The organism is Hymenobacter bucti, assembly GCF_042681145.1.
Classification (GTDB): Bacteria; Bacteroidota; Bacteroidia; order Cytophagales; family Hymenobacteraceae; genus Hymenobacter; species Hymenobacter bucti.
Map to the genome: position 1 here is coordinate 57,551 of NZ_JBHUFD010000003.1, position 57,671 is coordinate 115,221.

General features: G+C 61.1%; 44 protein-coding genes, 1 pseudogene and 1 riboswitch (1 of these 46 cut by a window edge). Of the genes and pseudogenes, 17 read left to right on the plus strand and 28 right to left on the minus strand.

The window, feature by feature from the left end; all coding sequences use genetic code 11:
• Positions 1-710 precede the first annotated feature (710 nt).
• Positions 711-2,990 (plus strand): GH92 family glycosyl hydrolase, encoded by a 2,280-nt coding sequence (locus ACFSDX_RS07945; RefSeq protein ID WP_382312764.1) that lies wholly within the window; start codon positions 711-713, stop codon positions 2,988-2,990.
• A 79-nt stretch (positions 2,991-3,069) separates the two neighbouring features.
• Entirely contained in the window at positions 3,070-4,095 is a 1,026-nt protein-coding gene (locus ACFSDX_RS07950) for a LacI family DNA-binding transcriptional regulator (RefSeq protein ID WP_382312765.1), read from the plus strand.
• A 122-nt stretch (positions 4,096-4,217) separates the two neighbouring features.
• On the opposite strand, the gene ACFSDX_RS07955 is transcribed toward ACFSDX_RS07950, so the two are convergent.
• The 4 genes from ACFSDX_RS07955 to ACFSDX_RS07970 form a co-directional block, all read right to left on the minus strand.
• Positions 4,218-5,501 carry a sugar MFS transporter gene (locus ACFSDX_RS07955; protein WP_382312766.1) on the minus strand — a complete coding sequence of 428 codons (1,284 nt, stop codon included), beginning with the start codon at positions 5,499-5,501 and terminating at the stop codon, positions 4,218-4,220.
• Positions 5,502-5,998: 497 nt separating this feature from the next.
• Positions 5,999-6,835 carry an MOSC domain-containing protein gene (locus ACFSDX_RS07960; protein ID WP_382312767.1) on the minus strand — a complete coding sequence of 279 codons (837 nt, stop codon included), beginning with the start codon at positions 6,833-6,835 and terminating at the stop codon, positions 5,999-6,001.
• A gap of 140 nt (positions 6,836-6,975) precedes the next feature.
• The gene (locus ACFSDX_RS07965) at positions 6,976-7,989 is read right to left on the minus strand and encodes a YitT family protein (RefSeq protein ID WP_382312768.1); all 1,014 of its coding nucleotides are present in this window, start codon (positions 7,987-7,989) and stop codon (positions 6,976-6,978) included.
• 39 nt (positions 7,990-8,028) lie between these two features.
• Positions 8,029-9,744, minus strand: a complete 1,716-nt coding sequence (locus tag ACFSDX_RS07970; protein WP_382312769.1) for a S8 family peptidase — start codon at positions 9,742-9,744, stop codon at positions 8,029-8,031.
• Between the two features lie 183 nt (positions 9,745-9,927).
• On the opposite strand from ACFSDX_RS07970, the gene ACFSDX_RS07975 reads away from it, so the two are divergent.
• A complete protein-coding gene (locus ACFSDX_RS07975; protein ID WP_382312770.1) occupies positions 9,928-11,157 on the plus strand; it encodes a hypothetical protein in 1,230 nt (409 codons plus the stop codon).
• A gap of 6 nt (positions 11,158-11,163) precedes the next feature.
• Here the strand turns inward: ACFSDX_RS07975 and ACFSDX_RS07980 are convergent, their stop codons facing one another.
• On the minus strand, positions 11,164-14,688 hold the full coding sequence (locus ACFSDX_RS07980) for a UvrD-helicase domain-containing protein (protein WP_382312771.1): 3,525 nt from the start codon (positions 14,686-14,688) through the stop codon (positions 11,164-11,166).
• A gap of 483 nt (positions 14,689-15,171) precedes the next feature.
• Entirely contained in the window at positions 15,172-15,600 is a 429-nt protein-coding gene (locus tag ACFSDX_RS07985; protein WP_382312773.1) for an acyl-CoA thioesterase, read from the minus strand.
• 286 nt (positions 15,601-15,886) lie between these two features.
• On the opposite strand from ACFSDX_RS07985, the gene ACFSDX_RS07990 reads away from it, so the two are divergent.
• Both ACFSDX_RS07990 and ACFSDX_RS07995 read left to right on the plus strand, forming a co-directional pair.
• Complete coding sequence (locus ACFSDX_RS07990) at positions 15,887-16,084, plus strand: cold-shock protein (RefSeq protein WP_157562185.1); 198 nt, start codon at positions 15,887-15,889, stop codon at positions 16,082-16,084.
• Positions 16,085-16,579: 495 nt separating this feature from the next.
• Positions 16,580-18,538: a DEAD/DEAH box helicase gene (locus ACFSDX_RS07995; RefSeq protein ID WP_382312774.1), complete on the plus strand. Its 1,959-nt coding sequence runs from the start codon at positions 16,580-16,582 to the stop codon at positions 18,536-18,538.
• 297 nt (positions 18,539-18,835) lie between these two features.
• Here ACFSDX_RS07995 and ACFSDX_RS08000 read toward each other — a convergent pair whose 3' ends face one another.
• The 3 genes from ACFSDX_RS08000 to ACFSDX_RS08010 form a co-directional block, all read right to left on the minus strand.
• Positions 18,836-19,288, minus strand: coding sequence for a PA2169 family four-helix-bundle protein (locus ACFSDX_RS08000; RefSeq protein ID WP_382312775.1), 453 nt, complete (start codon positions 19,286-19,288; stop codon positions 18,836-18,838).
• A 182-nt stretch (positions 19,289-19,470) separates the two neighbouring features.
• Positions 19,471-20,772, minus strand: coding sequence for a BaiN/RdsA family NAD(P)/FAD-dependent oxidoreductase (locus ACFSDX_RS08005; RefSeq protein WP_382312776.1), 1,302 nt, complete (start codon positions 20,770-20,772; stop codon positions 19,471-19,473).
• 33 nt (positions 20,773-20,805) lie between these two features.
• Positions 20,806-21,654 carry a Rossmann-fold NAD(P)-binding domain-containing protein gene (locus ACFSDX_RS08010; protein ID WP_382312777.1) on the minus strand — a complete coding sequence of 283 codons (849 nt, stop codon included), beginning with the start codon at positions 21,652-21,654 and terminating at the stop codon, positions 20,806-20,808.
• Between the two features lie 193 nt (positions 21,655-21,847).
• Here ACFSDX_RS08010 and ACFSDX_RS08015 point away from each other — a divergent pair, with 193 nt between their 5' ends.
• A complete protein-coding gene (locus ACFSDX_RS08015; RefSeq protein WP_382312778.1) occupies positions 21,848-22,720 on the plus strand; it encodes an SDR family oxidoreductase in 873 nt (290 codons plus the stop codon).
• Between the two features lie 8 nt (positions 22,721-22,728).
• Here the strand turns inward: ACFSDX_RS08015 and ACFSDX_RS08020 are convergent, their stop codons facing one another.
• Positions 22,729-23,616, minus strand: a complete 888-nt coding sequence (locus tag ACFSDX_RS08020; RefSeq protein WP_382312779.1) for a LysM peptidoglycan-binding domain-containing protein — start codon at positions 23,614-23,616, stop codon at positions 22,729-22,731.
• A 30-nt stretch (positions 23,617-23,646) separates the two neighbouring features.
• Positions 23,647-23,946, minus strand: a complete 300-nt coding sequence (locus tag ACFSDX_RS08025; protein WP_382312780.1) for a YciI family protein — start codon at positions 23,944-23,946, stop codon at positions 23,647-23,649.
• Positions 23,947-24,061: 115 nt separating this feature from the next.
• Here ACFSDX_RS08025 and ACFSDX_RS08030 point away from each other — a divergent pair, with 115 nt between their 5' ends.
• From ACFSDX_RS08030 to ACFSDX_RS08060, 7 genes and pseudogenes are all read left to right on the plus strand, one after another.
• The gene (locus ACFSDX_RS08030; RefSeq protein WP_382312781.1) at positions 24,062-24,817 is read left to right on the plus strand and encodes a glycosyltransferase family 2 protein; all 756 of its coding nucleotides are present in this window, start codon (positions 24,062-24,064) and stop codon (positions 24,815-24,817) included.
• Between the two features lie 69 nt (positions 24,818-24,886).
• Positions 24,887-25,540, plus strand: coding sequence for an HD domain-containing protein (locus ACFSDX_RS08035; protein WP_382312783.1), 654 nt, complete (start codon positions 24,887-24,889; stop codon positions 25,538-25,540).
• Positions 25,541-25,715: 175 nt separating this feature from the next.
• Positions 25,716-25,825, plus strand: a riboswitch (SAM riboswitch).
• Between the two features lie 207 nt (positions 25,826-26,032).
• A complete protein-coding gene (locus tag ACFSDX_RS08040) occupies positions 26,033-27,484 on the plus strand; it encodes an amino acid permease (RefSeq protein WP_382312784.1) in 1,452 nt (483 codons plus the stop codon).
• Between the two features lie 146 nt (positions 27,485-27,630).
• On the plus strand, positions 27,631-27,990 hold the full coding sequence (locus tag ACFSDX_RS08045; RefSeq protein ID WP_382312786.1) for a hypothetical protein: 360 nt from the start codon (positions 27,631-27,633) through the stop codon (positions 27,988-27,990).
• Positions 27,991-28,012: 22 nt separating this feature from the next.
• On the plus strand, positions 28,013-28,537 hold the full coding sequence (locus ACFSDX_RS08050) for a PAS domain-containing protein (RefSeq protein WP_382312787.1): 525 nt from the start codon (positions 28,013-28,015) through the stop codon (positions 28,535-28,537).
• 156 nt (positions 28,538-28,693) lie between these two features.
• A pseudogene (locus ACFSDX_RS08055) lies at positions 28,694-28,954 on the plus strand (TIGR03643 family protein); the annotation flags it as partial.
• Between the two features lie 498 nt (positions 28,955-29,452).
• A complete protein-coding gene (locus ACFSDX_RS08060; RefSeq protein WP_382312788.1) occupies positions 29,453-30,451 on the plus strand; it encodes a GDP-mannose 4,6-dehydratase in 999 nt (332 codons plus the stop codon).
• Here ACFSDX_RS08060 and ACFSDX_RS08065 read toward each other — a convergent pair.
• The 7 genes from ACFSDX_RS08065 to pseG all read right to left on the minus strand — a co-directional run bounded on the left by ACFSDX_RS08065 (position 30,421) and on the right by pseG (position 38,464).
• Complete coding sequence (locus tag ACFSDX_RS08065) at positions 30,421-31,167, minus strand: glycosyltransferase family 2 protein (protein WP_382312790.1); 747 nt, start codon at positions 31,165-31,167, stop codon at positions 30,421-30,423. The genes ACFSDX_RS08060 and ACFSDX_RS08065 overlap by 31 nt on opposite strands.
• Positions 31,168-31,529: 362 nt before the next feature.
• Positions 31,530-33,011 (minus strand): lipopolysaccharide biosynthesis protein, encoded by a 1,482-nt coding sequence (locus ACFSDX_RS08070; RefSeq protein WP_382312791.1) that lies wholly within the window; start codon positions 33,009-33,011, stop codon positions 31,530-31,532.
• Positions 33,012-33,031: 20 nt separating this feature from the next.
• Complete coding sequence (locus tag ACFSDX_RS08075) at positions 33,032-34,393, minus strand: DUF7033 domain-containing protein (protein WP_382312793.1); 1,362 nt, start codon at positions 34,391-34,393, stop codon at positions 33,032-33,034.
• A 40-nt stretch (positions 34,394-34,433) separates the two neighbouring features.
• On the minus strand, positions 34,434-35,729 hold the full coding sequence (locus ACFSDX_RS08080; protein WP_382312794.1) for a glycosyltransferase family protein: 1,296 nt from the start codon (positions 35,727-35,729) through the stop codon (positions 34,434-34,436).
• Positions 35,730-35,731: 2 nt separating this feature from the next.
• A complete protein-coding gene (pseI, locus tag ACFSDX_RS08085) occupies positions 35,732-36,799 on the minus strand; it encodes a pseudaminic acid synthase (RefSeq protein WP_382312795.1) in 1,068 nt (355 codons plus the stop codon).
• Between the two features lie 45 nt (positions 36,800-36,844).
• The gene (gene pseH, locus ACFSDX_RS08090; protein ID WP_382312796.1) at positions 36,845-37,387 is read right to left on the minus strand and encodes a UDP-4-amino-4,6-dideoxy-N-acetyl-beta-L-altrosamine N-acetyltransferase; all 543 of its coding nucleotides are present in this window, start codon (positions 37,385-37,387) and stop codon (positions 36,845-36,847) included.
• Between the two features lie 33 nt (positions 37,388-37,420).
• On the minus strand, positions 37,421-38,464 hold the full coding sequence (gene pseG / locus ACFSDX_RS08095; protein ID WP_382312797.1) for a UDP-2,4-diacetamido-2,4,6-trideoxy-beta-L-altropyranose hydrolase: 1,044 nt from the start codon (positions 38,462-38,464) through the stop codon (positions 37,421-37,423).
• Between the two features lie 240 nt (positions 38,465-38,704).
• Between pseG and ACFSDX_RS08100 the strand changes: the two genes are divergently transcribed.
• On the plus strand, positions 38,705-41,071 hold the full coding sequence (locus ACFSDX_RS08100; protein WP_382312798.1) for a T9SS type B sorting domain-containing protein: 2,367 nt from the start codon (positions 38,705-38,707) through the stop codon (positions 41,069-41,071).
• Positions 41,072-41,097: 26 nt separating this feature from the next.
• Here the strand turns inward: ACFSDX_RS08100 and ACFSDX_RS08105 are convergent, their stop codons facing one another.
• The 4 genes from ACFSDX_RS08105 to pseC form a co-directional block, all read right to left on the minus strand.
• A complete protein-coding gene (locus tag ACFSDX_RS08105) occupies positions 41,098-41,832 on the minus strand; it encodes a cytidylyltransferase domain-containing protein (RefSeq protein WP_382312799.1) in 735 nt (244 codons plus the stop codon).
• A gap of 173 nt (positions 41,833-42,005) precedes the next feature.
• Positions 42,006-42,812 carry an SDR family oxidoreductase gene (locus ACFSDX_RS08110; protein ID WP_382312801.1) on the minus strand — a complete coding sequence of 269 codons (807 nt, stop codon included), beginning with the start codon at positions 42,810-42,812 and terminating at the stop codon, positions 42,006-42,008.
• Positions 42,794-43,690 (minus strand): aldo/keto reductase, encoded by an 897-nt coding sequence (locus ACFSDX_RS08115; RefSeq protein WP_382312802.1) that lies wholly within the window; start codon positions 43,688-43,690, stop codon positions 42,794-42,796. The genes ACFSDX_RS08110 and ACFSDX_RS08115 overlap by 19 nt, the downstream gene beginning before the upstream one ends.
• Positions 43,687-44,868, minus strand: a complete 1,182-nt coding sequence (pseC, locus tag ACFSDX_RS08120; RefSeq protein ID WP_382312803.1) for a UDP-4-amino-4,6-dideoxy-N-acetyl-beta-L-altrosamine transaminase — start codon at positions 44,866-44,868, stop codon at positions 43,687-43,689. Before pseC ends, ACFSDX_RS08115 begins: the two co-directional genes overlap by 4 nt.
• 120 nt (positions 44,869-44,988) lie before the next feature.
• On the opposite strand from pseC, the gene ACFSDX_RS08125 reads away from it, so the two are divergent.
• Entirely contained in the window at positions 44,989-46,983 is a 1,995-nt protein-coding gene (locus ACFSDX_RS08125) for a gliding motility-associated C-terminal domain-containing protein (RefSeq protein ID WP_382312805.1), read from the plus strand.
• A gap of 29 nt (positions 46,984-47,012) precedes the next feature.
• Here ACFSDX_RS08125 and mutM read toward each other — a convergent pair whose 3' ends face one another.
• Both mutM and ACFSDX_RS08135 read right to left on the minus strand, forming a co-directional pair.
• Positions 47,013-47,843, minus strand: a complete 831-nt coding sequence (gene mutM, locus ACFSDX_RS08130; protein WP_382312806.1) for a DNA-formamidopyrimidine glycosylase — start codon at positions 47,841-47,843, stop codon at positions 47,013-47,015.
• Positions 47,844-47,953: 110 nt separating this feature from the next.
• On the minus strand, positions 47,954-48,958 hold the full coding sequence (locus ACFSDX_RS08135) for a M48 family metalloprotease (RefSeq protein WP_382312807.1): 1,005 nt from the start codon (positions 48,956-48,958) through the stop codon (positions 47,954-47,956).
• Between the two features lie 167 nt (positions 48,959-49,125).
• Between ACFSDX_RS08135 and ACFSDX_RS08140 the strand changes: the two genes are divergently transcribed.
• Positions 49,126-49,950 carry a polyphosphate kinase 2 family protein gene (locus ACFSDX_RS08140; protein WP_382312809.1) on the plus strand — a complete coding sequence of 275 codons (825 nt, stop codon included), beginning with the start codon at positions 49,126-49,128 and terminating at the stop codon, positions 49,948-49,950.
• 160 nt (positions 49,951-50,110) lie between these two features.
• Here the strand turns inward: ACFSDX_RS08140 and ACFSDX_RS08145 are convergent, their stop codons facing one another.
• Both ACFSDX_RS08145 and ACFSDX_RS08150 read right to left on the minus strand, forming a co-directional pair.
• A complete protein-coding gene (locus ACFSDX_RS08145) occupies positions 50,111-50,359 on the minus strand; it encodes a hypothetical protein (RefSeq protein WP_382312810.1) in 249 nt (82 codons plus the stop codon).
• Positions 50,360-50,676: 317 nt separating this feature from the next.
• Entirely contained in the window at positions 50,677-52,056 is a 1,380-nt protein-coding gene (locus ACFSDX_RS08150; protein WP_382312812.1) for a type IX secretion system plug protein, read from the minus strand.
• Positions 52,057-52,511: 455 nt separating this feature from the next.
• On the opposite strand from ACFSDX_RS08150, the gene ACFSDX_RS08155 reads away from it, so the two are divergent.
• Entirely contained in the window at positions 52,512-53,384 is an 873-nt protein-coding gene (locus ACFSDX_RS08155; protein ID WP_382312813.1) for an exostosin domain-containing protein, read from the plus strand.
• A 159-nt stretch (positions 53,385-53,543) separates the two neighbouring features.
• On the opposite strand, the gene ACFSDX_RS08160 is transcribed toward ACFSDX_RS08155, so the two are convergent.
• Both ACFSDX_RS08160 and ACFSDX_RS08165 read right to left on the minus strand, forming a co-directional pair.
• Positions 53,544-55,460, minus strand: coding sequence for an ABC-F family ATP-binding cassette domain-containing protein (locus ACFSDX_RS08160; RefSeq protein WP_382312814.1), 1,917 nt, complete (start codon positions 55,458-55,460; stop codon positions 53,544-53,546).
• A 196-nt stretch (positions 55,461-55,656) separates the two neighbouring features.
• Positions 55,657-57,671: the 3' portion of an AsmA family protein gene (locus ACFSDX_RS08165; protein ID WP_382312815.1), read on the minus strand. Its footprint extends 316 nt past the window's final position; only the last 2,015 of its 2,331 coding nucleotides appear in the window; its start codon lies off the right edge, out of view; its stop codon occupies positions 55,657-55,659.

Genomic DNA, 57,671 nt, shown 5'->3' on the forward strand with positions numbered 1-57,671 from the left:
CCCCCCCCCGCGGCGGGGTGGTAGAGCGCGCCGGGCGGGAGCACTGCCGCCGTAGCCTGCGAAAGGGGTAGCGCCGCCACTGGTGCCAGCAGCAGCAGCGGCAGCCCACGCAAACTTCTGATTGATAAAGAAAAACTCATAAAGGAAAAGGGGGTTGGGTGGGAAATGACAGAGCAGCTGGCGTAGCTACTCACACTAAAAATCAGGTTGGTAAAATGATTTAGCAACGCTGGTCTCTATAGTTGTCTTATCGGCCCCGGCCGCAAAGCCGGGAGCTAGGTAGAGCGAGTGCGGGAAACACAGCCGGCGCGTGGCAAACGCCGCGGGCGCAGTAGCTGGAAGCTGTGTCGATGAGTGAATTAGGCGCTGCAAAAGCAGGCTGATTCAGGAGGATAATAGTAACGCGCAGGCGGGCAACGGAAGCTGATTGCCCAGGGGTACTAAATCCGGTCGGGTAGCGGGCCGAGCGTAACCATTTGATTAATCTCGGCAGAGATGAACGCTTTATGATTAATGGCCGAAATATGTGAGTTTTTTTGGGAGCAACCAAATTTTTGCTTAAACATTTTAGCATATTTGTTGGCGTAAGCCGGCTGTCCGGCCATGGGGGGCCACCCGATAAGCTCGGCTGTTACCGCCTTTTCACTAGGCACAGTAGGTTATTACCACCCTGGTTCACCTTTTCTCACCCTTTCTCCTTCATAGTCAAGATGCTCGATAATTTCCTGCCTAGGTTGCCGCGCGCCGCCCGCCTGGGCTGCTGGCTCACTGGTGGCCTGCTGCTAGCCGGCGCCGCCGCGCACGCCCAGCAGCCGAAGCTTACTTCCTACGTCGACCCGCTCATCGGTACCGGCGGGCACGGCCACGTCTTCATCGGGGCCAACGTGCCCTTTGGGGCGGTGCAGCTGGGGCCGCAAAATATTTTTAAGGGCTGGGACTGGTGCTCGGGCTATCACTATTCCGATAGCTTGCTCATTGGTTTTTCGCACACCCACCTCAGCGGCACCGGCGGCTCCGACCTCGGCGACGTGCTGATTATGCCCTACACCGGCGCCCTCAAAACTGATAAGGGTCAGCAGAAAGTACCCCACCAGGGCTACCTCTCGCGCTACTCGCACCAGCGCGAAAAAGCCCAGCCCGGCTACTACGCCGTGACCCTCGACGACTACGGCATCCGGGCCGAACTCACCAGCACCGAGCGCGTGGGTATGCACCGCTATACCTTCCCCAAGAACAACCAGCCGGCCCGCGTTATCATCGACCTCAAGGAAGGTATCGACGACAAGGCCACCGAGACGTACCTAGAGCAGGTTGATGCCCAGACGTTTATTGGCCACCGATTTTCGAAGGGCTGGGCTAAAAACCAGCAGCTGTTCTTCGCCATCAAGACTTCGGCGCCGGTGCCCGCGTTTGCTTTATATAACGAGGCGCAGGCCATAGGGGGCAAATCGGGTAAGGGCACGGCCGTGAAGGGCGTGCTCAGCTTTGCTAAGTCGCCGGGCGTGCTGCGACTGAAAGTAGGCATTTCGCCGGTGAGCGCGCAGAATGCGCTGGCCAATATCCAGGCCGAAATTCCGGGCTGGGATTTTGCCAAAGTGCAGCAGGCCGCCGACGCCAAGTGGAACCAGGAACTGAGCAAAGTCACCATCGAAAGCCCCGACCCGGTGGTGCGGCGCACATTCTACACCGCGCTCTACCACGCCTGGTTTGCGCCGGCGCTGTTTAATGACGTGAACCGCGACTACCGCGGCACCGACGGCAAGGTGTACGCCAAAGCGCCCTTCGCTAACTATACCATCTTCTCGCTCTGGGATACGTACCGGACTGAGCAATCGCTCTTTACCCTGGCCCAGCCCGAGCGCGTGGGCGACATGATGCAGACCATGCTAGCCATCAACGACCAGCAGCAGAAGCTACCCATCTGGCACCTCATGGGCAACGAAACGGGTACTATGGTGGGCTACAGCGCCGTGCCGGCCCTGGCCGAAGCCTACCTCAAAGGCACCCCCGGCCTCGACGGCCCGCGCGTGCTGGCCGCCCTCAAGCAGAGCAGCACCCGCGACGACGAGGGCGTGAACTTCGTCAAAACCCTAGGCTTCATTCCGGCCGATAAGGAGAACGAGTCGGTAGCTAAGGCCATGGAATACGCCATCGACGACTGGAGTATCGCGCAGGTAGCCAAGAAGGTAGGCGACCAGGCGGCCTACGACACCTACAGCAAGCGCGCCAAGTACTACCAGAAGTACTTCGACCCCCGCACCCGCTTTATGCGCGGCGTCACGGCCGATGGCAAGTTCCAACTGCCGTTCGACGCGTTCCAGTCCATCCACCGCCAAAACCCCTACACCGAGGGCAACGCCTGGCAGTACACCTGGCTGGTGCCGCACGATGTGCCAGGCCTCATCAAGCTGTTTGGCAGCGACGCGGCCTTCACGCAGAAGCTTGACAGCCTGTTTGTTGTGCAGGGTAGCCTAGGCGAGAGTGCTTCGCCCGACATTTCGGGTCTCATCGGCATGTACGCCCACGGCAACGAGCCGAGTCACGCCACCACCTACCTCTACGCCTACGCCGGCCAGCAGTGGAAAACCGCCGAAAAAGTGCGCCAGGTGCTGCGCGAGATGTACAAAGACAAGCCCGACGGTATCAGCGGCAACGAGGACTGCGGCCAGATGTCGGCCTGGTACATTATGTCCTCCATGGGTTTTTACCCCGTCAGCCCCAGTAGCGGGGCCTACGTGCTCGGCAGCCCACTGGTCGACAAGGCCACCATTCGGCTACCCCAGGGCAAGACGTTTGTGGTGAATGTGCAGGGCAATAGTCCGCAAAATATTTATATTCAGTCAGCTACGCTCAACGGCCAGCCGTATGCCAACACTTACCTGCTGCACCGCGACATTGTGGCGGGCGGTACCTTGCAGCTTACCATGGGCCCGCAGCCCAACCGTACTTTCGGTACGGCGCCGGCCAACCGGCCTAAGGAAGTGTACTAAGCGAGGAATAGGAAAGTAGCTTGGACTCTGCGAGTCCAAGCTACATGACCTAGGCGACTATCAATAAACAGAGTTCCGTTTGAAAAAGAAAATACTCATTCACGACATCGCCAAACACCTTGAGGTGTCCATTGCCACGGTGTCGCTGGTGCTCAATGGCAAGGCCAAGGAGAAGCGTATCAGCGACGTGCTGGCCGAGCGAGTCTTGAAATACGTGGAGGAAGTGGGCTACAAGCCCAATCAGCTGGCCAAAAGCCTGCGCACGGGCAAAACGCACGTTATCGGCCTGGTGATAGAGGATATTGCCAACCCCTTCTTCGCCACCGTCGCGGCCCTGATTGAGAAGAAAGCGCTGGCTCGCGGCTACCGCATGCTGTTTTGCAGCACCAACAACGACTCGGACAAGACCCGCGACCTACTCACCATGTTTCAGGAACGGCACGTGGATGGCTACATCCTGGCCCTGCCCAACGGGGTGGAAGCTGAGGTGCGCGCCCTCGTGCGCAGCGGCAAGCCGCTGGTGCTCTTCGACCGCCTGCTGCCCGGCGTGCAGGCCAATGCCGTGGTGGTCGATGGCGCCACGGGCATGTACGAAGCCACCCAACACCTGGTGCAGCAAGGTTTTAAGCGCATCGCCCTGCTCATGCCGCAGCTCGACCAGTCGCAGATGACGGGCCGCGCCCAGGGCTACGCCCAGGCCCTACGCGAGGCGGGCCTGCCGCAGCTGGTGCACAAAATCGCGTTTCCGCAGGAGCCGGGGCCGTTGCTGCAAGACACCCTAGCCTTTTTTGAGGCACATCCGGCCTGCGATGCGGTGCTATTTGCCACCAACTATCTGGGCGTGTGTGGCTTGGAAGCCCTGCGCCGCCTGGGGCGGCGCATTCCGGAGGAAATCGCCGTCGTCTCCTTCGATGATAATGACTTGTTCCGCCTCTATTCGCCGCCCATCACGGTAGTGGCGCAGCCCCTGGAAGCGCTGGCCGAAGACGCAATCGGCACGCTGCTGGCCTCGCTCGAAAACCCGGCCGAAACCGGGCGCATCGTGCAGCTGCAGCTGGCGCCGCAGCTGGTGGTGCGCGCATCGTCCATCCGGCCACGGCCCTAGGTGGGTTACAGTGCGAACTGGAACGCTCGCGCTACGGCCGCTGCCGATGCAGAAATAAAAAGGGCGCCCCTCATGCTGAACTTGTCGAAGCATGAGGGGCGCCCTTTTTTGCGTTTACTTACCTAAGCGGCCGCGGCCGCCGGGCGGCTGCCCCGCAGGCCATACCACATGATGTAGGCGTAGCACACGATGGGCAGCAGCAGCGCCAGCCGCAGGCTGCTGTGGTCGGCAATAGTGCCAAAGAGCATGGGCACGAGCGCCCCACCCACGATGGCCGTGCACAGCAGGCCCGAGCCTTCCTCCGTGAGGCGACCCAAGCCCACCAAGGCCAGCGTGAAGATGGTGGGGTACATCAGGGAGTTCATTAAGCCCACGGCCAGCAGGCTCCACATGGCCAGCGGCCCGGTGGTGCTGATGGAAATCAGGATGAGCGCTACGGCTCCTACGGCATTAATAGCCAGTAATTTAGCTGGGTTAAACTTGTTGAGCAGGTAGGCGCCCGCAAAGCGGCCTACCATGGCCGCGCCCCAGTAAAAGGCAACTTTGTTGCCGGCAGCGCTGGGGTCGAGGCCCATCACCGAAGGCAGCGCCACGTAGCTCACAATGTGCGAGCCGATGGCCACCTCGGCGCCCACGTAGGCAAAAATGCCCACCACGCCGAGCGCCAGGTGCCGGTAGCTCCAGGCCCCGCGGTGCTCGGTGGGGCTCGCTACCTCGTCGGCCGCCGCGTACTCAATTATGGGCAGGTGCACCCGGCTTAGGAGCAGGCTGATGAGCAGCAGCACGCCGCCAATCACTAGGTATGGCAGCTGCACGGCCCGCACATCAATAGTCGCGGCCGAAACGGCCGTGTCTAGCTTAGGCAGGTTGCTCAGAATGAGCGCGCTGCCCAATATAGGAGCCAGCGTGGTGCCCAGCGAGTTGAAGGCCTGCGTGAGCGTGAGGCGCGCCGAGGCCGACTCGGGCGGCCCTAGGATGGCCACGTAGGGGTTGGCCGCCACTTGCAGCAGCGTAATGCCCGAAGCCAGCACAAACAGCGCCCCCAGGAACAGCCCGTAGGCGCGCTGCGCCGCTGCGGGGTAAAACAGAAACGCCCCGATGGCCGCTACCACGAAGCCCAGCAGCATGCCGCGCTTGTAGCCCACGCGGGCCACCAGCTTGCCCGCCGGAATACTCATCAGAAAATACGCCCCGAAAAAGCACAGGTTAATGAGGTTAGCCTGGGCGAAGGACAGCTGGAAAATGGCCTTCAGGTAGGGAATCAGAATGTCGTTGAGACAGGTGATAAACCCCCACAAGAAGAAGAGGGTCGTGACGGCACTCAGCGCCGAGGTGTAGCGCGGCGTGGTGCCCACCGCCGCGCTGGTAGTAGCTGAGCGGTTGAGTACGGGGGGAGGAGCGGCCATAAGCTTAGGAGAGGAGGGAACGGTGGGGAAAATGAAGGGTAATGGGAAGCTTTGGCCGGGTACTCAGTAGCGCGGGCTCTTGGTTCGCAAGTACCAGTACCAAACGTACTACTGCTCGGACGGAAAGCCAGGGGCTGCGCAGCTGCCGAAAGCATCGGCCCGCGTGCGGGTGCGGGCCACGGCTGCCGGCGTTCGAAGGCGTGGTGCCACGGGGCAGCTAGCCGCTTGGTAGCCAAGGGATAGGTGAGCACGCCGCCCGGCACCCCCGCGCTGGGCCGGGTGGCCCCCCGGCCAAAGCCAAGTGGTAAATCGACCCAAACAGTAGTAGTATCTAAGCCAAATATAAAGCAACCTTAGGGCGAAAGGAAGCCAGGCGGCTGCATCAAGCAGCCACTAGCAACAACCTCGGGCTAAGGTAAAGCTTAAATGTTTTAGCTCCCTACATCCGAAGCCAAAAAGCCCCGCGGGAGCTACCTAGGCGGGGCCCGCTGCTGGGGCTAGCTCAGCACCACGGCATCACCCACGCGCAGCTGGCCGCTGGCCGGCCCGGTCACGTTCTGGCCAAACATAATTTTATTGCCCTGCTTGCGGTAAGTGGCCAGCGTGCGCAGCGGCTCGGCGGCGGGGTTTTTCTGCGCGGTGGCCTGGTCGATGGTCGTGACGACGCAGCGCCCGCAACCGCGCACCGACCGGAAGGCGTGGCCCCCAATCTGAAAATCAGCCCACTGCATCTCCGCATCGGGCGCCGCCAGGCCGCGCACCACCAGGTTGGGCCGGAAGCGGTCCATAGGCACCGGCTTGGCGAGGCGGGCGTTGAGCTCGGCCAACGATTCTTCGCTGGCCAGCAGGTAAGGGTAGCCATCGGCGAAGCTGACGAGCGTGCCAGCAGGGTTCAGCTCGGGCTTGTCGGGGTCGACTTCGCGGCGCACCATATCCGACATGTACACCAGCTTGCATTTCTGCCCCAGGGCCGCGCTCAGCCACTCGTCGGCCTCGGGCGTGCCGCGCCAGGCAAATACCATATCATCCCAGATGGTAACGAAGAGCGTGCGCTCGGGCGTGGCCTCGAAGGGTACGTAGAGCGGCAGCAACTCGGGCCGCTGGCCGTGGCGCAGCAAGAAGCCGTTGTGGGCGGGCTCCACGGCCAGCAGCGCCATTTCGGCGTGCTCGCGCTGGGTCAAAAAGCGGTTTTGGGCGTCCACTATCAGCCAGCGGCGGTCGTGCCGCAGCCCTAGGGGCGTGAGGTCGGCGGCGGGCAAGCTGATGCCCCCGAGTGATTTGACGGGGTAGATGAAAAGACCGGAAAGGGTAATTGCAGAAGAAGGAGCGGACATGCCGCAAAGGTAGGAGGTGAGGGGGTGGGGAGGTTATGAGGTGAGATGGTGAGAAGGTGAAAAAGGGAGAGGGTGATTAGGTAAGAAAGTCGCTGTAATTCGACTTTTACCTAATCACCCTCTCACCTCCTCACTTCAACTTAATGCAGCGCCCGCTTCTTGACCATGCCGCCCTTGGCGTCATTCACGCTGTGCATAATGATAAAAGCTTTGGGGTCTAAGTGATTAACCTCGGCCGTGACCTGGCCGACCTCCAGGCGCGTGACGACAGTGAACACAATGTCGATGGGGCTGGGTTGCTCGCCGCGCGAGCCGTAGCCGCGGTGACCGGCGTACACGGTTACGCCCCGGCCCAGGCGCTCGGTGAGCGTGCGGCGGATGGCGTCGCTGTGCTCCGAGATGATGGTAACGCCCGTGTACTCCTCGATGCCATTAACCACAAACTCGATGGTTTTGGACGCCGCTAGGTAGGTGAGAATGGAGTAAAGCGCCGTGGGTACGTCGAGCAGTACGGCCACGACGATAAAGATTAAGATATTGAGCACCAGCACGAAGTCGCCCACGCTGAGGCTGGCTTTGCGGCTGAGATACACGGCCAGAATTTCGGTGCCGTCGAGCACGCCGCCGCCGCGCATGGCCAGCCCAATGCCCGCACCCAGGAAGAAGCCCCCGAACACGGCAATCAGCATCTTGTCCTGCGTCACGACCGGGAAGTGCACCGTTTCCAGCACCACGGCCAGCGCCAAAATGGCCAGCAATGCCCGCAGCGCGAAGCCCTTGCCCATCTGCTTGTAGCCCAGCCACACAAAGGGCAGGTTGAGCACCACCAGCAGCGCCGACAGGGGCGGGTCGCCGGGTAGCAGGCGCGCGGCCAGCAGCGAAATGCCGGTGACGCCCCCGTCAAACAAGCCGTTGGGCAGCATAAAAGCCTCCAGGCCCAGGGCGGCCGAAGCCACCCCTAGGGCCAAGTACAACACGTTGCGAAACTCCTCGCGCAGCCAGGACTGGGGCTTGCCAGTGTGGGGCGCGGGCGCATCGGCAATGGACGGATGCCCGGACAAGGAACTACCGATGGTAGCCGGGGCCGGGGCCTCGGACGCCGCGCTGGCTCGAAGCTGGCGCAGGCGGGCTAAGATGGATAATTGAGCAAACATAGCAGGGCTTACGCAAAAAAGCCAGCTTCCGCCGAAGCGCTACTGCTTTTTAGCGGCTTCCTGCTGCAAGGCCAACTGCACGGCGGCGTACAAATCAACGACGCCGCCGGTGGCCGAAAGCGTGGCAAAATCGGCCTTTTTGCCGCCCTCGCCGGGCACCAATACCTGCGTGTGGTGCACCTGCGCCGACTCGCGGATGATGCGCTTGAGGTCGGCCGCCGTGAGGCTGGGGAAGTACGACTTGAGCACCGCTGCCACGCCCGCCGTCACGGGCGAGGCCATGCTGGTGCCGCTCTCCGAGCCGTATTTGCTGCCCGGCAGCGTGGAGTAAATGCCCACGCCGGGCGCGAACACGTCGACCTGGCGCTTGGAGTAGTTGGAGAAGCTGGCGGGCAAACTTTCGTCGTTGGTGGGGCCCGAGGCGCCCACGGTCAGCAGGTTGGTGGGCACCGCGCCGTTGAGGTAGAAAGCGGCCGGGTAATGCGGTACCACGTCGAGGTTATCGTCTTCATTGCCCGCGGCGTGCACCAGTAGCACACCCTTGGCCTCGGCGTATTTGTAGGCTGCTTCCACGGCTGGGCGCTGGGGCGAAAACTCCTTGCCGAAGCTCATATTGATAATCTGGGCGCCGTTGTCCACGGCGTAGCGGATGGCGTTGGCCACGTCCTTGTCGCGCTCGTCGCCGTTGGGCACGGCGCGCACGCTCATCACGCGCACCGGGGCAGCCGCAATGCCCTGCACGCCTAGGTTGTTGTCGCGCACCGCCGCAATGATGCCCGCCACGTGGGTGCCGTGCAGCGCATCGGGGCCGGTCACGTCGGCGTTGCCGTAGTCGCGCTGCGTTACGTCGTCGGGGTTGTCCTTCACGATGTCGGCGCGGGCGTTAAACTTGGTGTTGAGGCTGTAGTTCAGCTGGTCGCGCTGGTCCTTTACCTCGTTGTTGATTTCGGCCACGAGCGCGTCGGTATCGGCGATGCCGCCCTGCTGCATATCCTTATAGAGCGACGAGAGGGCCGTTTTCAGGCTGGCATCGGGCACCGAAGCGGCCACCTTGCGCAGCGTGGTGGTGTCGAGTTTTTCTACCCCCAGCTTTTGCTTGAGCGCGTCAAAAAGCGACACCATTGGGCTGGTGCCCTGGTCGGCTTGCTGCAACTGCTCGGTTAACTCTTTGCGCTTGGCGTCGTAGGCTTTTTTGGCGCGGAGGTAGGTGGCGTAGTCGGCCTTATCAGCGGCTTTTATCTGCGTGCTGGTTTTGCCCGCGAAGCGCGGCCCCAGCTTGGCCACCACGCGGGTGACTTCCAGCGTCTCGACCGAAATATTGCGCCCGTCCTTGCCACCTAGGAAATTCCAACCGTGGATGTCGTCGATGTAGCCGTTTTTGTCGTCGTCGATGCCGTTGCCGGCAATCTCGCGGGGATTGCGCCACAGCACCGGCTTCAGGTCTACGTGCGCCGTGTCGATGCCCGAGTCGATAACGGCTACGACTACGGCCGTGGGCACGCGGCCCTTTAGCAGCTCGGCGTAGGTGCGGGTGGCGCCCACGCCAGGCGTTTTGTCCTGCTGCGGGTCGCGCAGGTACCACTGGGCGGCGGCCGCTTCGGCCACGGTGGGGCCGGCGGGCGTGCTGGTAGTGGCCGGGGCGGCGGCATCCGGAATGGCAGCGGGGGTAGTCTGAGCCACCGCAACAGCGGCGGGGATGCTAAGAGAAACGACCAGCGCCAGGCGCGGCCAGCAGGAAATGCGATTCGAAATCATTCAGGAGAGGTAAAAGCGGCGCAAGAAACGCCTGCATTCGGATAGACGGACGCGGGGCGGCTGTTGTTGCGCTCGGTAGGGACAGTTCGATAATTTAGCGGGCCAGTGAAAAATTCATTTATGCGCGTATTTATCCTTAGTTGTGCGGTTTGTCTGTTAGCCAGCTGCGAAACTCGTCAGCCTGTGGCTACTACACCCACGCAGCCAGTGGGGGTGGTGTCGCCCGCGCCAGTAGCCTCTCCGGCTACGCTTCCCGATACGGCTGATAATACCCGCGCTTACCAGGTCAACTTTACCGAGTCGCAGGCCGACACGCTGCTGCTACTGGGCACGCACCGCTACTGGCTGCACCTAAGCCAAATAGCGGCTTCGACCAAGCCCCTAGAGTATGCCCCGGCTACGCTAGCCAGTAAGTTTTTTGCCGCACCCTCCGATACTGCTTGGCGTGCCCACCGCGTGCGTGGCTACGAGGGTACCTACACTTTCGCACTGCGCGATTCGGCGCGGCGCGCCGGGGTGTTCAATACAAAGCTGCACAAGCGCGATTTTCTGCATACTAATAAGGGCGAGCTCCTGACATTGAGCGAGCCTGAGTTTCAATACATGGGCTACAGCAGTGGCCTCAAAGCGCTGGTTTTTGTGGCCTATTTCGGCTTGCCTTACAGCGATGTCATCGACCGCACAGCGTTGCTGCTCGATGCCCGCAGCGGCCAAGTAAAGGGAACCTACCGCATCGGCAGTGCCTCTTTTGAAGCTATCGACTGCGACCCCCAGGTAGCTCCCGGGGAGCAGGCCATCCTCACGTGTGCCGGCCAGCTGCTGCGGGCCGGCCAGCCACCGCTTTCTCTCAAGCGGCCCCACGCCGAGGTGCGGGCGGCCCGCTTTCTCACCGATACTACTATGCTTGTGGTGTACGAGTTTGGCGACTATCGTCCCGTCCCGCCCCAAGAGGAGTTTGCGCCAGACGAAGCCGCGTCCATGCCCGTAGCTGGTGCCCCCGTAACGGCTCAGATGGCTCAGCCCCCGATGGAGTTTGTCTCCACGCCCGCCCAGCGCCGGCTGCCCAATGCCATTGTGCTGAGTACCAGCGGTCGGCAATTAGCCACGTTTCATTATGATGGCTGGCTGCCCGATATGGGCTACTCGATGCCGCGCCACGCGGTGGCCGCATCGCGCACGTATTATTTCCTGAACGGCGAAAATGGGAAGCCCAAGAGCTTGCTATTATTGTCAAAAGCCCGGCCCGATAGCGTCATCCAGCTCCCGCTAAAAACGTTCACGAAGTTTCAGCCCCCGCGCCGCCGACAGGAGGTGAAGTTCGTGCTAAGCGATGGCACGGATGACTGTACTTTTTACGCGGATAGCGCCAACCCGCGCCACATTCGCTACGCACGCCGACCAGCCGGCAATTAAGTCAGCCTACACCTCCACCACCTCGCCCGACCCGAAATAGTAAATTACCCCGCGCACGTCCACGTAGCCCAGCTCCCGAAACAGGCGAGCGTACTCACGCAGCCGGATTTTGTGGATGTCCTGCGGTGGCGGCAGCTTAAAATCGAGCATAGTTACGGACTGGGCGGCACGGCTGGGGCCGGCGCCAAATACGAGGCGGTCGGGCTTATAGGCGCGGTGCGTGTGGCCGCCGACTAGGATTTCGCGCTCCGTTTCTACGGCCAGGCCCTCGGCAAAGTAGGGCGCTAGGCGCGGGTCGGCCAGCAGGGCTTGCAGGTTGGCTTCGAGCTCGGGCCGCTCCTTTTGGTTGATGATGCCCTCGGCCACCAGCTGCCGCAAGGTGCGCCCTAGGTCGCGGGCCGAGAGCAGGCGCCGCAGGGCGTAGTGCAGCTTGCGATTGAGTTCGCCCAGGTGCTCCTGCTCGTCAAAATCGAACACCGTGGTGGCGTGGCGGCGCAGCTTCAGGCGCTGGTCCCAGGGCGTGGAGGTCAGGTTGGTGAGGGCGAAGCTGGTACTTGATTTTTGGGGCTTGGTACTCAGGGCTTTGGTGGTGCCGGGGTTCAGCACGAAGCTGGTGGTGTCGTCTTGCCAGCGGCCCAGGTGGCGCAGGTAGCCGGCCAGCAGCTCGGCCACGTCGCGGGCCGGGCCCTGGGTGGCGGCGGGCTCGGCGGCGGGCGCCAAGGGTAGCTCGCTGGTGGTTTTGCGGGGCTCGGCGGGGGCTTTGCTCAGGATGTAGAGCCGGTGCCGGGGCCGGGTAAAGGCCACGTACAGCGTGTTGAGGCCGTCGAGCAGCGTCTTTTCGCGCTCCTCGGTGTCCTGCTCGGCCAAGGGCGTGTAGGCCAGGCCTTTGTTGAGGCGCACCACGGCCACGTCGGGCAGGCCGGGCAGGGGTTTGGCGGCCGTTTCGAGGCGGCCCCAGAGCATGGTATCCACGCGGGGTACCAGCGTCCAGTCGGCAAAGGGCACAATCACAATACCGTAGGCCAAACCCTTGGCCTTGTGCACCGTCGTGATGGTAACCGCATCGGCCCCACCCGGCGCGTTGATGCTGAGCGCACCCTTGCGCTCATCCCAATACGTGAGGAAGCTCCCCAGATTATTACCGTGCTTGAGGCTGAACTCCAGCGTCAAATCAAGGAAGCGAAACAGGTAGTCGCTCTCCGCATTGGCCCCCAGCAGCCCAAAGATGCCCAGCAGCCGCTCGGTCATTTCGTACAGCCCTAGGTTGCCCGTTTTAGCCTCCTCCAGGTTAAAGCCCAGGCTGCGTAGCTCGTCAAAAAACGGCTGGCCGCTCTCCTTATCATTGGCCACCGTGGCAATGTGCCGCGCCCGCTTGGGGGTAGGGGAGAGGCGCCGCACCACTTTATCAACCAGCAGCAGCGCCTCGGCCCGCGCCAGCGTGTCGCCGCTCTGATGCAGCACCCGCATGATGGCCACCAGCAAATTCACCACCTCGGCAAACTGCAAGGCCAACGAATCGGCCGAAATGATGGGGAAGCCCCGCTCCTTCAAAAACTTGGCGAGCAGCCGGCTCTGGCCCCGGGTGCGGCACAAAATGGCCACCTCACGCAAGGAATGTCCATCTGCCAGCGCCTGCTCAATAAGCTGCAAGGCCAGGTAGCAGGTGCTCTCGTTATAATCGAGCACCGCCTCGGCAGGATAGCCAGGTAGCGACTCGTCGAGGTATTGGCCGGTGCTGGGCGCGTAGCGGCGGGCGGGCGCGTCTTTTTTGGTGAAGAGCAGCTCGACGTGGCCGGCCGGCATAGCGTCGCTGGGGCCGGCACCGGCCGATGGGAGGGACCTAGGCGCCGCTTGTGGCACCGCCTGCTGAAACCCATCGGCAAAAATGCCGGCCACGAGCTCATCCGCCACGTGGCGCTCACGCACGTAGGTAAAGAACTCATTATTAAAGCCAATGATAGCCGGCTCGCTGCGGAAGTTAACGGCCAGCGAGCGCGGCTCCAGCGTGCTTTGCAGCGTGAAGTAGCGCTCGCGCAGCAGGCGCTGCATGTCCGCGTCGCGGGCCCGCGATGCTAGGGCGCTAGTGTCGCCTTGGAAGAGGCGCAGAATCTGCTCTAGCTCGCCGCCGCGCCAGCGGTAAATGGCCTGCTTGGCATCGCCCACCGCCAGCGAGAGGCCGCCGTTGGCCACCGCGTTTTCGACCAGCGGCAGTAGATTATTCCACTGCAACACCGAGGTGTCCTGAAACTCATCAATCAGCAGATGGCGGTATTTTTCCCCCAGGCGCTCGTACAAAAACGGCACCGGCTCGTTGAGCACGATGGCCGCAATGCGCCGGTTGAACTCAGAAATCAGCACCACGTTGCGCTCACGGCTGATTTCCTCCACCAGCTTATTGAGCTCGCTCAAGAGCGAGGCGTGAAACAGAAACGGCTGCAACGCCTTTAGTAGCAAATAATTGGGTAAGTGCGCCAGGCGCAGCTCCAGTAGCTCGCCAAAGGCCGCCTCCAGCTCGGGCTGGGCGGCCTCCACGGCCGGCACCAGGCCCGCCTTTTTGGCTTTGTCGCTCCACCACTTGCCGCTCTCCACCACCTTGCGGGCCGTAGCCGTGGGGAAATCGGCCTTGGCGTCGGGCGTGCCTAGCCAGCGCTCCCAGCTGCGCAAGTGCCCGTGAATGCCGTTGGCGCCGCCCGCCAGGTGCTCGGCCTCGATGCCGCCCGCCGCTAGCACCGCTAGGGCGCGGTCGGACTGGGCCTGCACGGTTTCCTCCGTTTCGCGCAGCCGCTGGCGTATTTCCTGGTCGAGGGTGCGGAAGTCAGCCATCGTCTTTTGGCCCAGCTGCGCCACGGCCTCGTGCACGCTCTCATTGAAGAGGTTGCGGCCAAAGTCCAGCAACTCGTCGGGCAGGCGGTTCCAGTTGCGGCCCTGCTCGGCCTGCCCGAGGGCGTAATCGGCCAGCGTCTGGCTCAGGAGCTTGCTCTGCGGGTCGCGGTTCACCTTGTCGAGCAGAGCGGCCACGGCCGTGCGCAGCACGCTGTCGGTGTCCAGCTCCACCTCAAACGAGGCCGGCAGCCCCAGCTCCCGCGTAAAAGCCGTGACGATGCGCTGCACAAACGAGTCAATCGTGCTCACCGCAAAGTCGGCGTAGTGGTACAGCACCAGCCGAAACGTGGCCGCCGCCCGCTGCCGCACCTCACGCTGCCACTCGACGGGCGTGCCTAGGTGCGGCGGCAACTGTTGCTCTTGCGCCAGCTCGGCCGCCACTTCGGCCAGCAAGGCATCGGGCTTGTCATCAGCCTCTTGTGCAAACCGCCGCAGTGCCCCCACAATGCGCTCCTTCATCTCGCCCGCCGCGTCGTTGGTAAACGTGATGGCCAGAATATTCTTAAAGTAGCTGGGGTTGTAATTGCGCTCGCCGGTGGGGTCGGCCGGCTGCGGGTACCCTAGGGCCAGCTTGAGGTATTCTTTCGTTAATTGGTACGTCTTGCCGGAGCCGGCCGAGGCGGAATAGATGCGGAAGGGGGCAGGCATTAAATGTAAATGACGTTATGAAAATCGCCCTATTAGCCACAATCTGCTGGTTGAACGTGCAGTTTGCTAATGCAGCCAGCTACTAATGATAAGCAGCCACAGTAGATGTGTGGTGGTTAGCAGTAGTGACGAACCTACCTACTATCAACTCCCTTCCGAGGTAGAGCTTACTTTTGATGAGCTTCAGCAAATGAAAAGGATTCTATCGCACGCCTTAATTCAGTACAATAAAAAGTATGGGCAGGGAGAATTTCATATTGGCCCTCTGAATGGCTACGGCGTGCAGTATAAGATTTTTCTGACAAAGGATGGAAAAAAGGAAGTTTGGATAAACGGTTTCTGCAAAGACACAGGTTTTATGCACAACGTAACGACTCTGACGATACTACCCGTATCCGTATTAGACGGAGGGAGCTGTTACTTTAACACAACAATTAACTTAGCCAAGCGCAAAGCCAGTAGGGTAGTCATCCACGGCCTTGCCTAAAATGCTTCCTTGGGTATCAGTCGCTCTATCATTTCCCCCGGCACCCGTACCGGCCGGCCACTGCCCGCATCTAGCAACACCCACTGCGTCTCGGCGGCGCAGAGTAGCTGCCCATCCGCCACGCGCTCGATGCGGGTGACACGTTTGGAGCTGGCGCCCTTCACATCGGCGACCCAAGTGCTGGCGCGCAGCTCGTCGCCGGCGTAGGCCGAGCGCAGGTAGCGTATCTGGTGCTCCTGCACCACCCACACCCGCGGTGGCTGCTCGGCGGTGGGCGGGTAGAAGTGGTGCCAGTGGGCGGCAGCTACGTCCTGCACCCAGCGCACGTAGGCCACGTTGTTGGCGTGGCCGAGTTGGTCGATGTCGGAGGCCTCGACCACGAACGTGTGTTGAAAAGCGTGGGCTGGGGCGGCAGAAATGTCCATTCGTATTCAAATTGGGTACCTAGGGACGCGCTCTATATAGAGTGCGCGCTGACAAGAGACTATTTAGGGCAACGTAACCAATAGCATTGGTGCTACTGGCCAGCTAAGTAGTACCCGTAAGGACCGATGGAAGTTTTTTTTAGTGGGCGGGTAAAATTTAAAAATTCTGTCTATCTTTGGCGCAACTCACGGCTCTGTGTTGCTGTTCCGGTCCGCTCCGGTGTAGTTACATCTTAGGTCCCCAGCGTTCGCCGGGCTTTGACGACACCCCAAATTTCTTTTTTTTATGCCGACCGGAACGGTAAAATTCTTCAATGAAACCAAAGGCTTTGGTTTCATCAAAAACGACGAAACTGGCGAAGACATCTTCGTTCACGTCACGGACCTCGTAGATGCCAAGTCGCTGCGCGAGAAAGACAAAGTTCAGTACGAAGAAGCGCAAGGCCGTAAAGGCCCGAACGCAGTAAAAGTAGCGTTGCTCTAAGCTAACGCCACTTTTTAAGTGCTACGAAAGGTGCGGTTCCTCGCTGGAACCGCACCTTTTTGTTGTTAATTCAGCCCGTAGCTTGGGCTCCGTAAGTTTGAGCATGAGCGTAGCGAACAGATACGTTAGCAGGCGTTTGCTCACGAAAGTTGCTCGCTACGCTTGCGCTTGGATTCGCAGAATCCAAGCTGGAGGCCTAGGTGTGCAAATTTATTTAATAGCAATTCAATAGCTATTCTTAAATAAAATCCGTACCTTTGCACCCGCATTTGAGAACGGCCCCATTGAGTGGCCGGGGTGGCCCAGAGTAAATTGGCTGCCGAGTAGTTTCCCGTTTTATCGGTCGTATTTTTTCCGCCTTGTCGTTAGTAGGAAGGTTGAGGGGGAAGAAGCGCCGCCGCTGTTGAGCCGGCTGTTTTCAGAGCGTAGTCTCATTCCCCACAAGCTACCCAGGTTTTGGAAAACCAGGCAGCCCAGCAACCTATTCCGTTCCGCATGGATACCGAACAAGTAGAAAATACCGCCCCCAAAACCACCGAGAAGCCTAAAGTTCGCTTCGACGAACTCAACCTCTCGCCCGAAGTACAGCGCGCCATCACCGAAATGGGTTACGAGGAAGCCTCGCCCATTCAGGCCTCGGCCATCCCCGTATTGCTCGCTGGCAAAGACGTTATTGGCCAGGCCCAGACGGGTACCGGCAAAACGGCCGCCTTCGCTATTCCCGCTATTGAAGGTGTGGACGGCGAAAGCCGTGACGTACAAGTAATCGTGCTCTGCCCCACCCGCGAACTCGCGGTGCAGGTTTCCGGCGAAATCCAGAAGCTGGGTAAGTATAAGAAAGGCCTGGCCGTAGTGCCCATCTACGGTGGCTCGTCTTACGACCGCCAGTTCCGCGCCCTAGAGCGTGGCGTGCAAATCGTAATCGGCACCCCCGGCCGCGTAATGGACCACATCGAGCGCGGCACGCTGAAGCTTGATAAGGCAACCAAAATCATCCTCGACGAAGCCGACGAAATGCTCGACATGGGCTTCCGCGAAGACATCGAGTTTGTGCTCAGCAAGATGCCCGAGAATCGCCAGACGGTGTTCTTCTCGGCTACGATGAGCAAGCCGATTATGGACATGACCAAGAAGTACCAGCGCGACCCGCAGGTAGTGAAGGTTAACCACCAGCAAATGACGGTGTCCAACATCGAGCAGAGCTACTTCGAAGTGCGGGGCCCGCAGAAGAAGGACGTCCTGACCCGCGTGATGGATATGTACAACCTGAAATCGACCATCATCTTCGCTAACACGAAGCGCATGGTGGACGAGATTGTGGCCGACCTGCAAGCCAAAGGCTACTTCGCCGACGGCCTGCACGGCGACATGAGCCAGCAGCAGCGTCAGAACACGCTCGACAAATTCCGCAAAAACACGCTCGAAATCCTGGTGGCTACCGACGTAGCCGCCCGCGGTATCGACGTAGACAACGTAGAGGCCGTATTCAACTACGACCTACCTGCCGACGAAGAGTACTACGTACACCGCATCGGTCGCACCGGCCGCGCCGGCAAGAATGGCCGCGCCTTCACCTTCGTGAGTGGCCGCGACATCTACAAGCTGCGCGATATCATGCGCTTTACCAAGGCCGACATCAAACTGGCGCAAGTGCCCTCGTTTGCTGACGTATCGGAAGTGAAGACGACCTTGTTCCTCAACCAAATCAAAGAGGTGGTGGAGAAAGGTGGCCTTGACAAGTACATCGGCCGCGTGCAGCGCCTGCTCGACCAAAGCGAGGAAGTTACTTCGCTCGACATCGCCGCTGCGCTGCTCAAGATGAACATGAAAGAGGACAAGCGTAACGAGCAAAGCCTCGATGCGAGCCGTGAGAAAGGGGCTACCCGTCCCGGCTACACGCGCCTGTTCATCAGCATGGGCAAGAAGGACCGTCTGCACCCCCGCGACGTGGTTGACTTGATTGGCGAGAGCACCAACCTGCCCGGCAATAAAGTAGGAGACATCGCCCTCTACGACAAGTTCAGCTTTGTAGAAGTACCGAACGAGTTTGCCGAGGAGATTGTGGGCCAGCTTGGCCGCAGCACTATCCAGGGCCAGCCGGTTACGTTCAGTATCGCTACCCCGGTGCAGGACGCAGCTGCTAAAGAAGAAGGTACCAACCGCCCCGAGCGCCGCGAAGGTGGCTTTGGCGGCGGCGACCGCCGCGAAGGTGGCCGCCCTCCATTCGGTGGTGGTAGCCGCGGTGGCAGCAGCTATGGCGGCGACCGCCGCGAAGGTGGCAGCTCCTACGGTGGTGGCTACAAAGGCGGCAACCGCGAAGGCGGTAGCTCCTACGGCGGCGACCGCGGCGGCAGCCAGGGCGGTGGTTACCAGCGCGGCGGCTACAAAGGTGGCCAAGGCGGTGGCAGCAGCTACGGCGGCGGCTACAAAGGCAAGCGCGACAGCGGCGAATAAATCGCAGATTTAACGGATTGCACAGATACGCCCACCTGCGGCGGGCTGACTGACAATAATTGAAAAAGGCCACCCTAGAGTGGCCTTTTTTAGTATTTGTGTTTAAGGAATAGGACCTAGGATAAAATTGCTCACGGCGGAAATTCAGTGTGACTCCTAGTCCACATGGTATAAAACATAAAAAGGGCCACCGACTAGGTGGCCCTTTTTGTTTGCTTTCAAGCAATAGAAGAAGTAGCTCAGGATGACAATCAGCCGCGCTAGCGGCGTATCTGTGCAATCCGTTAAATCCGCGATTTATTTGGAGGAATCGCGAAGGTCGCGGATTTCGTTATGGGCGGCTAGTACACCTTGCGACTGCTTTTCGATAATCGACTTTAGGTCGCCGGGTAGGTCTTGTAGTTTGGAAGCCTCCTCGTAAGCCTTTTTGGCTACGTCCTCACCGCGCTCGCACTCGGCGAGGATAGCGTGGTTGTCATGGCCGGTTACGGCTGATTTCAAGTCAATCCAAGCGTGGTGAATGGTGCCGATAATCGACGAGCCTTCGCTGGTATCGGGCTTGAGGTCAAGCTTGAACATCTGGTCTTCCAGCTCAGTGACGTAGCTAGCACGCTGGGCCGAATACTTCTTGAATAGGTCTTTCAGGTGCTGGTCCTTTACATCAACCATTGCATCAGCGTAGCCTTTCTGGCCATCTTTGAGAACGGTGATGAGGGTGTTGAGGCCGGCTTGGGTGACTTTAGCTTCCATGATGGAAAGAAAATTTAAAGTGGGGAATTGTAGCTGGTTTTACTAGCTCCGCGCCCACAAGGTTGCGGCTAGCTCCGAGATGCCCCAATTTTATGCGTACCAGTGCCGTGGTGCGCAGCCCCTTCCTGAATGGTGAGCTAAGCTGCCTAGGTGCGCGCGAGGCGGAGCTTTGGGCTACGGCACTACGGTGCGGTAGTGGCCATTGCCTGCCCAGCCAGAAAGCCGGTGGTCCAGGCTGCCTGGAAGTTGAAGCCGCCCGTAATACCGTCAACATCAAGTACTTCGCCGGCAAAATACAGACCGGGTACGCGGCGGCTTTCCATAGTCTTAAAATTGACTTCGGCCAGTGGGATGCCGCCGCAGGTCACAAACTCATCCTTGTGCGTGGTTTTGCCCTGCACTTGCAGCGGCGTGCGTAGCAGTAGCTCCAGGAGGCGGTTTTGGGCTTTGGCGGGCACTTCGCTCCAGCGGGTTTCGGGACCTAGGCCTGCCTGCTCAGCTAGCGTGCGCCACAAGCGAGTGGGCAAGCCGAACTGTGGATGGCCGGCCACCTGCTTTTTGCTGTTGTCGAGCCGAAACTGCTGCACCCAGGCCCGTAGCGATTCATCGGTGTGGGCCGGTACCCAACTGATGAGTGCGGTGCTGTGGTAGCCTAGCTCGTGGAGGCGACGGGCGCCCCAGGCCGAGAGCTTGAGCACGGCCGGGCCGCTCACGCCCCAGTGCGTCACGAGCAGCGGACCTTCGTACTGCAGCTTTTCGCCGGCTATCACCACGCGGGCGTGGGGCACGCTCACGCCGGGTAAGTCGCGCAGGGGCGAGGCCGGCACGTTGAAGGTGAAGAGCGAGGGCACGGGTTCGGCCACCGTGTGGCTGAGGTCGCGCAGCCAGTCGTAGGCGCCCGACTTAGGATTGCCGCCGGTGGCCACCAGGAGGCGGCTGGCGTGCAGAGTAGGACCTAGGGCAGCGCTGCCTTCACCACTAAGCGCCAAGCTAAAGCCGCCTTCGGAAAGCAGCGTAATTTGCTCGGCAGCGGTACGGGTGTAGATGCGGACGCCCGCCTGGCGGGCCGCGTCTTCGAGAGCGCGGGCAATGGTTTCGCTGCTGTCGGTGGTCGGAAACATGCGGCCGTCGGCCTCCGTTTTGAGCGCGACGCCGCGCTTGGCAAACCACGCGATGGTATCGGCCACACCAAACTTCTGGAAAGCTTCTTTGAGCTGCCGGCCGCCGCGCGGGTAGTGCTGAATCAGCTGCGCGGCCGACTCGCAGGCGTGCGTGACGTTGCAGCGCCCGCCGCCCGAAACGCGCACCTTGCCCAGCAGCTTAGGGCTTTTTTCGAGCAGTAGAACCTGAATATCTGGGTTAGCTTCGGCGCAGGCAATGGCGCCAAAAAAACCCGCCGCCCCACCACCTAGCACAACCAAGCGCCCGGTGGCGGGACCTGCGGCTACGGGCGCGGCAGAGGGTAGAGAAGGAGACAGCAACATCTTACAAAGATACCCACTACCCGCGCTGCCGGGCTAGCAGTACGGGATGGCCGCCAGCACATCGTCGTGCTGGAAGGTGTAGGGCACGAGCGTGTGGAGTAGGCTGCTGTCAATAATTTTGCTGCTGCCAAACTCGGGCCGGAAGGTGGGCGGCGCTAGGCCTAGGTGCTCGGCCGCTGCCACGTAAAACTCGCGGCGCGGTGGGTGCGACGAGGCGCACACGTTGAGCGTGTAGCCCCAGATATTTTGGTTGATAATGGTGCTGAGAACGCCCACCGCATCGGTGAGGTGTAGCAGGTTCACAGGCGCGTCGCCCTGCGCCAGGTTCTGGCGGCCGGCCAGGAAGCGGCCCGGCGCCCGGTCGGGGCCGATGAGGCCACCTAGGCGCACTACAGTGCTCTGCCACTGCCCGTAGCGCGGCACGAAATGCCCTTCGGTGCGCAGCACGTCGGACGAGGCATCGCGGGTGCTGATGGCATCCTGTTCGCGCATAAGCCGGGGCTCGTCGGGGTACACGCCGGTGGTGGAGACGAACAGCACGGCCTGTAGGCGGGCGGCGGCCACGGCCCGGTGCACGGGGCGGAGCAGCTGCGGATAGCCACCGGCTACTGCCGCGCGGGGCGGGACATTGATAACCAGGACGTTGGCCTGGCGAAGGATGTCGGTCAGCCGGAGCTCATCAGCCGCGCTGAAGTCGGGGCCCAGCTGTACTAAGTGCGGCTCGATGCCTGCAGCTTCTAATACTGGCAACTGCTCGGGAGTAGTGGTGGTACCTAGTACCCGATGACCCTGATTTTTAAGTACTTTGGCCAGTGGCAGGCCTAGCCAACCACAGCCCAGTACCGCTACGGTAGTGCCCGCAGTAGCAGGGGAAAAAGGCATGAATATTTGGGACTAATGCTTAAAGTAAGCTTGATTAAGGGTGTGCAAATTGCACATTAATCTCAAAATAATGCTCAGCTTTTCGCTGAGTGATGAGATATACTCGCTGAATCCACGCCGCTACGCGCTAAATGATTAGTATCTTCGACATAATATTGTTCATCTTTTCTTTCTTCTAGCTTCAACAAAAATAATGGCTTCGACCTACACTCAGCCCATGCTACGCGATAATGCCCTCGCTGGCAAGACAATTATTGTAACGGGTGGCGGCACTGGCCTTGGTCGAGCCATGACTACGTACTTTTTGCAGCTAGGGGCTAATGTTACCATCACGAGCCGTAAGCTAGACGTGCTGGAAGCCACTGCCGCCGAACTGCGCCAGCAAACGGGTGGGAAGGTGCTGGCAGTAGCCTGCGATGTGCGCAAGTACGACGCAGTAGAAGCCATGCTGGCGCGCACTTACGAAGAATTTGGCCGCGTAGATGTTTTGCTTAATAACGCGGCCGGCAATTTTATTAGTCCTACCGAGCGCCTCAGCCATAAGGCGTTTGATGTGATAGTAGATATCGTATTGAAAGGCAGCTATAACTGTACCTTGGCCGTGGGCAAGCGCTGGATAGCAGAGCAGCAGCCCGGCACTATTTTAAATATCGTAACTACTTACGCCTCGGTGGGTTCGGCGTTTGTGGTGCCCTCGGCCACGGCCAAGGCGGGTGTGCTGGCCCTCACGCGCTCGCTGGCTGTGGAGTGGGCCAAGTACGGCATCCGCTCCAACGCCATTGCGCCCGGCCCTTTTCCTACCGAGGGCGCTTGGAGCCGGCTATTTCCCGAGCCCTTAGCCAGCCAGCTTGACCCGGCCGCCAGCGTGCCGCTCAAGCGCGTGGGCCAGTATCAGGAGCTGGCCAACCTGGCTGCTTACTTGGTTTCCGATTTTTCGGCCTACGTGAATGGCGAAGTCGTGACCATCGATGGTGGCGAGTGGTTGAACGGCGCTGGCGAATTCAACAAGCTAAGCGCCCTCACCCCCGACATGTGGGACCAAATCGAAAAAACCATGCGCCGCTAAATCTGCGGTTAGAAGTGGTAGCTAGGGTTGCTTTTTGAGAACTCGGCTAGCGGGATGGGCTGGTTGGCTATTACGTTGGAGAATTCGTACTTCTCGAAGAGGCCGCGGTCGTCGTACACGGCTACTACGGTGGGCAGGAAAGTCTTAGGGTCGACGACTACGAGGGTGCGGCGGCCGTAGGCGTTGGGTACTTGCAGCACCTGGCCTTCGGTTAGCTGGTCGCCTACGTCGAGCTTGTTGCGCTCCAGAATGCGGTACTCGCCGCAGCCAAAGCGGGCGGCCACGGTAGCGGGCGTTTCGTTCTTGCCGGCCTTATAGGCCATGTAGCGAAACTGCGGGTAGTCGGACCGGAGGATGTAGTGCGGGCGGCCCTGCACGGTGGTATCGCCGGCGTAGCGGAAAGAGCGGTTGAAAGACTTATCGGGCCGGCTGGCCGAGCCATTGAGCAGGTCGGCGATGGTGCCAAAGCCCGCCTGTAACACTGTGTGGTGCTGGCCCTTGCGCATAAGCGAGCCCTCGGGCGCCAGGCTGAGCGTGACGTAGGGAAAAGCATTAGGATTGACCCAGGCGTCGCCGTTGTTTTGGCCCGCCACGTACAGCACTTCCACCCCTTTGCCGTTCTTGAGGTACACGCGCATGGGGCTGAAGGTGAGCTTCATCGTAGAGCGGTCCTTGCTGTACTTGCTGCCAATGCGCTCGCTGGCATCGGCGGCGCAGCGCAGGCTCTTCAGGTTTTGAATGGCCGTTGTGAGCTGGCTCATGAGCTGTGGGGTGGTGATGGGGGGCAGCCCAGGCGCGGCGGCGGGTGCGGCGGTGGCTTGCAGGGCCAGCCAGCTGGCGGCACCTAGGGCGCCAACGCACCCGATAAGCGAGCGGCTAGCAGTGCGGAAAGGCAAAAACAAGGTGTTTGGAGTGAAAAGCGAATACTAATTGAGGCTGATATGCGGAAACCGTGCCGCAGCGCTCTCAAAGATAAAAAGCTCGTCTACCTCAATCTGGCGCAGGTAGTGGTAAAGCGGAAACTGCTCGACGATGGCCCGCACGGCCGCCGCGCTTTCGCCATTCATCGTAACCCAGCCGCGGCTGCGGTCGGCACTGATGGCGTAGGCTTCAATAACGTGTTCGGTGAGCAGACGATTTATAAAATCCCGATGCTTGGGAATGAGAGCGATAAAATCCTCGTCGAATGAGTCGGGTAAACGCAGCGTAACAACAAACGTAGGCATAGGTAAGCGGGCCACTAACGCCCAGGTCCGGGCATAACGCCGCGGACCGGCGGAAAGTTAGTGCTTCGCCGCGGCAACCAGCTAGGCTGGGCCGTTCGTTTTTAGTTAATACCTCATGCATTTTACCGTTATCACGCCCACTCACCAGCGGGCCGACCTTCTGCCCGAAGCCATTGCCAGCGTGCGTGCTACTACCACGGCCCCGCTCGATATTCAGTGGGAGCACCTGCTCTACGAAACCGGCTCCTCCGACCACACCGCCCAGGTGCTGGCCGAAGCCGCCGCCCAGCCCGGCCCGGCCGTGCGCTACTGGCAGCACCCCCAGCTGCAGCGCCCCGGCTGGGGCCGCAACGAGTTAGTGGCGCAGGCCCAGCCCGATACCTGGGTGGTGCCACTCGACGACGATGACATTATGCTTCAGCGCACCCTATTTCACTACGCCGACGAGATTCAGCGCCACCCCGGCCGGCCCTGGCTGGTGGCCGATTTCTTGCGCATGGACGAGGAGCGCCGCTACCTGCCAAGTGAGGACTACTACGCCTGGCAGTTTGAGTCGCCGCGCCAGATGCTGCAAGCCATCTTTCGGGCCGAAAACTTCATTCAGGGCAACGTATGCTACAGCCGGGCGCTGTTTGACGAAGTAGGCGGCTACGACGCCGAGCTGCCCATGGCCGAAGACCTGGACCTCTACGTGCGCTTTTTGCTGGCCGGGCACCTGCCCGTGGTCTGCCCGCACATCAGCCACCTGCACCGCTTTCATACGCATAATGTGAGCATTGGCGTCGATGCCGACAAGCACCGCGCCGACTTGCAGGTGATTTATGCCAAGTACGCCGACCAGCTCCAGCAGCTCGGCGTGGGCGAGCCCTAGGTGGCAATGAGCGAGTCATCCTGAGCTTAATTTTAAGGCAATAGGCGTAAGCATGCGTTTCTTTAATGCATGCTTACGCCCACCCTCGCCGCCCGTTGGCACGCCCTCACTGCGCCCTTGCTACCCGATGCCGCTCACTGCGAGGCCGAGCTACGGCGCCTGGCCGCGGCCTACGAGGCGCCCGAGCGGCACTACCACACCCTGGCGCACATCGAAAACCTGCTGGATAGGGTAGGGGCTCATCCGCTGCAAGATGCGGTGGTAGTGGAGCTGGCTGCCTGGTTCCACGATGCGGTGTATAACGCGCTGCGGGCTGATAATGAAGCGAAGAGCGCGGAATGGGCGCTGGCCTTTTTGCAAAGCACCAGCCTAGCGCCCGCCCGCTGCGAGCGCGTGGCCGACCTCATCCGCCGCACCCAGGACCACACCCAGCCTCAGCCGCCCACTGATGCCGACTTGCTCTTATTTCTGGATGCGGACCTGAGCATCCTAGGTGCCCCCGTGGCGGCGTACTGGGCCTATGCTCGCCAGGTGCGCCGCGAGTACCGCCTCGTGCCCGACCTGCTGTATCGCCCCGGCCGGCGCAAAGTGTTGGCCAAGCTGCTCGCCGCGCCGGTGCTCTTCCACACGCCGAGCTTGCGCGAGGAGTTGGACGCCGCCGCGCGCCGCAACCTGCAAGCCGAGCTCGACGCCTGGGAGCAGGGTGGGCTGCCGGCAGAGTAGCCCGGACTCTACGCGTCCGAGCGCTCGCGCAGCAAACATCTCGCGGCTGGATAAGCTGAAAAAGGCCGGGCTGCGCTTGCGTAGCTACTCACTTCGCAAGCGCTCGGACGCGCAGAGTCCAGGCTACTAATCGTACCTTTGTCGCAGCTAAATTCGGCTGCCAGGCCCAGGCCTGTTTTTATAAAGAGGCGCTGAGAGATAGGCTCTGCGACGCGCCGGCAACCCCTGCCTCGGCAGAACGGTGCCAACCGACCGGCCGCTAAACTATGGCGGCTCATATAAAAGCCCGTGGTTGCTTTCGTTTTTTGTTGTGCTGTTCATCAAGTAGTTGGCGCCGGGCAGCTTGGCACGGGCGCCCTAGGCTGTTGTTGTTGAGCAGGGCCGCCGCTTAGGTATTGCAAATTTTTCTCAAGGGTTGACTACTGCTGGCCGGGCGCGTACCGGGCCGGCGGGGTCGTTATTTAGTGCAGGCTGGCAAAGCCCACGATATATATGTTAAAAAAATCACTCGAACTCCTGCGCCAGGAAGCGGCCGAATCGGGCGCCGGCACCCTCAAGCGTACGCTAAACGGGTTTAATCTCATCGCCCTAGGCATCGGGGTTATTATTGGGGCGGGGCTGTTTTCGCTCACGGGCATCGCGGCGGCCAACCATGCGGGACCGGCCGTGACGCTCTCCTTCGTGGTGGCGGCGGTGGGCTGCGCATTTTCGGCCCTGTGCTACGCCGAGTTTGCGGCGCTGGTGCCGGTGGCGGGCTCGGCCTACACCTACTCCTACGCCACCATGGGCGAACTCTTTGCCTGGATAATCGGCTGGGACCTCGTGCTCGAGTACTCGGTGGGCGCGGCCACGGTGGCCATCAGCTGGTCGCAGTATTTGCTTAAATTTCTGGATAAGTACGGCCTGCACTTGCCCGCGCGGCTCGTCATGTCGCCCTTCGAAACGGTGAAGCTGCCCTCGGGCGCCGAGGTCCACGGCTTCGCCAACCTGCCGGCCATGGCCGTGGTGCTGGTTATTACGGCCATCATCATCCGGGGCACGTCGGGCTCGGCGTGGTTTAATGCCCTGGTAGTGACCCTGAAAGTGGCCGTGGTGCTGGTTTTCATCGCCCTCGGGTGGAATTACATTGACCCGGCCAACTACCACCCCTACATCCCGACCAACACGGGCACGTTTGGCGAGTTTGGCTGGAGCGGCGTGCTGCGCGGCGCCGGCGTGGTATTCTTCGTATTCATCGGCTTCGACATCGTGGCCACGATGGCCCAGGAAACCAAGAATCCGCAGCGCAACATGCCCATTGGCATTCTGGGCTCGCTCGTGGTTTGTACCATCCTGTTCGTGCTTTTTGGCTACGTGATGACCGGGCTGGCCAACTATACTGAGTTTAAAAACAGCGCCGCGCCGGTAGCCATCGCCATCGAAAAAACGCCCTACGCTTGGCTGAGCGGCGCCATTATCGGGGCTATTCTCATCGGTTACACCTCGGTTATTCTGGTCGATTTGCTGGGGCAGTCGCGGGTGTTCTTCTCGATGTCGAAGGACGGCCTGCTGCCGCCCGCTTTCTCCAAGCTGCACCCCACCTTTCGCACGCCAGTGCAGTCCAACCTACTCTTAGGGGCTTTTATCGCGCTGTTTGCGGGCTTCGTGCCCATCTCGGTGGTGGGCGAAATGACGAGCATCGGCACGCTGCTGGCCTTCGTGATGGTGTGCCTAGGGGTGCTCATCATGCGCCGCACCAACCCCGATGCGCCCCGCAGCTTCCGCACGCCGTGGGTGCCGGTGGTGCCCATCCTAGGTATCGTTACCTGCCTCGTGATGATGGTGAGCCTGCCCTGGGAAACCTGGCTGCGCCTGGCCGTGTGGCTGGCCCTGGGGCTGGCAATTTACTTTGGCTACGGCAAGAAGCACAGCAAGCTGCGCCAAGCGGCCGAGGGCCAGCAGTAGCTGGCGATAGGTATCTGATTTTCTGTTTGTTTATAGTCGGTACTTTTCAGGTAAAAAATAGGGTTGTGTCGTACCTTTGCTATTCGCCAGCGAAGTATTTCTACGCCAGCTTCTGGTTTAGAAGCAGCTTTTCGTGGCGCTAGATTATGAATCAGTACCTGCTCGACGTTAACCTGCAACAAGTTCCCGACTCCTATTTACACGGCAGCTGGCAAGTGGTAGACCGCGTGCTCAGCCAGGCCGACCCGGCCACGCCGCTGGCGCAGGCTACTTTTCTGCACTTGCAGGATGGCTTCTGGCAGCTCGATACCCCGGCGGCCCCGGCCACTGGCCAGTGGTCGGTGGAGCGCGACAGCCTGCTGAGCCGGCCATATTTGCAGTTGCAGCTGTCCACCGAAAGCGTGACGGCCCTGGTCACGCGGCTGCGCCGCTCGGCCGATGGCATGTACCGCACGCTCGCACTGTACTTTCAGTCGGGCCTAGAGCTTTTTCTGGTTCACCCTTAAACTACGACAAATACGACGGTAGATGACGACTCCTGATTTTACGGCCTTCGAGCGCCTGCAAACAGCCGTGGACGCGTCCGGGCTGGGCACCTGGGACTACGACCTAGTAGCCAATACGCTGGCCTGGTCGGCCCGCTGCAAAGAGCTGTTTGGGGTGCCCGCCGAGGCCGAGGTGACGTACGCCGACTTTGTGGAGCTGGTGCACCCCGACGACCGGGCGGCCACTACCGCCGCCGTCACGCGGGCCCTCGACCCCACCGGGCCGGGGAGCTACGACATCGAGTACCGTACCCGCTGGCAGCAGCCCGGCCAGCCCGTGCTGTGGGCCCGGGCCACGGGCCGGGCCTTTTTCAACGAGGCCAGCGCGCAGGCCTACCGCTTCATCGGTACTATTGCCGACGTGACGCCCCTGCGCCAGATGCAGGAGCAACTGACCCGCTCGTATCAGGACCTGGAAGTGAAAGTGACCTTCCGCAACCTGGAGCTGGAGCGCGAAGTGCAGCAGCTGCGGGCAAAGCTGCAAGAGGCGCAAGCCACCGCCAAGTAGTCCGGATACTTGGGTTCTGCCAGCAAAAACCGCATTTCTGCGGCTTCTGGCGGACACTTACCGGCAAAATACCCTGATGAAAGTGCCGCTCTGGTAGTTTGCCAGGGCGGCACTTTTACGTAGTACACGTCTGAGCTTCGCCCCGAGCTAACCGCCGCGCAAACTGACCGCACCATCGAAATAGCCTGGGAAGACCGCACGCCCTTCGAAGCCATTCTGGCGCAGCTTGGCCTCACGGAAAACAAGGTAATCCGGCTGATGCGCCGCGAAATGAAGCCCTCCTCGTGGCGCATGTGGCGCGCCCGCGTGCAGGGCCGCGCCACCAAGCACCAGGTCAAAAGCGCCGTCGACGACGGGCGGTTTAAGTCGAAGATGCAGCGCAGTATCACGCACAACAAGATTTCCAAGCGGGGGTAGGCCGGGCCGCCTGAGCCAGCCGGACCACGAAAGCCGCACATAAAGAAAATTTTAATTAGGAAATAAGCTTCCTTTTTTTGGGGGCTGGGATGCCTCTGCCTGGCCCCACGCGGCGGCTCTTAAACAGCAACCGGCAAATCGCGCTAATAGGGCCATCAGATGAAGAAAGGATGAATAATCGTGGGATGGTCGTGAGCTAAGGTATTCGTCGGGAAGTCAGTTTTTTAGTTAGGTGGTCTCAGGCCCGGCAAAACGCCACTTGCGCTCGCGGTAGGCCATCCAAAAAAACCTTTGGTTAGCAGACCTAGCGTGGGCCTTACTAAGGGCCTGCGCACCGGGCCCACTCACGGGTAAACGCTGCCCGAAGGGGGCGGAAAGGCGGACCGGCACCCTGGCCGGCACCGTTGCGCGAACAACATCCGGAAGGCGTCGTCGTTTAGTAACTACCTGTTAATAAGCAGGTAATAACCCGAAAGGGCTGTTACTCAACCTTCTCAAATGCCTACTGTATTAATAACTGGCTGCGCCGGTTTTATTGGCTCGCACCTGAGCGAAAGATTGCTGAATGAAGGCTATCAGGTGATTGGCCTCGACAATTTCGACCCTTTCTACGACCGCGGTCTGAAGGAAAATAGCGTGGCGCTGCTCCGGCAGCAGCCTCGGTTTTCGTTCTACGAGCTGGACCTGCGCCACGGCCCCGCCGCGCTGGCCGCCCTGCCGCCCGGCCCCTACGACGCCGTGGTGCACCTGGCCGCCAAAGCCGGCGTGGGCCCCTCGGTGCGCGAGCCGGCCGCCTACCTCGAAAACAACGTGGTGGGCACGAGCCACCTGCTGGAGTGGATGCGCGAGCAGGCCGTGCCCAGCCTGCTGTTTGCCTCCTCGTCGTCGGTGTATGGCAACACGCCCGCCCGGCCCTTCCGCGAAGACGATGCGCTGCTGGCGCGCTGCATTTCGCCCTACGCGGCCTCCAAGCTGGCCGGCGAGGTGCTCACCTTCACCTACCACCACCTGTGTGGCCTAGGGGTGCTGAACACCCGTCTGTTTACGGTGTATGGTCCGCGGCAGCGGCCCGATTTGGCCATCCATAAGTTTGTGAGCCGGCTGCGGGCTGGCCAGGCGCTGGCCGTGTACGGCGACGGCAGTACTGCCCGCGACTACACCTACGTGGCCGACACGGTCGACGGCCTCGTGCGCGGCTTGGCCTACCTGCGGGCCCACCCCGGCACCTACGAAACCGTGAACTTGGGCAACAGCCAGCCGGTGCCGCTGCTCGACCTTATTACGGCCCTGGGCCAGGCCACGGCGGTGGTGCCACAATTAGATTTTTTGCCGATGCAGGCCGGTGATGTGGAGCTGACCTACGCTGACAACCGCAAGGCCCAGCGGCTGCTGGGCTACGCCCCGCGCACCTCGCTAGCGCAGGGGCTGCAACACTTTGTGCACTGGCACGATACCCAGGCCCTGGCCTACGCCGGGCGCTGCTCCGCGATGTCGTAAGTCCGCCACCGGCTGCGCATCCAGCGCACGCCTAGCATGTCGATTATCGGCTTCAGGGCCCGGTTCCAGAAATTGTACTTGGCCGTGCCCGCGAAGCGCGGGAAGTGGCGCACCGGCAGCTGCTTGACCTGGCCGCCCTGCATCTGCACCAGCGTGCCCAGCAGGCGGTGCGAGCCGTGAAACAGCGGCAGCCGGCGGGCGTAGTCGAGCTTGATGATTTTGAGCGGGCAGCCCGTGTCCCGGATGCCATCGTTGAGGAGCGCCCGGCGCAGCAGGTTAGCCGCCGCCGAAGACAGTTTCTTAACCAGCGTATCCTGGCGCTGCACCCGAATGCCGCTCACCATGTCATAGGCGGGCAAAAACTCAAAAAACAGCAGAAAATCGAGCGGTGTGGTTTGCACATCGGCGTCGATGTAGCCCACCAGCGTGCTGCGGCAGTGGTCGATGCCGGCCTTGAGGGCCGTGCTCAGGCCCTGGTTGCGGCCCAGCGAAATGAACTCGTAGGCCGTGCCGGGCTGGCAGATTAGGCGCAGTAGCGCCAGCGAGCCATCGGTGCTGCCGTCGTTGACGAACAGTACCGTGACGGGCAGGGGGGCTTGCAGCAGAAATTTATCCAGCTCCAGCACCAGTTGGCGCAGGCTTTCTTCCTCATTAAACACTGGCACGAGCACCGTGAGGGACTGCGTGGCCAGGTAGGCAGCATCGGGAATAGGCATGGGGGACAAAAGGGCGTGTTAGTCTAGATAGCTAATTGATAATAGGATAACGTTTTGCAACTGGTTTGCGCCACTTTTCCGCCACTCCCGGCGGGCTATACATAATTCAATGGTTAGAATGCTTGGTAAGCTCTCCCTCCGCGGGCGCAGCCTAGGGGCCACCAGCCTGCTCCATTCTGGTCCGTCCACTGCCGCGCGAGTACCTATCATCGACCAATTTTCTCCTCCTACTCGCCATCCAAGCCGAGCTTTCTCCACTAGTCACCCTTGCGGGCAGTGTGACCTATTTAGAAAAGGTCAGGACGCAACTGCTAAAAATCAAAACCACTCTTCAAAAAGTAAAGCTAGTGCTCAGGGTTTAGCTACGCGCCGCGCAGCCGCTGCCGCACGCCAGCCCACGCGGCCGACACCTCGGGTACCCAGCCCGTGAGCAGCAGCCCGCCGCCATATAGTAATGTGAGCACGCCGCCGCGCAGCAACAGCGTCAGCCAGATGTTGGGCATATCGGGTAGCGCCCAGGCCGCGGCGCCCGCGCCGGCCGCCAGCCCTAGGATGTAAAGAATGCGCCGGTCAAACGGCTGCCAGCCAAAGCTGCGCCACACAAACCAGGTGCGCGCCAGGTTAATGCTCACCAGCGCCAGCGCATTGGACAGGGCCGCGCCATTGAGCCCCAGGCGCGGGATGAGCAGGATGTTGAGCCCAATAATGAGCCCCGACAGCCCAAGGTTAAATAACAGGTCGTAGCGGTAGCGCGGCGACGTAACCACGATGATGCCGTTGACGCCCGTGATGCCGTCGGTGAGGCGGCCGACCAGCAGCAGCAGCACCGCCACCGTGCCCGCCGTGAAGGCCGGCTTGTGGATGAGGCCGTAAATAAAGGGCAGGTTGAGGCCAATACCTAGGGCCAGGTAAGCGCCCAGCGCGGTAGTGAGGCGGGTGGTGCGGCGATAAAAATCGAGCATCTTATCGGTCGCGCTTTCCTTCCAATATTCGGCGATGAGCGGGTGCGCCGTTTTGTAGAGGGCCCGAAACGGGATGGCCAGCGCCGTGCTGATGTTGAGCGCGATGGAGTAAATGCCCGCGTTGGCAAAGCTGTGTGAGCCCAGCATCAGCGAGTCGATAGTGACCAGCAGCGTGCCCGACACATTGCCCAGTAGCGCAAAGCCGCCAAAGCGCACCAACTCGCCCACGGGGCGCACCCGCAGCACCGCCCGCGTGGGCCGCAAATGCAGCTCGCCAATGGCCCCTAGGTAGCCCAGCAGCAGCACCGCAATGGTAGCGTAGCTGCCCAGGTAGGCCAGCACAAAGCCATCAAACGATAAATATCCGTTGCCATAAAGCAGCGCCGCCCCCACGATGAGCAGCCGTTGCAGTACATCGGTAAGGAAAGATGAAAAAGAGCTGTAAAACAAGGACTTGGTATACGCATCGAGCAGCCCGTAGAGTAGGATGCACAGCATCAGGGCCAGCATGGCGCCGTAGTGCGGGGCCAGCAGGCCGGCATCGTGGGCGTAGAGGCGCAGCACCAGCGGCCGGCCCAGCCACAGCACCGTTGCCACCACCCCAAACATGAGCAGCGGCACGCCCAGCAGCAACGGTAGGTAGCCCGCGTGCCCCGTCTCCCGGTTGCGGAAGTAGGGGAAGTACCGCATGGTGGTATTGGTGAAGCCCAGCGCCGACACCAGTTGCCCGATAGTAGCCAGCGACACCAGCACCGACAGCAGCCCGAGCTGCGCCGGCGCCAGCAGCCGCGGCAGCACCAGCGTGGTATTGACGAAGCCGATGCCCAGCCCGACGTAGGAAATAACCGTGTTGCGCAGCCCCTGCCGCTGAACGATACCCAAATTGAGTGAAGAGTTTTGAGTTAAGAGTTAGGAGTTGGCTCACGGGTGAATTCCTCCCAAATGTCGCGGCCCGTGCGGAAGGCGGCACCTTCGTGCTGGAGATGCGCCATTATTTCGTGGAATTGGCGCGGGCCGTTTGTCGTGTTGGCCGGGTCGAAGTTTTGGTTGTGCCACAGCACCGAGGCCACGCCGCCAAAGCGCTTTATTTTGGCAAACATTGGCCGGAGCGCGGGCAGAATCTCGGCGGGCGCGAGCTGCAAGTAGTTGGGGTGGTGCAGCGTGGCGTCCATCACGTTGAGCGGGATTTCCAGGAATTCTACTTCCTGTCCAACGTTAAAATCGAATGGGTAGAATGGTAGGCAGTAGCTGTGGCGAAAACCGAAATACTCAGCAAAACATAGAGTGCTATCGTAAGAAAAAAAGTCTCGTAAAAAAGCTATAAATGGCGTTAGCCGCGGTTCCCAACTTAAATAATGGAACCGGCAGCCTGTTGTATTTAGGTTAGCTCGCTTGATTTCACTACGTAATTTTCCTGGACTAATACTGGTGCCCAGGCTGCCATGCAGCCCTGTCTCGCAACCTTGATACTCAAGTTGCTCTAGTCGCTGCTCTAGCCTACGCGTTAGGCGATAATCGGCATTCGGAGTACCATTGGAAGCGGGGCAATGGTTAGGCAAAATGAAAAACGTGGAGCGTCCACCGTACTGCGCCACCTGAGCCGCCACTGCTTCCAAGTTGTCCCAAGCATCGGGCTGAGTTAAGTGCTGCCACAGCAGCCGGCCGAAGCGGCCCAACTGACGCTGCTGCAACGCGGCCTTGGCGGGCGCTTTCCAACCGCTATGCAGATTATCGACATCATGCGAGATGAAAGCTGCGAAAGCCGCCTGTTGGTCGCCCCAGCGGCGCGGCTGCAACAGCTGGCCGCTCACATGCTCTACGGCTGCCCGCAGCACGTCGAAGTAATAATTAACCACCGGCAGCGCCACGAAGCTATACTGCTGCTGCACGCTCGCCGCGTAGGGAAAGCGCCCGTGCTGGTCGCGCTCTGTGGAGAAGTATTCCTGCCAACCGCTCAGCAGGTAGAACGCCGCCGAGATAATATCGGCCGAGATGAAGGCCCGGTTTTCCTGCAACACCAGTAGCGGCGCGGCGGGCGCATCATCAAAGAAAAACGGAACTTGCTGCCCCAGCCACTCGCGCCACTGCGGCGGGGCGGGGTAGGGCGCAGTGGTAGCAAAAAAGGATGTGCCAACCTTCGCAATCTCTACTTGCGGCTGAATATCTGCGTAGCCGATGCTGAGCTGCGGCGCCCCTGGATAAGTCAGCCAAAAATGCCGCAGCACATACGCCAGGCGCACCTCCTCTGAAATGGATACGGGCAAGGGCGCAGGTAACTGAGCGGACAGCATTATAACCACAAAATTACGCCTGGCTGGCTGGGGCGGCCAGCCACTCGCTCAGCCGGCGCACGGCCAGCACGCGGCTGTGGCCTTCGTCGGGCGTGCCTAGGGTGGCGTTGTAGTAGGCGGCGCGGCGGTAGAGGTCGAGCGGCTTGTGCTGCGCCAGGCGGCCCAGGGCGGCGGCCAGTTCGGGCAGCGCGTGTGCCCACTCGCTGAGGCCGCGGGCGGCGTAGCCGTAGTAATCGGCCAGGGTGGGCGTGGGCGAAAAGCGGTAGTACACGCTGGCCACGTTGAGCAGCGTGGCTTCGAGGTGGGTGCTGGTGTCGGCGGCCACCAGCGCATCGTGGGTTTGTAGAAACTGAAAGACGTTCTCTTGGTGCGGGTCGCTCCACTGCAAGTCCGGCAGCGCCCGGCGCAGGGCCGCGAAATCGCGCCGGTCGCCGGGGTGGGGGCGCAGGGTGAACGTGAGCGCGGTCAACTCGCGTAGGAGGTAGGTGAGTGTGGCGAACAGGTCGGGCAATTCGTCAAGCAGGTTGCAGGCCACGGCCACGCGGCGCACTTGCGGCGCGGTATTGCGCTGCGCCAAAAAGCTGTCGGCCTTGGGCATCCCTACCAGCTCGACCTGGCCGCGCATGGGGCCACACTGGCGGTATTTGTCGAGCGCGTCCTGGCCTTCGAGCAGGCTGAGGTCGAAGCCTAGGGGCGGAAAATTGGTGCTCACGCTGGCGTGCTGTACGTAGGCCGTGGGCACGCCTTCGGCGCGGCAGGCCAGTAGTAGGGCGCGAGCGTCGTCGTTGTGGTCGTTGGCAAACACCACGGCCTGCGGCCGGTAGTGGCGCAGCGCCCGCCGGTACACTTCGTAGTACCCTAGGGCGTAGAAAATGAGGTCGAAAAACCGCAGCGCCCGGCCGCCCACCGCCCGGTGCAAGCCTAGCAACGCGGCCGGGTACTGCCAGTAGTACAGGATTTTGCGACGCAGCGAAAGTCGGTTCACCACCTGGCCATAGCGCCCGATATTCTTGCCCTGGCCCGCCACCAGCACGGCCTCGGGCCGAGCCTCTTTAATAAAACTCAGCGCATCGTAGTTGTTGGCACTTACCACGTAGAGCCACACCGCGCCGCGCAGCTGCTCCGCGTTTTTAATGGGTTGAAACAGATGCCCCACCAGCCGCAGGCCCGCGTAGCCCGCCACCCGCGCCACCCGTTTGAGCGGGTTGGCCGGCGAGATGCTGGCCAGCACCGAGACCGGTAGACCCGAAAATAAATCCGTGAAGCGCAGCTGTAGAATGTCACGCAGCCGAGCTACTTGGGCGCGCATGGCTAGGCTGCTGGCGTTTGTTCGCCCAGCAGCGCATCCCACGTGAGCGGGGTGCCGGGCTGCAAGGCGCGGGCCGCGCGGCGACCCAGCACAACGTCCCAGTGGCGGGGCAAGAGGCCATCGCCAGGGCGAATGATACGTAAGTTATCAACTGTCAGTACTTCGCCCTCGGCGACTGGCTTAGCCACGTAGATGCTGCGCTTAAAAATGCGGCTTTTCTCTTCGCTGGCCTGCACGCAGAGCTGCACGGTACCTAGGGCCTGGTGCGCGCGGGTGGTTTCATCGACCAGTAACTGCAGCTCTTCCGGCTCCAGCGAAAAGGCGGCGTCGACGCCGCCATCGGCGCGGCGCAAGGTAAAGTGCTTTTCTATGACGCTGGCGCCTAGGGCCACGGCCGCTACGCTGGCGCCTATCCCCATCGTGTGGTCAGAAAGACCCACTAGGCAGCCAAATGTTTCGGCTAGCACCGGGATGGTGCGCAGGTTGGTGGTGGCGGCCGAGGCCGGGTAGGTGCTGGTGCATTTCAGGAGCACGAGCTCGCGGCAGCCCGCGCCGCGCAGCACGCGCACGGCCTCATCAATCTCGCTGAGCGTGGCGGCGCCGGTGCTCACGATGACGGGCTTGCCGGTGGCAGCCACGCGGCGCAGCAGCGGCCAGTGGGCGTTTTCGAAAGACGCGATTTTGTAAGCTGGCACGTCGAGACTTTCCAGAAAGTCGACCGCCGTTTCGTCAAATGGCGAACTGAAAGCCAGGAGTCCATGCTGCCGCGCCCGCTCAAAAATAGCGGCGTGCCATTCCCAGGGCGTATAAGCTTCTTTATAAAGCTGATACAGGCTTTTGCCTTCCCACAGCGACTTGCCTTCCTCGCGGATAACGAAGCCGGTATCCATGCTGATAGTATCGGCCGTGTAGGTCTGGAGCTTTAGCGCGTGCACGCCGGCCGCGGCCGCGGCATCGACTAGGGCTAGCGCCCGGTCGAGGCTCTGGTTGTGATTGCCCGACATCTCGGCGATGATAAAGGGCGCATAGTCGGGGCCCACTGCGCGGCCACCGATAGAAATTGTAGGCATGGCGCAAAGTTACGGCCGTTAGCCCAGGGCTAGAGTTGCTTCGGGTCAACTGCGAGGCCGCGGCCGCAGCGAGTCGCGCAATTGCTGCCACTCGCGCCGCAGCATGGCCAGCCCCACTACATCCTGAAAAGCCTTGTCTTTGTAGATGTGCTGCCGAAAATAGGCCTCGCGGCGAAAGCCAAACTTCTCGTGCATGGCTATCACCTTCTCATTGGTAACGAAAACCTCGCAGGCGAGCTTGTTCAGTTTGAGCTCCTCAAATACATATTCGAGCACGGCGAGCTCTACTTTGGCCCCGATGCCACTGCCGTGCAGGTTTTCCTCGCCCAAGTAAAAGGCCCAGTAGCACGAGCGGTTTTGCTGGCTAATAGCGTAGAGATTGGCCACGCCCACCGGCCGGTCTTGGTAGTAAATGAGCCAGTATTGTACGCTCGGGTCGTGGCTGATGCGGGCGTACCAGGCTTGCTGCTGCTCGGCCGAAATGGGCTCGGCCGTGTACATGTACTGCGCCACCGCCGGCGAATTGCGCCAGGCGCGCACCAGTTCGAGCTCGTTAGGACCCAGGGGGCGTAGTAGGTCGGTATTCATAGTAAGGGAGTTAAGAATAAATGGGGTGAAACCCTACTGCTGCTGGCGCTGGAGTAAGCGCTGAACCTCAGCCCGGAGCCGGCCTGGCTGCAGCTGCTGGGTGTAGGGCACGCGCTGGGTGGTTTCTAGCCACTGCATGCCTTGATGCAGCGTAGCTGGTAAGGCGGCATCGGTTAGCTCAGCAAAGTTTCCCACTGAGAAAGCTTGCTGGTGCGCGTGCACATAAGTAGCCAGTGCCCGCTGGTTATCGGCGTAGTAGCCCGTGAGGGCGGGCCGCCCGAGCACCAGCGCCTCGATGAGTACCGTGCTAGCGGGCACCACGGCCACGTCGTATGCTCGCAGCAGCTCGACCAATGCGCCGGCATCTACATTGCGGTAGATAGTGATGGGTACGCCCGGGGCATCAGCAGCTAGCTGCTCTAGGGCCGCTGCATCGCCAAAGGCGCCGCCCAGCAACACGCCCAGCCGCTGTAAGTTGGGTAGGGCCAGCAGCGCGCGCACCGTGCGCACAGTAAGGCCCAAAGGGTCGGCGCCCCCAAAGCACACGAGCGCGCTAGCGATAGGTGTAGGGGCCTGGGGGGCGGCGGCACCTTCCAAAAATGGCCGCCGCAGCAGCGAGAAAGCTGGCCCTAATAGAAAGCGCGTGTCTGCTGGGGCCTCATAGTCGGTTGCTACGACCCCCGGCGAATGATTGATGAGTAAGTCAGCTACCACGGGCCACGCCAGCAGGTCATCGATGTAAACCAAGCCGCAGCCACTGGCACGCACCCGGCGTTGGTAGGCGGCCTCAAAGCTATATCCATCAAGTACCAGCACATCGGTGGGCTTCAGAAAGCCCTGCGCCAGCCAGTCGGCTTCGGCCAGCCACAGCGAATTGGCTGGCAGCGCTTGCACTGCCCAGCCCGCGGCCGTTACCAGTTGCGCGACGGCCGCGGTGGGCTCACGTACCAAAAACATACCCGGGGCCAACCCCCGCAGCTGGTCGGCCAGCGCTAGCAGGCGCACTAGGTGCCCTAGCCCAATAGTAGCGTTGCCATCGGCCCTGAACAGCAGGCGAGGAGCGGCAGAAATGCTCATTTACTCAGCTTCAATAAAGGCTTGCTCGTCAATAAAAAGCAGCCGGTAGTAGTATTGTAGATTGTATCTTGTATAGAACAGCTGATGATAAAAAAAATACTCTTCGGACTAAGTTTAATCCTGTTAGCGGGCCGTCTGCCGGTTTTTGGCCAGCGTGAAAATAGCAACTGGTACTTTGGCATCAACGCCGCGTTAAATTTTCCGGCTACTGGAGCGCCTGTAGCCGTGGCAGGCAGCGCGATGAATACCTACGAGGCCACCGCCACCGTGTCGGATGGCAATGGGCAGCTGCTATTCTATACCAACAGTGAAAATATCTGGAACCGCAACAACCAAGTGATGGTGAATGGGGCCAACCTCGGGGGGCACCAGTCGGCGTCGCAGGGCACTATCGCGGTGCAAAACTCCGGCAATGCGCAGCAGTACTACGTGTTTGTGGTAGATGGCGCCGAAAATCAATTGGCCGGTGGCCTCAAGTATAACCTAGTCGATATGTCCCGCCAGGGGGGGCTGGGTGAAGTAATCAACCGCCGCGTGCAGGTATCGTCGGGGCAGTTAACGGAGAAGCTGACCACCGTGCCGCACGCCAATGGCCGCGATACCTGGATACTAGTGCACGGCTGGCAGACCAACACGTTTTATGCCTACTTGCTCACCTACAGTGGCTTGCAGCCTACGCCCGTTGTTACGAACATTGGCTCGGTGCACAGCGGCGGCAGTGGCACTTATAGCAACTCCAATTCGGTGGGCTATATGCGCGTCTCGCCCAACGGTAGCAAGCTAGCCGTGGGCATTCGGGAAAATCAGTTTGAGTTATTTGACTTTAATCCGGCCACTGGCCAACTGTCAAATTATATCCAGTTGGCAGACACGTATCGCAGCTATGCCGTAGCTTTTTCGCCAGATAGCCGGTTTCTCTACGGCACAAATCTAAATTATTTGCAGGTATATCAGTTTGATTTACAAGCTGGTTCGGCGAGTGCTATTGCCAACTCCGGGGTGGTCGTCGCCAGCACCACCGACAATGCGGGTGGCCTGCAGCTAGGGCCAGATGGCAAGCTCTACGTCTCCGTTTACAACAGCCCTTACCTAGCGGTCATCAATAACCCCAACGTGCGCGGCACGGGCTGCGGCTTTCAGGCTAATGCCGTGTATCTGGGTGGCAAATTAGCGCAAATAGGATTGCCTAATTTCCCGGCGAGTCGAGCTGCTCCTGCGCTTGGCATCATTGACTTTACCAACACACTGGCCTGCGCGGGCTCACCTATGACCTTCACGGGTACTTCCACGGTCCTGCTAAATGACGCCGTGGTCACCTGGAATTTTGGTGACCTAGCCTCGGGCAGCGCCAACACCGCTACCGGACTAACGGCTACGCACACCTTTGCTACCGCCGGAACATACCGCGTTGCATTATCCATATCGCAAGCCTCGGGCTCGATGGGGGGGGGCCTGATTCGGTCGGTGACGGTAGAGCCGTCGCCCCGTGCGCAACTTGGGCGCGACACAACGCTCTGCGGGAGCCAACTGCTGCTCAACGCGGGTGTGCAGCCCGCCGGCACCACCTACCGTTACCGCTGGCAGGATGGCTCCACGGCCGCTACCTTCCTAGCCCGCGCCACGGGTACCTACAGCGTGACCGTGACTTCGGCGGCCGGCTGCACTAGCACCGCCTCCAGGCACGTAACGTTCGGGCTGGCGCCAGTCGCCGGCCTGCCGGCCAGCATTACGGCCTGTGCTTTTAATGTGGTGCTCATTCCGGGGCCTCAGCCGGCCGGCACTACCTACCGCTGGCAGGATGGCTCCATGGCCGCTACCTACCTGGCGCAGACCAGCGGCCGCTACCGTGTCACTATCACCTCGCCGCAGGGCTGCTCGACTACCGATTCCGTGCGGGTCACGCTCAATGCGGCGGGGCCGCCGCCCCGCCTGCCCGCCGATACCACCGTCTGCGGCGCTACCTCGGTGCTGCTGCGGCCGGGTGGGCAGCCCGCGGGCACCACGTATCTCTGGCAGGATGGCAGCACCAACCCCACTTACCTGGTTCAAAGCAGTGGCACCTACACCGTGCGGGCGACTACCCCGCTAGGCTGCACGGCCACCGCATCGAGCCGGGTGCAGCTCGGCCAAGCCCCTCTGGTACAGCTGAGAGCCGACACGCTGGTTTGCCCCAATGCGGTGTGGACGCTACGTACCAACCCGCAGCCCGCCGGCACGCTCTACCGCTGGCAAGATGGCTCGACAGGCGCTACCTACGTAGCCCACGGGCCGGGGCAGTACTTGGTAGAAGTGCGCGCCGCTACCACGGGCTGCCTCGCTACCGCCACGCTACGGGCGGCACCCCTAGACTGCCCCGTCGTTATCCCCAATATTATCACGCCCAACGGCGACCCGCAAAACGAATTCTTTGTGCTTAAAGGGCTCACGCCCAGCGACTGGAGCTTGCGCATCTTCGACCGCTGGGGCCGGCAGGTATACGACCGGGCCAAGTACGACAATGGCTGGAATGCGCCCGGCCAGGCAGCGGGCCTCTACTACTATCTGCTCAGCAACCCCGCCACCGGCGAGCGCCACCAGGGCTGGGTAGAAGTGGTGCGCGGCAGCTAAGCGGCGCCACGGGGCCAGCGGGCAGCCTAGCGCTGCACGTTGGCCCCGTTGATGGCGGCCAGCCACGGGTGGCGGGCTAGTAAGGCAGGCAGGCCTGCCGGGTCGGTAAGCGGAAAGTCGGGCCCTAGGTTGCTGTACAGCAAGCTCAATAGCGCATAGTCGCTGGGATAATCCACGGTGAGGCGCAGGGCGGCCACGGCAGGCGGCACGGCTAGCGCCAGCGTTTCGAGTTGAAACAGCTCGGGGTGGCGGCGCAGGTAGGGCGTCACGTGCTCGCGCTCGTCGGGCTGGGCGGCTGCCTGGTGGGCACGCAGCAGCGCCTGGGCGCTGATAACCTCGATATTGGTACCTAGGGGCAAGCCGCTGGTGTAAGTATAATCGGCCTCAGTAGCCAGGTGATAGGCCACGGCCGCGTCGATAAAAGCCGGGTCGATGGCGGGGTTGTCGGCCGTGAGGCGCACGATGGTGTCAAAGCGACCCGCTTGCCCTAGCGCTCCGCTGAAACGGCCGAGTACGTCCTGCTCATCGCCCCGAAACACGCCTATACCCAGGCGAGCGGCCAGCGCGGCCAGCGGGTCGTCGAGGGCCAGAGTAGTGGTGGCTACCACCACCTGCTGCACCGAGGCGGCGCGCTGCGCCCGGCGCACTACGTGGCCTAGTATAGTGTGCTCGTCGCCCACCGCGGTCAGCGGGAGTGGCAGCGTCGACTTGCCCGGCAGCCGCGACGACCCTAGCCGGGCTTGAATGAGAGCAAGTGCCATTTTTAGTGTTTAGTGACTAGTGTTCAGTGATTAGCGCCTGCCAATGCGACCTAAAATGACGCTATCGTACAGTCAGCGAGCACGTAGCGCGAACTTTATAGTTCGCGTTTTTGCAACGTACGAACGGCGTAGAAACGCGAACTACAAAGTTCGCGCTACGTGCTCTCCAGCTACTACCGGATGGTCCAGCCGCCATCCACCACTAGGTTATGGCCGGTTACGAAGTTGGCCGCCGCCGAGCTCAGGAACACAAACGCCCCGGCCAGGTCCTGCGGCTCGCCCACGCGCTCGAGCGGGATGCGGCGGCGCAGCTCGCCCTCAAAGGCCTCTTTTTCGCGCACCTTGTCGGAGGGAAACGCGCCGGGCGACACGCAGTTGACCTGAATGTTTTCGGGCCCTAGGTACGAGGCGAAGTACTTGGTGAGCTGAATCATGGCCGCCTTGCCCGCGCCGTAGTGCGGCGGGTTCAGAAACTGCGGGTGCTCGTCGTAGACCGCGAAGTCGGGCGCCACGATGCCGTACATCGAGGCCACATTGATGATTTTGCCGGCGCCGCGCTCGCGCAGGTAGGGCAGCACCTCGCGCAGGCAGCGGTAGGCCGCGCCCACCGAGCCATCGAGGCTGCGGGCAAAATCGGCATCGGTGAGGGCGTCGGGCTGCTGGCCCTGGCCGTAGTAGGCATTGTTGATGAGTACGCTAGGCAAGCCGTACTGCGCCTGGCTTTGCTGAAAAGCCGATTTGACCGACTCGGTCGAGGCTATGTCGCAGGCCACAAAACGCAGCGTTGTGGGCCGCTCGGGGAAGGCGGCTTTAAATTTTTCTTCGTCCCTCCCCAGGGCCACCACCTGCGCGCCGTGCGCCAGCAGGCCCGCCGCGATGGCTTGTCCTAGGTGCCCGTAGCCGCCCGTGAGCAGCACTACCTGCCCACTGAGGTCAAACATGGTGCGGTAAAAATTGTCGGTCAAGGGCGCGGCGGCCATGCGTAGGGGAGGATAAAAGTGTCGGTAGGTTCGGCGAGCTCGGCTAGGGCCGGGCGCAAGGCTTCGGCGGCATCTACATACTGCGCGGCGGCCAGGTTTTCGTGCAAATTAGCCACCGAGTCTACGCCAATCACTGCCCGCGCCACGCCGGGCGCGTAGGCCGCGAAGAGCAGCAGCGCGGCAGGCAGCGGCACGCCAGCTTCGGCGGCCAACGCCCGCAGGCGCGTCAGCTTGGGGGCTAGCGGCCGAAAAAACTCGAGGAGCGTAGCCGGCTCGCGCAGCAGCAGCCCTTGCAAGAAGGCCGACCGCACGTGCACCTCCACGCCCTGCGCCGCCAGCCGCGGGAGCACTGCCGCGAAGCGTTGGTCGAGCACGTTGTAGGGCACTTGTACGAGGTCCACGTCCCAGCCCTCGGCCAGCAGCCATTCGGCCTCATGCGGGTGGTAGAGCGACACGCCGATGCGTTGTACCTGCCCCGCCGCCCGCGCCGCTTGTAGCGCCTGCCAGGCGGCGGGCTCGTCCTGCAACGGCTTAAAGGCGTGGAATAGCACCCCGTATAGTTTTTCGCGCCGCAGCCGCCCCAGGGACTCGGCTAAGTGCTGGACTACCTGGGCGGGCGGCCCGGCTGGCAGCTTCGTAATCAGTTCAAAGGCGGCATTTGCGCCCGCTAGCTCACCTAGGCGCGCCTCGCTGTTGCCGTAGGCCGCCGCGGTGTCGAGCAGCGTGAGGCCGGCGGCCTGGGCGGCGGCCAGCACCTCGGCCACGGCTGTGGCGGTGGGCTGCCCAGCTTGGTTGTTCAGGCCGTAGGCCAGGCCGAATTGCGCGGTGCCCAGGGCCAGGCGCGCGGTCAGGGGAGGGGTAGGGGGCGCGGCGCTCACGCGGGGTTGTGGGCTAAAAACTCCTGCACGCAGGCTACCACGTAGGCCTGCTCCTCATCAGTGAGGGTGGGGTAGAGCGGCAGGCTGAGGCAGCGGCTGTAGTAAGCCTCGGCGTGCGGGAAATCGCCGAGTTTCCACCCTAGGTTCTCGTAGTACGGCATGCGGTGCACGGGCACGTAATGCACCTGGGCCAGAATGTTTTTGGTGCGCAAAAACTCGTACAGCCCGCGCCGATTCTCCACCTGAATGACGTACAAATGGTAGGCGTGGCCCGGCCGGCCGGGGGCCAGCACCGCCACGCCCGGCACGGCGGTAAAGACGGCATCGTACTGCGCCGCTAGCTGGCGGCGGCGGGCGAGGCCGTCTTCGGCGCGAGCTAATTGGCTGGTACCTAGGGCGCAGTTGATGTCGGAAATGCGGTAGTTGTAGCCCAACTCCTGCATTTCCATGTACCAGCCGCCCTCGTCCTGGCGCAGCAAGCCGGTGGCTTCGCGCTCGATGCCGTGGGTGCGCAGGCGGCGCAGGCGTTGGGCCAGGGCGTCGTCGTTGGTGGTTATCATGCCGCCCTCGCCGGTGGCGATGTGCTTGACGGGGTGGAAGCTGAAAATGGCCAGCTCGGCCAGCTGTCCGCTGCCGCAGCGGCGCTCCTGGCTCTGGCTATCCACAAAAAAGCCGCCCGGCGCGTGGCAGGCGTCCTCGATTATCCAGAGGCCAAATTCGTCGGCTAAGGCGCGGGCTTCTTCTAGATTCACGGCCAGTCCGGCAAAATCGACTGGGATGAGCCCCGCGAAATAGCCTTTGGGGTGCGCTTCGAGCATGGTTCTAACCGCCTTTAAATCGAGCAAACCCGTGGCGGGGTCGATGTCGGCAAAGTGTACTTCGCCGCCGCAGTAGCGCACGCAGTTGGCCGAGGCGGCGAAAGTGATAGGTGTGGTGATGACCCGCTGGCCGGGCTGCACGTCCAGCGCCAGCGCGCACAGGTGCAGGGCAGCCGTGCCGTTGGTGACGGCCACGGCGTGCTTGGCCCCCACGTAGGCGGCAAACTTGGTTTCGAACTCGGCCACGCGCGGGCCCTGGGTCAGAAAATCGGAGCGGAGGGTTTCGACCACGGCCGCCACATCAGCGTCGCTGATGTGCTGGCGGCCGTAGGGCAGCGGATGGGAGGGAGGCGTGGGCATGATAATCAAAAGTAGGAAGGCAAAGCCGTTAGCTCCGAACTACTAAGCAGCTCCAAACCATTCCCGCCTATCTTTCTGGCCCGAACGCGCTGTCTGCTCGCCTTTTCCATTCTTTCTGCAATGAAGTCAACTTTACGCCCCATCCTGGTGCTGCTGGGGGTGCTGGGAACATTCGTGGCTCAGGCGCAGGGCCCGTACGCCACCTGGTATTTTGGCCAGCAGGCGGGCCTGCGATTTGGGGCGGCGGCTGGCCCGGTGCCGCTCACCGATGGTCAGCTAACCAGTCCGGCCGCCTGCGCCACGCTCTGCACCACCGCCGGCGACTTGCTGTGCTACAGCAATGGCCAGAAAATCTGGAACAAGCAGCACCAGGTGATGGCTGGGGGCGACTCGCTCGGCGGGAGCACTCTCGCCTCGCAGGGCTGCGGGCTGCTGCGGGCGCCGAATGCCGGGCAAACTGCCTACGTGCTCACCATGCGCTACGAGGGCCCAATCAGCGCCTTCTCCACTGGGCAACCAGTAGTAACCGAGGTAGACCTGGCCGGCGCGGGCGGCCTGGGGCAGGTGGGGCGGCGCAGGCAGCCGGTGGTGGCCGACTCTATCTTGATGCGGCTGGGCGAGCGAAAATTTGCGGCGCACCAGGCCCTGGTGCGTCATGCTAATGGCACGGATTACTGGTTGATTACGCGCTTGCAGGAGCAAGGTATTTTCCTGGCTTCGCGCATCACGGGTGGGGGCGTTTGGCCTTGCCCGGTCACGGTGGTGAGCCGGGTATTTGCCCCGCGCGTCAGTAGCGCCGTCAACCTGGGGAGTACCCTGGCCGCCGCTCCCAACGGGCAAACGCTCCTGTACAATGACGTAGCGACGAGCTTTTTATTGAAATTTGACCCAGCCACGGGCAGGGTTTCGGCGCCCACCCAACTCACGTTGCCGGCCCCGGCCATCCCGGTCACTTCCTCTTTCACCCCGTATTGCTACGGGGCCGTGTTCTCGCCCGATGGTAGCAAATGCTACCTAAGCCGGCACTACCAGGTGGAGCCCGTCATTGGCTACACCGCGGCTTCGCAAGTCATTCAGTACAACCTAGCCGCGGGCTCGCCGCAAGCCGTGGCGGCCTCGGGGGTCGAAGTCAGCAGCCAATACGCTCGCAGTGGGGGCGTCAAGTCATTTGGTATGCAGCGTGGCGCCGACGGCGCCATCTACGTGGCGGTGAATGGCGAAGCGGCGCTCGACGTCATTGCCGCTCCCAATGCGCTGGGCCAGGCCTGCCAGTACAGCATCAAGCGTCAGCAGCTGGCCAATCGCCTGAGCGGCGATGACTTGCCGATGATTACCAACGACGCTAACCTGGCCGTGACGCTCACCTTGCGCGATGCCTATGGCTGCGCGGGCCAGCCTACGCTGCTCGTGGCCGATGGCTCGGCCATCGGTGCTGCCGGCGATTCGCTGGTGTGGTCGCCGGGGGGCGGGCTGCCCGTGGTGCGCACCACCGCCGCCGCCACCCCAACCGTGACGTATGCCACACCCGGCACCTACCCGCTTATGGTAGCGCTGCGGCGCGCCGGCCGCACGGTGCTGACGGCCACGGCTACGGCGTACATTTTTGCCAGCCCCACCGTGAGCCTGGGGGCCGATACGGCGGTTTGCACCCCGTTTGCGCTGCGCCTGGCGCCGCGCACGGCCATCCCGGCCGGCAGCGCGCTGCGGTGGCAAGATGGCTCCACGGAGCCGGCCCTTACGGCAACCGCCCCGGGCACCTACTGGGTCGAGGTAACTACCAGCACTAGCTGCACCACGCGGGCCACCATTATCATTAGCGCGAAGCCCACGTGCCCCGCCGTGGTAGTGGCGCCCCCCGCGCCGCTGCCCGTTCTGATTCCGAACGTGCTGACGCCCAACGGCGACGGAGCCAACGAGTACTTCGTGTTGCAGGGCCTGGTAGCGGCCGACTGGAAGGTACAGGTATTCAGCCGGTGGGGCCAGCCGGTGTTTGAGCAAGAGAAATATGATAACCGCTGGGCCGCCCAAGGCCAGGCAGCCGGCCTGTACTACTACCTGCTGCGGCACGCGGCCACCGGCCAGCAATACCGCGGCTGGGTAGAAGTGATAAAATAAAAGCCAGCCACAAGGCCGGCTTTCAATACCTAGGCCGCCGCGGGTGCCGGCTGGCACCTGGGGCAGATGTAGGTGGCTCGGCCGCCCACGTAAAACTTCTCAATCTTGGTTTTGGGGTGGCGGGGGCAGTAGGTGTGCGCATCGCTGCCGGGCGTGGCCGAGTCGTCCCATTCGCGGGCGTGGATGAGGAAGCTCGCCGGAAAGTGCCGGTAGTGCGCCTCGTGCTGAATGGCGGTTTTCAGCACCAACTGAATGGCCTCGTGCAGCGCGTTGGTCTCTTTCTCCGTTAGTGAGTTGCCCAGGCGCTCGGGATGGATTTTGGCCTGGAACAGCACCTCATCCACTATCCAGTTGCCGAGGCCGGCGGTCAGGCTCTGGTCGAGCAGCAGCGGCTTCACGAACACCCGGCGACGGGTTAGCTTCTGGTGCAGCTCGGCGGCGCTTATTTGCAGGGCGTCGGGGCCGAGCTTTTTGGCTTTTTGGTACGCCTCAACACTATCGGCCAGCCGGATGCGTCCAAATTTGCGCGGGTCAATAAAGGCGAGGTTCAGTCCCGAGTCGCTCAATTGCCAGGCCACGCGGGTGAAGCGCGGAGCATCGGGCGCGTCGCGGAAGGCGCCGATGTCGCCGGTCATGCCGAAGTGCAGCACCAGCAGGCGGCCGTTGTCGAGCTCCAGAAAGCAATTTTTGCCGAGCCGGCCGGTGCCGGCGATGGTGCGGCCCACCACGGCCGCACGCAGCTCGTCTTCAGGTACGGCCAGCACGTGCGCGTCGCGCACGTCGAGGCTGGTAATTGTCTGGCCCACCGCTACTTCATTGATAAAGCGGCGATAGGTTTCGACTTCAGGTAGTTCGGGCATTTTTTGCGAGTATCAATTAATAATGAGCACTTATCGGCAGGCTATCAAAAAAGAGCGTCCGTCAGATGAGCCTGACGGACGCTGAGCGTTGAGCCTGAAATATTCTACGGTTAATCGTGCAGCTTAGCTACGCGCTGTCCAGCTTTATTGTAAACATCGCCGCGGGGCGTCACAAAAAGCGGGCGCTGCTGGCGGTCTTCGAGCACGTAAGGGAAGGCGGCGTTGCCGGTGCGCCGCAGGCGGCCGACTACCTCGGCGGCGCGCACGCGGCTGGCATCATCGTCGTCGCTGCTTTCGTCGGCGAGGCGCACCACGCTCAGGGCGCTGGTGAGGTAGAAGGGCACGTCGGGGTTGTCGCGGAAGGTGAGCTGGCCCACCAGCCGCACCGGCGCATTAGAAACGCCTTGCGCCAGGGCCGCGGTGGCGCTTGAGGGGTGGTTATTAGCATATTCCTCCTCATTATTCACTACTTGCGGCTGAATTTCAGTGCGCATCGCCAGGGCCACGGGTTGGGCCGAAGGCTGCGCCGCGCCGGCTTTGCTGCTGGCGGCAATCTGGGTATTGGCTCGGTTCCAGCCCTGGCTGATGGAAGCCAGGCGCGGCATCCGGCCGGGGTGCGTGGCCGAGCCCTGGTCGTCCGACACGGTGGCCATCGCGGCCTGTGCCTGGGCCAGGCTGGCACCTAGGCGCCGCAGCACGAAGCCCGAAAACTCGTCGGCCTCCAGCTCGTCTTGCGGCTGCGAGCCGCCGCCGCGCAGCGTGTGGCCGTTGAGGTGGTGGCCCATCTCGTGGGCTAGAATGCTAATGCCAGCCCAGTCAGTATGGCCGGCGCGGTTCACGGCCGCCAAAAACTTGGGGTTGTAGAGCAGGAAGCGCTTGCCGTCGTAGGCCACGGCGGCGGCATTGGGCACAAGCGTGGTGGCGCGCAGCTCGAAGCGGGGCTGCAAGCCCACGGCCTCCGTGATTTCGCGGATGATGCCCGCCGCCTGACTGGCGGGCAGGTCGGTAGTGGGGCTAGGGGCCTGGGCCTGGGCCACGGGGGCCGCCGCGAGTAGCAACGCCGGTAGCCCAGCGGCCACCGCCAGCCGGCGGAAAATGCGAGAAAATAAGGGCATGGCGAGAAAGAAGAAATGGAAGCAGCAGAAGGCAATTTCGGCGCCAAGAAACAGGTCGTCGGCTCACGGCTCGCTGCTACAAACACAACGTTATAGCCGCCCTTTTTCGTTTAATTCCGATGCGGCTGCATCTAGCCGTTTTTAGTTACTTTTTCCCGTCTCTATTTATGGCCGTTGCCACTTCTCCCGCCACGCCCGCGGTCCGGGTCCAACCCGGCGTTCCCTTTCGCCTGAGCGACATCGACCCCGATGCGACCAAGCCCTTCAAGGATAAAAAACACGCCGAAAAACGCCTGGAAGAGCTGCGCCAGCAGCTCAGCGACTTGCAGGAAAACCTCTACGCCGAGCACCGCCAGAGCTTGCTGCTGGTGTTTCAGGCCATCGACACGGGCGGCAAGGATGGCGCCATCCGCAAGCTGCTCACGGGCGTGAACCCGGCCGGGGTAGAGGTGTCGGCCTTCAAAGCCCCTAGCAAGGAAGAGCTGGACCACGATTTTTTGTGGCGCATTCACCCGCACACGCCCAGCCGCGGCCACATCGGGGTCTTCAACCGCTCGCACTACGAAGACGTGCTGGTGACGCGCGTGCACGGCCTCATCGAGCCCACTACCTGGCAGCAGCGCTACCAGGACATCGTTAATTTTGAGCAGCTACTCACCCGCAACGGTACGCGGGTGCTCAAGTTCTTCCTGCACATCTCGAAAGAGGAGCAGGCCAGCCGCCTGCAAGCCCGCCTCGATGACCCCGCTAAGCGCTGGAAATTTGAGCCCGACGACCTCAAAGAGCGTAAGCTGTGGGACAGTTACCAACTTGCCTTTCAGGAGGCCCTAGCTGCCTGCTCAACCCTTGATAGCCCTTGGTACGTAGTGCCCGCCAACCACAAGTGGGCCCGCGACCTGGCCATTGCGGAAATAGTAGTGGCAGCCCTAACTGCAATGAACCCCCGCCCGCCCGCGGCCAATTTTGACGTGGCCGCGCAGGTGATTGAATAGGTAATTTGAGTAATGGGTAATGGGAGTAATGTTGTTACGACATTACTCCCATTACCCATTACTCAAATTATCTATTCCTAAAAAGCAAATGGGAGTAATGCCGCGCTACGAAGCGAGCGGCATTACTCCCATTACTTATTATGTTAATTACCTATTCAAATTAATTCAACCACACCGTGGCCACCGTTTCGAAGCGGTGGGCGGCAAACGCGCCGTAGGGGCGCTCGGCGTAGAAGCCTAGTACGTGCACCTGCGGCTGGCCGCTGCGCACGTGGGGCAACACGCGCACCGGGTACACGCGGCCGGCCGTGGGCCAGTCGCCGATGTAGCCGGCGGGTGGGTTCGCATCATTCACGCAGCGGGCAAATTGCTGCACCGGAGGGGGAGTGGGAAGCTGAGTCTTACGCATAGCCAAAGATACGAAATTTTATTGAAAAGCTAAAATTCTTGGGAAGTAAAGAATGGTAAAATAACTACGCTGGTATGAAAATATACTGAAGCTACGCCCCTAGGTTGCCGGCCTTCGGGGCTTTTCTGTAAACGGCTGATTACTAAAAATGCCCCCTAGATGGGCCTCAGGCCCCGTAGCAGATATATAACCCGAATGGATGGTTCTGGTTTGATGAAGTACTAGTGAAGATACGGCAAAACCCCGCTCGCTGGTTTGCCAGCGGGGCGGGGTTTTGGGAGGGGTATTGCAAACGACGGTAGTAGGGCGGCCTGGGGCTAGCGCTTGTTTAGGTCGAGGTATTGGTAGGCGATGAGCAGGTCGGTGCGGGTGCCCGGCGGGCGGTAGTACACCAGCAGGTCGTACTGGTTTTCAGTCTCGGTGTGGGTGCCTTCGAAGTAGGTTTCATCGGGCGGCGCGCCGGCGGCCCTAGGTGCCACGGCGTAGCTGTAGCTGTAGTAGCCCTGCTTGAGCAGCGCCCGGCCGGTGTAGCGCCGTTGCAGGCTGTCGTAGCTGAGCCGAAACTCGTCTTTGAGCTGCCAATCGCTGAGCGCGCCTAGCACGTACACCGGGCCCGGCGCGGGCTGCTCGGCCCGCAGGTTGAAAGTAACCTGGGCGTAGTCGCCGTTGATGGCGCCCTCGCCGTACTCGCGGTTTTCGAAGATGCGCTGGCCGTTGGCATCTTCGTACTGGTTGTATGCTTGGCCGTTGCGGCTGGCTTCGGGCAGCAGCTCGGCCTGCGTGGGGCTGGCCTGGCGGCCTAGGCGCGCAATGCCCAGGCCATTGGCCTGCAGCGAGCGCATGTCGAAATAGCGGTACTCGCTGAGGCCCGGAAACGCGTTTTCGTAGTTGATGTACTGGTACTCCAGCACCCGCTCGGCGTCGCGCACGAAGGTGGGGCGCAGGTTGTAGTGGGCATTGTCCCAGCGAAAATTCTGGCGCAGCACCACCTTCACCTCGGCGGCGGGGTTTAGCAGCTCCACGGCGCTGTAGTTGATGCGAAAATTGAGTTGCTGGTAAGCGTAGCGCGCCTCCACGCCCCCGGCCAGGATGCCCGGCGCCAGGCTGGCCACCACCTGGTTTTCGTACACCAGCAGGCGGCGCGAGAGCAGCGGCGCCCCGCCCCGGCCCTGCACCACCAGCAGGTAGTTGCCGCTGAGCTTCACGCGGGGCACGGCCAGCGTGTAGTGGTAGTAGGGCACCTTAGTATTGACGGAGGTGCGGTAGCTGTTGATATTGAACTCATTAATATCATCCAGAAACTGCAAGTCGGTGAGCGTGGAGGGCTGCCAGTTGATGTCGCAGTTGATGAGCTTGGCTGTGAGGCGCGGGGGCTGCTCGCCCAGCACGTCAAACTCCAGGGTGATGGGCTGCTCCTGGCTCAGGGGCACAATGGGCGGGCTTAGCACGGCCGTGGGGTTGGTGGCCAGGCCCGTAGTAGTGAGCGTGGAGGTGGTGCCGGTGCCCACGTAGCACTGCACGCTCTTCACGCTGGGGTCGTACACGAAGTCGTAGTAGCGCAGCTGGGAATTGGTGGCCGCCGGTGCGGCGGCCCGTTGCTGGCTGGCCGGCAAGTCGGCATTGGTAATGGGCGTACCGAGGGGCACGCAGGCCGCGGCGAGCAGCAGGACAGGGTAGGGAAGGAGGCGAAAGCGCATAGAGCGAAAGTACGGCCATGCCTGCCTCTTGCGCAGCCGCTGCGGCGTTACAACGAAGCCTAAGTATATTGTTTCTGGTCGCGTCTCAAAGCTGAGGAACTCGAAGCCTATGATTAATCTGCATGTGCCAATATTACGGATGTGCAAGCATCATCTACGCTGGGTACTAGAACCACGAGCACTGCCACTTCAGCATCGACTATTTAAAACCCTGTTACTCTCACCAACAACAACTTGCCACCATCCAAGTATCCATATCACTAAGGGGGCGGGTGTTGAATCGATTTTTTGATGTTAATTTGTTGCATTAAGTATTTGGAGCATCTTGATTTATGATGCTTCGTTCAACTTGTATAATAGTCCCGATAGAAGCTGTCGCAGCATTTGCGCTATGCAGTATATGTAATAGTAAAACAGCCTCAATTTCAAAATCAATTTTTTCCAGATAAAAACTTATGATTAATGTTTTTTGCCGTGAGTTGAATGATGATAGGATGCAGTTTGTTGACTTATCTGTTATCTGCCAAAAAACTGCCATTGAAAATGCATTGTTCATTATACATCATGAGCTTCTCTGGAGTTTGCCTAATACCAATAGTGTCTTAAAGGAAATATCTGATAATTATAAATTCTGCAAAAAATTTATAATTGTTTTTATCGTAGATGATTTTGAAGGGCAATATAATCTTTATAAAAACTTATTACTTATCCGTACTAGTATTACAGCTTCTAAAAAAAGAAAAAATGAGATAGTCCTTCCATATGTTTGGGAGGGTATGGACGTGCCATTTGGTCCTGTACGAAATATTAAGCCATCAGTTGGTTTCTGCGGTCAAAATGGTATCCATAGAAAAAAGTTGATTCATACTTTTCAACAGTCGGATGTAGTTGTTACAAACTTCGTTATTAGGGAGCATTTCTGGGGTGGTGCTCCTCACAATCCTGATATTATAAAAGATTTCAGGAAGAATATGGAAGAGAATGCATTTATTCTTTCCCAACGAGGAAATGGAAATTTTTCTATACGATTTTATCAAACTCTCTCGGCAGGTCGTATTCCCGTATTAGTAAATACTGATATGGAACTACCTTTTAAAGATATTATTAATTGGTCGGAATATATAGTATTTGAAAAAAATGAAGAGGATTGTTTAAATAAAATAAAGCAACTTCATCATTCAGGGGATTATCTGCTTATGCAAGAAAAATGCTCAGAGTTATATAATAATTATTTTGCGCCTAAAGTTTTTTTTGACCAGCTCATGATGCAAATAGTTAGAAAGTATTGTGTGCCTAATATATTATTTCCTTCTATTTTTAACTTATAATACGATATTTATTATTAAAATATAACTAACTAGTATTGTTGCTTTACAATATTGATAAAATTAATAAAGTCGCCAGTGTAGTAGCTCAGCATCATCAAAAAGCACCAACCTCGCCAATACATATTGGTGGGGTTGGTGCTTTTTGATGATGCTGAGCTACTACATCTCGGCCAGCATTTCCCACCTATCGTTTAGCTTCATCAGTTCCTTTTTCACCTGCTCAAACTTCACCGTGGTGTCCTTGAGTTGCGCGGTGTTTTGGTAAATCTTAGGGTCGGCTAGCTGCTTTTCGTAGATGGCTAGCTCCTTTTCTACTCTGTCGATGTTAGCTTCGACCTCGGCTAGCTCGCGCAGGGCTTTCTTCTGGTCAGGCGAGGGGGTTTTGTTGACCGTGGGCACGGGCTCGGCTACGGCGGCTGCCTTGGGAGCGGGTTTTGGGGCCGAGGGGCTGGGCAGGCCGGCTTTTTTGGCGGCTTTCTCGCGGTCGTCCTGCCACTGCTCGTACTCGTGGTAGGTGCCGGGGTATTCCTTGAGCTGGAAATCCTCGATGTACCAGATTTTGGTGGCCACGTTTTCTACGAAGTAGCGGTCGTGGCTGATGACGATGAACGTGCCCTCATACTGCTCTAAGGCCTGGATGAGGATGTTGACCGACTGCATGTCCAAGTGGTTGGTCGGTTCGTCGAGCAGCAGGAAGTTAGCTTCCGAAATCAGGGTTTTAGCCAGCGCCACGCGGCTTTTTTCGCCCCCGCTCAATACCTTGATTTTCTTATACACGTCGTCGCCGGTGAACAAAAACGAGCCTAGGACGCCGCGCAGCTCCATCTCGTTACGCTTCGAGCCGGCGTTGTTCATCTCCTGAATAATCTCGTTGTCTACGGTCAGGCTTTCGAGCTGGTGCTGCGCGTAGAAGGCCATAATGACGTTGTGGCCCAGCTGGTGCTTGCCAGCGCTGGGCGTTTCGGCGCCCGCCACCAGGCGCATCAAGGTCGATTTACCCTTGCCGTTGGCCCCGATGAGCGCGATTTTATCGCCCCGCTCGATGTGCACGTTGGTGTCGCGGAAGATGAGCTTTTCGCCGTAGCTCTTGCTCACGTGCTCCATGCGCAGGATGTGGCGGCCGGGCTGCTGCGTGAAGGTAAACTTGAAGTTGACCTTGGCGGCGTCGGGCGCCACAGCCTCGATGCGGTCGAGCTTGTCCAGGGCCTTCACGCGGCTCTGGGCTTGCTTGGCTTTGCTGGCGCTGGCCTTGAAGCGCTCGATGAAGCGCTCGGCCTGCTTAATGGCCGCCTGCTGGTTGTCGTAGGCGCCCTGCTGGATCTCGGTACGCAACACCTTCTCTTCCTGATAGAACGAGTAGTTGCCGGCGTAGGGATTGAGCTTGCCGCCGCTCACTTCCACGGTTGTGTTGGTGGTGCCGTCCAGAAATTCGCGGTCGTGGCTCACGATGATTACCGCGCCTTCGTAGCTGGCCAGGTAGGTTTCAATCCACTTAATGGAGGGAAGGTCCAAGTGGTTGGTGGGCTCGTCGAGCAGCAGCAGCGAGGGCTGCTGGAGCAGGATTTTGGCCAGCATCACGCGCATGCGCCAGCCACCCGAAAAGGTTTTGAGCGGCTTCTGCAAATCGTCGGTCGAGAAGCCTAGGCCTTCTAGGATTTCCTCGGCCTTCGACTGCATGGTGTAGCCACCTAGGGCCTCGAAACGCTCTTGCAGCACGGCCAGCTTGTCAGCCAGCTCATCGCGGTAGTCGGTTTCGAACTCCAGCAGCACGGCATCGATTTTCTTCTGCAATTCGAGCGCCTCGGCAAAGGCCTGCATGGCCACCAGCAGGATGGACTCGTGCGAGTCGTAGCTCAGCAAGTCCTGGTTCAGGAAGCCCAGGCTCACGTCTTTGCTCATCGAAATAGAGCCGCCGTCGGGCTTGTATTCGCCCACCATCAAGCGCAGCAAGGTCGATTTGCCGGTGCCGTTGAGGCCCACCAAACCGATTTTGTCCTTGGGTTTGATGTGCAGGCTGGCCCGGTCGTAGAGGGTGCGCGAGCCGAAGTGGAAGTCGAGGTCAGAAATTGAAATCATGGCGGGGCCGGCTAGGGCCACTAAAGGCGAAACAAGGCACAAGTGCGGGGCGCGGGCTAAAGCAGCGGCCGGCCCGCACTAGAGGCAGGGCAAAGGTACGGCCCAGCCGGGGCTATCCGCACGCGTCGGCCGCGTGCCGCTGGGGCAAGCGGCCCGGCTAAACCTAGGGGCCGGCGCCCAAAACCGCCGCCGGCCCCTAGCGCTGGCCCGGCGCTTTGTTTTTGAGCCGCTTTGCCAGGCGCTTTACCCGGCGCGCGGTGCCGTGCAGCCACCGGCCCACCTTGCTGCGGGCCTGCGGCGCCGGGGCGGCCGGGGCAGTAGGGGGCGTGCCCACCCGCCGGCTGGGGGCATCGGTGGGGGCGGGCAGGGCCGTGCCCGCGCTGGCCTGGCTGTAGCCGCTGGCCATCTTTTTGGGCACGCCCATGCTGTGGACAAAGCCAGCGAGTAAGCCCTGCCGCCAGGCCGTGAACGTCGAAAACTCCAGTTCGCGGGGCGTGTCGATTTCGCCCACCACAAAGCGGCCGCCGGGCCGGGGGTTCTGGTCGCGCACCACCACGTTCACCAGCCCGCTCTTGATGCGACCGAAAAACGTTTTGGTCATTTCGCCCTCTTTGTAACCCAAAAAATTGAGTTTCAGTCCGGTGTAGTGCGCTCGCACCGTGCCGCTGATGTGCTGACGGTCGATGTACTCGTCGAAATCGACGCGCTGCGCCTGGCCGCTTTTGAAATGAATGAGGCGAGTGGGCGTCATCACGGGGTTGAGAATGCTGAACGGCGCCGGCCCGAAGCTGCCGCGCAGGTGCTGGCGCCCGCGCGGGTCGAGCAGCGACGTGGTGAGGTGCACCTCGGCCCGGCAGGTGTTTTGCAGGTAGCCCGTGGCCGAGCCGGTGAGCGGCTGCGCTAAGCTCATGCGGCTCGGGTCGTTGGTGACGTTGTAGAGCGACGCATTGAGCCGGTTGATGCTGAAGCTGCCCACCAGCGGCGTGCGCTCGCTGCGCGAGCGGGCCATGATGGTGCCGTTGCGCAGGTCGAGCTGGCGCACGTCGATGTGGGCCCGCAGCCGGAGCACGGCGTCGGGCGTGAGGTAGGAGGGCGAGCGGTTGAGGGGCCCGCGGCCGTCGCTGCGAGCCAGCAGGTAGGGGTTTTCGATGATGACCCGGGCCACGCGCAGGTAACTGTTGGCCGACAGCTGCTTGAAATCAAACCCCTGGGCCCGCACCTCGTCCATGCGGATGGTGAGCTGGGTAGTTTGGTAGCCTTTGCGCAGGTTTAGTTGCGCTGGGCGGATGGTGGGGCGCACGGCGAGCGTGGTGAAGCGTAACGTCTGCGCATCGGTATCCAGAAAAGCGTGCTCGATGCTGGCTGGGTACAGCGGAGCCAGAAAAGTGCCCGTGAGCCGCCCGGTGTGGCCCGTCCAACCCAGCGCATACAACACCCGCCGCGAGGTTGGTTGCTCCGAAAGCGAGTCGATGCGTAGGCGGCGGGCCGTGCTGAATACGTGGCGCACGGCCGGCGCCTCGCCTACTCCCGCCATGGCTAGGTAGCCATTCTCGACGGTAAGCTGCTGCACGTCGGCCCGCCGAAACAAGGGCTGCAGTAGCTTCCAGAGCGGCGGCGGGGCCTGGGCCGGTGGCCGAAACGTGAGCCGCGGCTCGCTGAGGCGGGCCGAATCGGCGCGCAGGCGGTGCTGGTGCTGCCAGGTGGCCGCCCGCAGGCCCGCCACCCGCACCCGCGGCATGGTGAAAAACACGCGTACCGCGCCCGGCGTACCTCGGCCGGGCGCGGGCGGCACTATGCGCAGCGAGTCGACCCCTAATTGCTGCCGGGCGCTCGAAAAGCTAGCTAGCCCGGCCGTTACGGTGTGCCCGCCCACCCGGCCCAGTGGCTGGCGCAGCTGGGCCTGCCAGCTGGCCGCGAAGGCCAGCCGCTGGGTGTCGGCGGCGCCGGCCGAGGTAAACAAAATATCGTGGGCGCTCACTAGGCCATCGGCCAGCTGGCCCGTGGGCTTGCTGGTGTGCCCAAAGCTGCCGCTGATGTGGCGCAAAGCCAAGTAGCCCAACCGCAGCGGCTGCTGCTCATAGAGGGGTGGGGTAGGGTGGGGGGCGGGCCTCCGGGCCAGGGCCGCTACATCGAGGCGCAAAGAGTCGAGGGTGAGGCTATCGACCGGCACGGTGCGGCCGCGTAGCAGCGCCAATATGCCCACGCCGTGCA

What these genes read in the sequence shown, in the direction of transcription:
- ACFSDX_RS07945 (WP_382312764.1), top strand. Translation starts at nt 711, where the DNA reads ATGCTCGATAATTTCCTGCCTAGGTTGCCGCGCGCCGCCCGCCTGGGC.
- ACFSDX_RS07955 (WP_382312766.1), bottom strand. Translation starts at nt 5,501, where the DNA reads ATGGCCGCTCCTCCCCCCGTACTCAACCGCTCAGCTACTACCAGCGCG.
- ACFSDX_RS07960 (WP_382312767.1), bottom strand. Translation starts at nt 6,835, where the DNA reads ATGTCCGCTCCTTCTTCTGCAATTACCCTTTCCGGTCTTTTCATCTAC.
- ACFSDX_RS07965 (WP_382312768.1), bottom strand. Translation starts at nt 7,989, where the DNA reads ATGTTTGCTCAATTATCCATCTTAGCCCGCCTGCGCCAGCTTCGAGCC.
- ACFSDX_RS07970 (WP_382312769.1), bottom strand. Translation starts at nt 9,744, where the DNA reads ATGATTTCGAATCGCATTTCCTGCTGGCCGCGCCTGGCGCTGGTCGTT.
- ACFSDX_RS07980 (WP_382312771.1), bottom strand. Translation starts at nt 14,688, where the DNA reads ATGCCTGCCCCCTTCCGCATCTATTCCGCCTCGGCCGGCTCCGGCAAG.
- ACFSDX_RS07985 (WP_382312773.1), bottom strand. Translation starts at nt 15,600, where the DNA reads ATGGACATTTCTGCCGCCCCAGCCCACGCTTTTCAACACACGTTCGTG.
- ACFSDX_RS07990 (WP_157562185.1), top strand. Translation starts at nt 15,887, where the DNA reads ATGCCGACCGGAACGGTAAAATTCTTCAATGAAACCAAAGGCTTTGGT.
- ACFSDX_RS07995 (WP_382312774.1), top strand. Translation starts at nt 16,580, where the DNA reads ATGGATACCGAACAAGTAGAAAATACCGCCCCCAAAACCACCGAGAAG.
- ACFSDX_RS08000 (WP_382312775.1), bottom strand. Translation starts at nt 19,288, where the DNA reads ATGGAAGCTAAAGTCACCCAAGCCGGCCTCAACACCCTCATCACCGTT.
- ACFSDX_RS08005 (WP_382312776.1), bottom strand. Translation starts at nt 20,772, where the DNA reads ATGTTGCTGTCTCCTTCTCTACCCTCTGCCGCGCCCGTAGCCGCAGGT.
- ACFSDX_RS08010 (WP_382312777.1), bottom strand. Translation starts at nt 21,654, where the DNA reads ATGCCTTTTTCCCCTGCTACTGCGGGCACTACCGTAGCGGTACTGGGC.
- ACFSDX_RS08015 (WP_382312778.1), top strand. Translation starts at nt 21,848, where the DNA reads ATGGCTTCGACCTACACTCAGCCCATGCTACGCGATAATGCCCTCGCT.
- ACFSDX_RS08025 (WP_382312780.1), bottom strand. Translation starts at nt 23,946, where the DNA reads ATGCCTACGTTTGTTGTTACGCTGCGTTTACCCGACTCATTCGACGAG.
- ACFSDX_RS08030 (WP_382312781.1), top strand. Translation starts at nt 24,062, where the DNA reads ATGCATTTTACCGTTATCACGCCCACTCACCAGCGGGCCGACCTTCTG.
- ACFSDX_RS08035 (WP_382312783.1), top strand. Translation starts at nt 24,887, where the DNA reads ATGCTTACGCCCACCCTCGCCGCCCGTTGGCACGCCCTCACTGCGCCC.
- ACFSDX_RS08040 (WP_382312784.1), top strand. Translation starts at nt 26,033, where the DNA reads ATGTTAAAAAAATCACTCGAACTCCTGCGCCAGGAAGCGGCCGAATCG.
- ACFSDX_RS08045 (WP_382312786.1), top strand. Translation starts at nt 27,631, where the DNA reads ATGAATCAGTACCTGCTCGACGTTAACCTGCAACAAGTTCCCGACTCC.
- ACFSDX_RS08050 (WP_382312787.1), top strand. Translation starts at nt 28,013, where the DNA reads ATGACGACTCCTGATTTTACGGCCTTCGAGCGCCTGCAAACAGCCGTG.
- ACFSDX_RS08060 (WP_382312788.1), top strand. Translation starts at nt 29,453, where the DNA reads ATGCCTACTGTATTAATAACTGGCTGCGCCGGTTTTATTGGCTCGCAC.
- ACFSDX_RS08065 (WP_382312790.1), bottom strand. Translation starts at nt 31,167, where the DNA reads ATGCCTATTCCCGATGCTGCCTACCTGGCCACGCAGTCCCTCACGGTG.
- ACFSDX_RS08080 (WP_382312794.1), bottom strand. Translation starts at nt 35,729, where the DNA reads ATGCGCGCCCAAGTAGCTCGGCTGCGTGACATTCTACAGCTGCGCTTC.
- pseI (WP_382312795.1), bottom strand. Translation starts at nt 36,799, where the DNA reads ATGCCTACAATTTCTATCGGTGGCCGCGCAGTGGGCCCCGACTATGCG.
- pseH (WP_382312796.1), bottom strand. Translation starts at nt 37,387, where the DNA reads ATGAATACCGACCTACTACGCCCCCTGGGTCCTAACGAGCTCGAACTG.
- pseG (WP_382312797.1), bottom strand. Translation starts at nt 38,464, where the DNA reads ATGAGCATTTCTGCCGCTCCTCGCCTGCTGTTCAGGGCCGATGGCAAC.
- ACFSDX_RS08100 (WP_382312798.1), top strand. Translation starts at nt 38,705, where the DNA reads ATGAATACCTACGAGGCCACCGCCACCGTGTCGGATGGCAATGGGCAG.
- ACFSDX_RS08105 (WP_382312799.1), bottom strand. Translation starts at nt 41,832, where the DNA reads ATGGCACTTGCTCTCATTCAAGCCCGGCTAGGGTCGTCGCGGCTGCCG.
- ACFSDX_RS08110 (WP_382312801.1), bottom strand. Translation starts at nt 42,812, where the DNA reads ATGGCCGCCGCGCCCTTGACCGACAATTTTTACCGCACCATGTTTGAC.
- pseC (WP_382312803.1), bottom strand. Translation starts at nt 44,868, where the DNA reads ATGCCCACGCCTCCCTCCCATCCGCTGCCCTACGGCCGCCAGCACATC.
- ACFSDX_RS08125 (WP_382312805.1), top strand. Translation starts at nt 44,989, where the DNA reads ATGAAGTCAACTTTACGCCCCATCCTGGTGCTGCTGGGGGTGCTGGGA.
- mutM (WP_382312806.1), bottom strand. Translation starts at nt 47,843, where the DNA reads ATGCCCGAACTACCTGAAGTCGAAACCTATCGCCGCTTTATCAATGAA.
- ACFSDX_RS08135 (WP_382312807.1), bottom strand. Translation starts at nt 48,958, where the DNA reads ATGCCCTTATTTTCTCGCATTTTCCGCCGGCTGGCGGTGGCCGCTGGG.
- ACFSDX_RS08140 (WP_382312809.1), top strand. Translation starts at nt 49,126, where the DNA reads ATGGCCGTTGCCACTTCTCCCGCCACGCCCGCGGTCCGGGTCCAACCC.
- ACFSDX_RS08145 (WP_382312810.1), bottom strand. Translation starts at nt 50,359, where the DNA reads ATGCGTAAGACTCAGCTTCCCACTCCCCCTCCGGTGCAGCAATTTGCC.
- ACFSDX_RS08150 (WP_382312812.1), bottom strand. Translation starts at nt 52,056, where the DNA reads ATGCGCTTTCGCCTCCTTCCCTACCCTGTCCTGCTGCTCGCCGCGGCC.
- ACFSDX_RS08155 (WP_382312813.1), top strand. Translation starts at nt 52,512, where the DNA reads ATGATTAATGTTTTTTGCCGTGAGTTGAATGATGATAGGATGCAGTTT.
- ACFSDX_RS08160 (WP_382312814.1), bottom strand. Translation starts at nt 55,460, where the DNA reads ATGATTTCAATTTCTGACCTCGACTTCCACTTCGGCTCGCGCACCCTC.